48 protein-coding genes and 1 tRNA gene (1 of these 49 cut by a window edge) are annotated in these 55,500 nt (G+C 57.7%); 23 read left to right on the top strand and 26 right to left on the bottom strand.

The annotated features are described in order from the left end of the window. Nucleotides 1-401: 401 nt before the first annotated feature. From DWY95_RS13770 to DWY95_RS13750, 5 genes are all read left to right on the top strand, one after another. A complete protein-coding gene (locus DWY95_RS13770) occupies nucleotides 402-1,004 on the top strand; it encodes a CHC2 zinc finger domain-containing protein (RefSeq protein WP_243082792.1) in 603 nt (200 codons plus the stop codon). 73 nt (nucleotides 1,005-1,077) lie between these two features. After that, nucleotides 1,078-2,394: a phage/plasmid primase, P4 family gene (locus tag DWY95_RS13765; RefSeq protein WP_118553939.1), complete on the top strand. Its 1,317-nt coding sequence runs from the start codon at nucleotides 1,078-1,080 to the stop codon at nucleotides 2,392-2,394. 191 nt (nucleotides 2,395-2,585) lie between these two features. Beyond that, a complete protein-coding gene (gene mobV, locus DWY95_RS13760) occupies nucleotides 2,586-3,560 on the top strand; it encodes a MobV family relaxase (protein ID WP_118553938.1) in 975 nt (324 codons plus the stop codon). Nucleotides 3,561-3,584: 24 nt separating this feature from the next. Continuing rightward, a complete protein-coding gene (locus tag DWY95_RS13755) occupies nucleotides 3,585-3,878 on the top strand; it encodes a helix-turn-helix domain-containing protein (RefSeq protein WP_118553943.1) in 294 nt (97 codons plus the stop codon). A 15-nt stretch (nucleotides 3,879-3,893) separates the two neighbouring features. Then, nucleotides 3,894-5,282: a site-specific integrase gene (locus DWY95_RS13750; protein ID WP_015537113.1), complete on the top strand. Its 1,389-nt coding sequence runs from the start codon at nucleotides 3,894-3,896 to the stop codon at nucleotides 5,280-5,282. Here the strand turns inward: DWY95_RS13750 and DWY95_RS13745 are convergent. The 3 genes from DWY95_RS13745 to DWY95_RS13735 form a co-directional block, all read right to left on the bottom strand. Then, on the bottom strand, nucleotides 5,265-6,908 hold the full coding sequence (locus tag DWY95_RS13745; RefSeq protein ID WP_118553937.1) for a recombinase family protein: 1,644 nt from the start codon (nucleotides 6,906-6,908) through the stop codon (nucleotides 5,265-5,267). The genes DWY95_RS13750 and DWY95_RS13745 overlap by 18 nt on opposite strands. Nucleotides 6,909-7,066: 158 nt before the next feature. Beyond that, nucleotides 7,067-8,185 carry a 5-methyltetrahydropteroyltriglutamate--homocysteine S-methyltransferase gene (locus DWY95_RS13740; protein ID WP_112092016.1) on the bottom strand — a complete coding sequence of 373 codons (1,119 nt, stop codon included), beginning with the start codon at nucleotides 8,183-8,185 and terminating at the stop codon, nucleotides 7,067-7,069. Nucleotides 8,186-8,302: 117 nt separating this feature from the next. Then, nucleotides 8,303-9,208, bottom strand: a complete 906-nt coding sequence (locus tag DWY95_RS13735; RefSeq protein WP_112092015.1) for a LysR family transcriptional regulator — start codon at nucleotides 9,206-9,208, stop codon at nucleotides 8,303-8,305. A 199-nt stretch (nucleotides 9,209-9,407) separates the two neighbouring features. Here DWY95_RS13735 and DWY95_RS13730 point away from each other — a divergent pair, with 199 nt between their 5' ends. Further along, nucleotides 9,408-10,742 (top strand): threonine/serine exporter family protein, encoded by a 1,335-nt coding sequence (locus DWY95_RS13730; RefSeq protein ID WP_118553936.1) that lies wholly within the window; start codon nucleotides 9,408-9,410, stop codon nucleotides 10,740-10,742. A gap of 119 nt (nucleotides 10,743-10,861) precedes the next feature. On the opposite strand, the gene DWY95_RS13725 is transcribed toward DWY95_RS13730, so the two are convergent. Beyond that, nucleotides 10,862-11,614, bottom strand: a complete 753-nt coding sequence (locus tag DWY95_RS13725) for a DUF4866 domain-containing protein (RefSeq protein ID WP_118553935.1) — start codon at nucleotides 11,612-11,614, stop codon at nucleotides 10,862-10,864. Between the two features lie 203 nt (nucleotides 11,615-11,817). Here DWY95_RS13725 and DWY95_RS13720 point away from each other — a divergent pair, with 203 nt between their 5' ends. The 4 genes from DWY95_RS13720 to DWY95_RS13705 all read left to right on the top strand — a co-directional run bounded on the left by DWY95_RS13720 (nucleotide 11,818) and on the right by DWY95_RS13705 (nucleotide 16,899). Next, nucleotides 11,818-13,041 carry an argininosuccinate synthase gene (locus tag DWY95_RS13720; RefSeq protein WP_118553934.1) on the top strand — a complete coding sequence of 408 codons (1,224 nt, stop codon included), beginning with the start codon at nucleotides 11,818-11,820 and terminating at the stop codon, nucleotides 13,039-13,041. Between the two features lie 968 nt (nucleotides 13,042-14,009). Beyond that, nucleotides 14,010-14,444, top strand: coding sequence for a plasmid mobilization relaxosome protein MobC (gene mobC / locus DWY95_RS13715; RefSeq protein ID WP_118553933.1), 435 nt, complete (start codon nucleotides 14,010-14,012; stop codon nucleotides 14,442-14,444). Then, the gene (locus tag DWY95_RS13710) at nucleotides 14,416-15,951 is read left to right on the top strand and encodes a relaxase/mobilization nuclease domain-containing protein (RefSeq protein ID WP_118553932.1); all 1,536 of its coding nucleotides are present in this window, start codon (nucleotides 14,416-14,418) and stop codon (nucleotides 15,949-15,951) included. The genes mobC and DWY95_RS13710 overlap by 29 nt, the downstream gene beginning before the upstream one ends. A gap of 12 nt (nucleotides 15,952-15,963) precedes the next feature. After that, nucleotides 15,964-16,899 (top strand): hypothetical protein, encoded by a 936-nt coding sequence (locus DWY95_RS13705; RefSeq protein WP_118553931.1) that lies wholly within the window; start codon nucleotides 15,964-15,966, stop codon nucleotides 16,897-16,899. A gap of 809 nt (nucleotides 16,900-17,708) precedes the next feature. Here DWY95_RS13705 and DWY95_RS13690 read toward each other — a convergent pair. The 3 genes from DWY95_RS13690 to DWY95_RS17560 form a co-directional block, all read right to left on the bottom strand. Next, a complete protein-coding gene (locus DWY95_RS13690; RefSeq protein ID WP_118553930.1) occupies nucleotides 17,709-18,611 on the bottom strand; it encodes an alpha/beta hydrolase in 903 nt (300 codons plus the stop codon). A 147-nt stretch (nucleotides 18,612-18,758) separates the two neighbouring features. Next, complete coding sequence (locus DWY95_RS13685) at nucleotides 18,759-19,706, bottom strand: alpha/beta hydrolase (protein WP_199665514.1); 948 nt, start codon at nucleotides 19,704-19,706, stop codon at nucleotides 18,759-18,761. Beyond that, nucleotides 19,703-19,837, bottom strand: a complete 135-nt coding sequence (locus tag DWY95_RS17560) for a hypothetical protein (RefSeq protein ID WP_270192860.1) — start codon at nucleotides 19,835-19,837, stop codon at nucleotides 19,703-19,705. Before DWY95_RS17560 ends, DWY95_RS13685 begins: the two co-directional genes overlap by 4 nt. A gap of 103 nt (nucleotides 19,838-19,940) precedes the next feature. On the opposite strand from DWY95_RS17560, the gene DWY95_RS13680 reads away from it, so the two are divergent. After that, nucleotides 19,941-20,474: a TetR/AcrR family transcriptional regulator gene (locus tag DWY95_RS13680; RefSeq protein ID WP_118553928.1), complete on the top strand. Its 534-nt coding sequence runs from the start codon at nucleotides 19,941-19,943 to the stop codon at nucleotides 20,472-20,474. A 49-nt stretch (nucleotides 20,475-20,523) separates the two neighbouring features. Here the strand turns inward: DWY95_RS13680 and DWY95_RS13675 are convergent, their stop codons facing one another. From DWY95_RS13675 to sdaAB, 4 genes are all read right to left on the bottom strand, one after another. Beyond that, nucleotides 20,524-20,775, bottom strand: a complete 252-nt coding sequence (locus DWY95_RS13675) for a DUF6061 family protein (RefSeq protein ID WP_118553927.1) — start codon at nucleotides 20,773-20,775, stop codon at nucleotides 20,524-20,526. Between the two features lie 174 nt (nucleotides 20,776-20,949). Then, nucleotides 20,950-21,026 (bottom strand) — tRNA-Arg (locus DWY95_RS13670). A 127-nt stretch (nucleotides 21,027-21,153) separates the two neighbouring features. After that, nucleotides 21,154-22,029 carry an L-serine ammonia-lyase, iron-sulfur-dependent, subunit alpha gene (sdaAA, locus tag DWY95_RS13665; protein ID WP_097791243.1) on the bottom strand — a complete coding sequence of 292 codons (876 nt, stop codon included), beginning with the start codon at nucleotides 22,027-22,029 and terminating at the stop codon, nucleotides 21,154-21,156. A 3-nt stretch (nucleotides 22,030-22,032) separates the two neighbouring features. Continuing rightward, complete coding sequence (gene sdaAB, locus DWY95_RS13660) at nucleotides 22,033-22,716, bottom strand: L-serine ammonia-lyase, iron-sulfur-dependent subunit beta (RefSeq protein WP_118553926.1); 684 nt, start codon at nucleotides 22,714-22,716, stop codon at nucleotides 22,033-22,035. Nucleotides 22,717-22,901: 185 nt separating this feature from the next. Between sdaAB and tig the strand changes: the two genes are divergently transcribed. Continuing rightward, the gene (tig, locus tag DWY95_RS13655) at nucleotides 22,902-24,203 is read left to right on the top strand and encodes a trigger factor (protein ID WP_118553925.1); all 1,302 of its coding nucleotides are present in this window, start codon (nucleotides 22,902-22,904) and stop codon (nucleotides 24,201-24,203) included. Nucleotides 24,204-24,278: 75 nt separating this feature from the next. Here tig and DWY95_RS13650 read toward each other — a convergent pair whose 3' ends face one another. From DWY95_RS13650 to DWY95_RS13625, 6 genes are all read right to left on the bottom strand, one after another. Further along, the gene (locus tag DWY95_RS13650; RefSeq protein ID WP_118553924.1) at nucleotides 24,279-25,058 is read right to left on the bottom strand and encodes a sulfite exporter TauE/SafE family protein; all 780 of its coding nucleotides are present in this window, start codon (nucleotides 25,056-25,058) and stop codon (nucleotides 24,279-24,281) included. Between the two features lies 1 nt (nucleotide 25,059). Next, nucleotides 25,060-25,482, bottom strand: coding sequence for a MarR family transcriptional regulator (locus tag DWY95_RS13645; protein ID WP_243082790.1), 423 nt, complete (start codon nucleotides 25,480-25,482; stop codon nucleotides 25,060-25,062). Nucleotides 25,483-25,641: 159 nt separating this feature from the next. Further along, nucleotides 25,642-27,987, bottom strand: a complete 2,346-nt coding sequence (feoB, locus tag DWY95_RS13640) for a ferrous iron transport protein B (RefSeq protein WP_118553922.1) — start codon at nucleotides 27,985-27,987, stop codon at nucleotides 25,642-25,644. 153 nt (nucleotides 27,988-28,140) lie between these two features. Next, complete coding sequence (gene galE, locus DWY95_RS13635; protein WP_118553921.1) at nucleotides 28,141-29,166, bottom strand: UDP-glucose 4-epimerase GalE; 1,026 nt, start codon at nucleotides 29,164-29,166, stop codon at nucleotides 28,141-28,143. A gap of 257 nt (nucleotides 29,167-29,423) precedes the next feature. Continuing rightward, nucleotides 29,424-30,497, bottom strand: a complete 1,074-nt coding sequence (locus tag DWY95_RS13630; RefSeq protein ID WP_118553920.1) for an aldose epimerase family protein — start codon at nucleotides 30,495-30,497, stop codon at nucleotides 29,424-29,426. Nucleotides 30,498-30,751: 254 nt separating this feature from the next. Continuing rightward, nucleotides 30,752-34,687: an efflux RND transporter permease subunit gene (locus DWY95_RS13625; RefSeq protein ID WP_118553919.1), complete on the bottom strand. Its 3,936-nt coding sequence runs from the start codon at nucleotides 34,685-34,687 to the stop codon at nucleotides 30,752-30,754. Between the two features lie 291 nt (nucleotides 34,688-34,978). Here DWY95_RS13625 and DWY95_RS13620 point away from each other — a divergent pair, with 291 nt between their 5' ends. The 6 genes from DWY95_RS13620 to DWY95_RS13595 all read left to right on the top strand — a co-directional run bounded on the left by DWY95_RS13620 (nucleotide 34,979) and on the right by DWY95_RS13595 (nucleotide 39,332). Then, on the top strand, nucleotides 34,979-35,917 hold the full coding sequence (locus DWY95_RS13620) for a stage 0 sporulation family protein (protein WP_118553918.1): 939 nt from the start codon (nucleotides 34,979-34,981) through the stop codon (nucleotides 35,915-35,917). A gap of 287 nt (nucleotides 35,918-36,204) precedes the next feature. Continuing rightward, nucleotides 36,205-36,375: a 4Fe-4S binding protein gene (locus DWY95_RS13615; RefSeq protein WP_097791253.1), complete on the top strand. Its 171-nt coding sequence runs from the start codon at nucleotides 36,205-36,207 to the stop codon at nucleotides 36,373-36,375. Between the two features lie 134 nt (nucleotides 36,376-36,509). Then, the gene (locus DWY95_RS13610) at nucleotides 36,510-37,187 is read left to right on the top strand and encodes a methyltransferase (protein WP_118553917.1); all 678 of its coding nucleotides are present in this window, start codon (nucleotides 36,510-36,512) and stop codon (nucleotides 37,185-37,187) included. Nucleotides 37,188-37,205: 18 nt separating this feature from the next. After that, the gene (gene rsmI, locus DWY95_RS13605) at nucleotides 37,206-38,057 is read left to right on the top strand and encodes a 16S rRNA (cytidine(1402)-2'-O)-methyltransferase (protein WP_097791255.1); all 852 of its coding nucleotides are present in this window, start codon (nucleotides 37,206-37,208) and stop codon (nucleotides 38,055-38,057) included. A 22-nt stretch (nucleotides 38,058-38,079) separates the two neighbouring features. Then, nucleotides 38,080-38,568, top strand: a complete 489-nt coding sequence (locus DWY95_RS13600) for a metallophosphoesterase (RefSeq protein WP_118553916.1) — start codon at nucleotides 38,080-38,082, stop codon at nucleotides 38,566-38,568. Then, entirely contained in the window at nucleotides 38,565-39,332 is a 768-nt protein-coding gene (locus DWY95_RS13595) for a biotin--[acetyl-CoA-carboxylase] ligase (protein ID WP_118553915.1), read from the top strand. Before DWY95_RS13600 ends, DWY95_RS13595 begins: the two co-directional genes overlap by 4 nt. Before the next feature lie 303 nt (nucleotides 39,333-39,635). Here the strand turns inward: DWY95_RS13595 and DWY95_RS13590 are convergent, their stop codons facing one another. Continuing rightward, nucleotides 39,636-40,184 carry a gamma carbonic anhydrase family protein gene (locus DWY95_RS13590; RefSeq protein WP_118553914.1) on the bottom strand — a complete coding sequence of 183 codons (549 nt, stop codon included), beginning with the start codon at nucleotides 40,182-40,184 and terminating at the stop codon, nucleotides 39,636-39,638. A gap of 108 nt (nucleotides 40,185-40,292) precedes the next feature. Here DWY95_RS13590 and DWY95_RS13585 point away from each other — a divergent pair, with 108 nt between their 5' ends. Beyond that, nucleotides 40,293-41,267 (top strand): serine hydrolase, encoded by a 975-nt coding sequence (locus DWY95_RS13585; protein WP_118553913.1) that lies wholly within the window; start codon nucleotides 40,293-40,295, stop codon nucleotides 41,265-41,267. 25 nt (nucleotides 41,268-41,292) lie between these two features. Then, nucleotides 41,293-42,579 (top strand): D-alanyl-D-alanine carboxypeptidase family protein, encoded by a 1,287-nt coding sequence (locus DWY95_RS13580; protein WP_118553912.1) that lies wholly within the window; start codon nucleotides 41,293-41,295, stop codon nucleotides 42,577-42,579. Between the two features lie 42 nt (nucleotides 42,580-42,621). Here the strand turns inward: DWY95_RS13580 and DWY95_RS13575 are convergent, their stop codons facing one another. The 5 genes from DWY95_RS13575 to nifJ all read right to left on the bottom strand — a co-directional run bounded on the left by DWY95_RS13575 (nucleotide 42,622) and on the right by nifJ (nucleotide 50,920). Next, nucleotides 42,622-43,584: a hypothetical protein gene (locus tag DWY95_RS13575; RefSeq protein ID WP_118553911.1), complete on the bottom strand. Its 963-nt coding sequence runs from the start codon at nucleotides 43,582-43,584 to the stop codon at nucleotides 42,622-42,624. Nucleotides 43,585-43,617: 33 nt separating this feature from the next. After that, nucleotides 43,618-44,256, bottom strand: coding sequence for a rhomboid family intramembrane serine protease (locus tag DWY95_RS13570; RefSeq protein WP_118553910.1), 639 nt, complete (start codon nucleotides 44,254-44,256; stop codon nucleotides 43,618-43,620). 68 nt (nucleotides 44,257-44,324) lie between these two features. Further along, entirely contained in the window at nucleotides 44,325-44,627 is a 303-nt protein-coding gene (locus tag DWY95_RS16915) for a hypothetical protein (protein WP_147365975.1), read from the bottom strand. A 214-nt stretch (nucleotides 44,628-44,841) separates the two neighbouring features. After that, entirely contained in the window at nucleotides 44,842-46,413 is a 1,572-nt protein-coding gene (mgtE, locus tag DWY95_RS13560; protein ID WP_118553908.1) for a magnesium transporter, read from the bottom strand. Nucleotides 46,414-47,374: 961 nt separating this feature from the next. Beyond that, entirely contained in the window at nucleotides 47,375-50,920 is a 3,546-nt protein-coding gene (gene nifJ, locus DWY95_RS13555; protein WP_118553907.1) for a pyruvate:ferredoxin (flavodoxin) oxidoreductase, read from the bottom strand. 368 nt (nucleotides 50,921-51,288) lie between these two features. On the opposite strand from nifJ, the gene DWY95_RS13550 reads away from it, so the two are divergent. From DWY95_RS13550 to DWY95_RS13540, 3 genes are all read left to right on the top strand, one after another. Then, nucleotides 51,289-51,840, top strand: coding sequence for an NUDIX hydrolase (locus tag DWY95_RS13550; protein ID WP_118553906.1), 552 nt, complete (start codon nucleotides 51,289-51,291; stop codon nucleotides 51,838-51,840). Further along, complete coding sequence (locus DWY95_RS13545; RefSeq protein ID WP_118553905.1) at nucleotides 51,837-52,523, top strand: RluA family pseudouridine synthase; 687 nt, start codon at nucleotides 51,837-51,839, stop codon at nucleotides 52,521-52,523. Before DWY95_RS13550 ends, DWY95_RS13545 begins: the two co-directional genes overlap by 4 nt. 85 nt (nucleotides 52,524-52,608) lie before the next feature. Next, nucleotides 52,609-53,292 carry a GntR family transcriptional regulator gene (locus DWY95_RS13540; RefSeq protein WP_118553904.1) on the top strand — a complete coding sequence of 228 codons (684 nt, stop codon included), beginning with the start codon at nucleotides 52,609-52,611 and terminating at the stop codon, nucleotides 53,290-53,292. Nucleotides 53,293-53,410: 118 nt separating this feature from the next. On the opposite strand, the gene DWY95_RS13535 is transcribed toward DWY95_RS13540, so the two are convergent. The 3 genes from DWY95_RS13535 to gyrA all read right to left on the bottom strand — a co-directional run. Further along, complete coding sequence (locus DWY95_RS13535; RefSeq protein WP_118553903.1) at nucleotides 53,411-54,010, bottom strand: hypothetical protein; 600 nt, start codon at nucleotides 54,008-54,010, stop codon at nucleotides 53,411-53,413. Nucleotides 54,011-54,351: 341 nt separating this feature from the next. Beyond that, entirely contained in the window at nucleotides 54,352-54,933 is a 582-nt protein-coding gene (locus DWY95_RS13530; RefSeq protein WP_118553902.1) for a manganese efflux pump, read from the bottom strand. A gap of 327 nt (nucleotides 54,934-55,260) precedes the next feature. Then, on the bottom strand, nucleotides 55,261-55,500 hold the 3' end of the coding sequence (gene gyrA, locus DWY95_RS13525; RefSeq protein ID WP_118553901.1) for a DNA gyrase subunit A. Its footprint extends 2,334 nt past the window's final position; the window shows 240 of its 2,574 coding nt (coding positions 2,335-2,574); its start codon lies off the right edge, out of view; it ends in the stop codon at nucleotides 55,261-55,263.

Raw genomic sequence — 55,500 nt, 5'->3', positions numbered from 1 at the left:
TGTCCATAAGCGTGGAATTTTGCAGTTTCTGCACCTGTTTTCCGACATTATGGATATACAGCACAGCGGCCATTGCAGTGCTATCCTATAGACAGAAAGAAAACATAGTACTCCCCAGCAGCGAACATATTAAGGGCTTCCCGCGAAAGCCCTCTGAAATATCTTTCATACCAGGACCTTGAGAACAGAATGACCGTCCGAACTGCCCAGACCGCCAAGACCTCCCATCGGGGGAGCGAGCGCCCTGCATAGGGCCGACACAGAGTCTAAAAAGATTTCCTGTCGGGAGGCAGCAAGGGAGACCGGCTTCACCGAAGTTCCCATTTGGGGAACACCGGTGATCTTGAACGTGGCAGGGATCAAATTGATCCGTGCCAAAACCTTTGACCAAAGGAGAAATTTTGAGTTTATATCAAAAGATCAAGTCCGCCATCACCGTTCGGCAGGTGGGAGAGATGTACGGCATGGAGCCCGACCGCCGTGGCATGGTGTGCTGTCCGTTCCACTCCGACAACCACCCCAGTATGATGCTGAATGACACCTACTATTACTGCTTCGCTTGCTGGGCCAACGGCGATGCCATCGACCTCACCGCCAAGCTGTTCGACCTGAACCCACGGCAAGCCGCCGAGAAGCTCGCAAGTGACTTCGGGCTTGACTCGGACAAGCCGCCCGCCAATGCCATCGCCCTGCCGCCGCCCAAGCGTGGCCTGACGGACGAGCAGTGGGCAGACATCGCCTACTGCCTGCGGGTGCTGACCGATTATCTCGACCTGCTGCACGACTGGCGAGAGCATTACAAGCCCGCAAGCCCGGAAGAACCGCTGGACGAGCGGTTTGTGGAAGCCCTCCACATGACCGAGACCATCGAGCACCTGACGGACTGCGTTGCATTTGGGACGCCCCAGCAGAAGGCCGATGCCGCTGCACGGCTGCTGTCCGGGTCGTACCTGCTGATGCTGGAGGAGCGCACCGACCGCCTTGCTCTGGCGAAGTGCGCCTGATAATTTATTCACCTGAAGTGGTGGGTCTCACGGTGAGACCAACCACTTCACTTTTCTAAAGGAGAGCGATTATATGAAGAAAAACATTTCCCGCAACCCCTTATGGCCGGACTGGTACAACGGCAAGAAGATCGATGAAGTCCAGTTTGGCCGCGCCTTTCTGGAACAGTGGCCGCTGAAATGCGTCAACAGTACGCTGTACACGCTGGACGGCCCGGTGGAGGACGAGAGCGAGATCAAGCAGCGCATCTTGGAGAATATCGAGGAATATGTCACCTCCGGCCTGTCCAAAAAAGTCACCAACATTCTGGAGACCATCAAGCTGCTGGCTTTTTCCGACCCGTTCCCCATCGAACAGGACTGCATCCACCTCCAGAACGGCGTGTACCATCTGCCGGACGGCTCTTTTCAGGAGAGCCGCCTGTTCTGTCAGAACCGCTTACCTGTGAGATATGACCCCAAAGCCGCCAGCCCTGACCGCTGGCTGACCTTTCTGCACGAGCTGCTGGACGATGCCGACATCCCCACCTTGCAGGAATATCTGGGCTACTGCCTGATCCCCAGCACCAAAGGCCAGAAGATGATGCTCATCGTCGGCAAGGGCGGCGAGGGCAAGTCCCGCATCGGGCTGGTGCTCAAACGGCTCATGGGAGATGCTGCCAGCAACGGCAGCGTCCAAAAGGTTGAGAACAACCGCTTTGCCCGCGCCGATCTGGAACGCCGCCTGCTGATGATCGATGACGACATGGACATGAACGCCCTGCCTAAAACAAATTATATCAAGACCATCGTGACCGCCGAAGCCAAGCTGGACTTGGAGCGCAAGGGTGTCCAGAGCTACCAGCGGGACATCTACGCCCGGTTCCTCTGCTTCGGCAACGGTGCGCTGACTTCGCTGTACGACCATTCGGACGGTTTCTTTCGCCGCCAGCTTATCCTGACCACCAAGGACAAGCCTGCCGACCGCACGGACGACCCTTTCCTTGTGGAGAAGATGTGCGCCGAGATGGAGGGCATCCTGCTGTGGTGTCTGGAAGGGCTGCACCGGTTGGTGCAGAATAACTTCCGCTTCACGGTCAGCCCCAAAGCTGCTGCCAACGTGGACACCATCAAGCGCAGCAGCAACAATGTCATCGACTTTATGGAGTCCGAGGGCTATTTCCGCTTCAAGGCGGACTATTCCATCAGCTCCAAGGACTTCTATGAAATATACAAACTGTGGTGCGAGGACAACGCCTGTCACAGCGTATCGGCCATCCGTTTCAGCGCAGAGCTGCGTCAGAATGACCGCCGCTATAACCTTGAAGCCACCAACAACATCTACCTGCCCGGTGGCCGCAGGGTGCGTGGTTTCGTGGGCATTGAGCCGCTTGTCCACCCATGTCCGTAAAAAGTGCATTTTTTCACGGAAGAAGTTCGTACAACCTGTACGGTCTGTACTTGTACGCACCCGTACGGCAAGCAGAAACAAATTAAAACGCATCATCGTGTATATTTTATGTTGCCGTACGCCGTACAGACCGTACGGGTTATTTGAAGTCCGTACAGATTTTTTGTACACCTCAAGAAGGAGCGTGATCTATGAAAGCCCAATACGGCATTTTAAGGTTCAAAAAGTACAAAGGGCCTGCCATCAGCCCCATCGAAGCCCACAACGAGCGCACCAAAGAGCAGTACGCCAGCAACCCGGATATTGATGTGAGCCGGAGCCGCTACAACCTCTATCTGGTGCAGCCGCAGGGCAGATACCGGGAAGAAGCTGACCGTATGATAGCCGCCGCCCACTGCCGTGTCCGCAAGGACAGCGTGCGAGTGGTGGAGGCGCTTGTCACCGCCAGCCCGGAGTTCTTCAAAGGCAAGTCGCGCAGCGAGATCAAGGCGTACTTTGAGTATGCCTTGAAATTCTTGGAGAGCAAGCAAAGCCCGGATACCTTTCTCTCCGCAGTCGTCCACATGGACGAGAAAACGCCCCACCTGCACCTCTGCTTCGTGCCCCTGACCGCCGATGGACGGCTGAGCGCCAAGGAGATCATCGGCAACCGCAAGAACCTTGTGAAGTGGCAGGACGATTTCTGGCAGCACATGGTCAAGCGTTACCCGGACTTGGAGCGTGGCGAAAGTGCCAGCCAGACCGGACGAGAGCATATCCCGCCCCGCATCTTCAAGGAGATGACCCAACTGACCAAGCAAAAGGAGCAGTTGGATGCCCTATTGACAGGTATTAACCCGTTCAACGGCAAGAGCCGTGCGGCGGAGATCAGCAAGGTGCTGGACAGCTATATCCCCAACGTGGCACGGATGAAGGATCAACTGCGGAAGTACAACGTAGCCTTCACCAAGACCGCTGCCGAAAACGAAAAGCTGAAAGCGAAGAACAAGACGCTCTCTGCATCGCTGGACAAAGCGAAGGAAGGGAGCGTCTTGAAGCGTCTGGAGGATGCCAAGCTGCGGCAGGACTATGAAGCCGCCCTGAAAACGCTGGACAGCATCCCGCCGGAGGTCATTCGATTTTATGAGGACCGCACGCAGGAGCCTGCGATGCGCCATGATAAGTAAGGAGAAATGCCTATGTGTGATAAAATGTACGAGAATGTGAAATCTTCAGATTATACGAAAAAGTTCTTGCAGTCGGACTCTGATCCGGCTACAATGGAGGTGGTCACTCGAACCAATGCCGTCAAGTCTCCGACTGACAGCCCGAAAGCCCCGAAGCTGGTGTACACGGTAAAGGAAATCGCACAGATGCTGGCCATCAGCCAGCGTGCCGCCTACAACCTGTGCAACAGCACCACCGAGTTCCGTGTCCTGCGGGCAGGCGGAAGCATCCGCGTCCCGAAAGACAGCTTCGATGCGTGGCTCTACCGGGCAGCTTGATAAGGAGGCAAATCTATGGCATATATCACGAAACGTGGCAGCTCTTACAGCGTCCGCTACACCTATCAGGACGAGCACGGCAAGAGCTGCGACAAATGGGAAAGCTTTCCCACCAAAGAGGAGGCGGTCAAACGCCAGAAGCAGATCGAGCATGAACTGGCGACCGGCAATTTCCTGATCCCGTCCACCGTGACGGTGGCAGAGTTCCTGATGGACTGGCTGCCCAAGCAGTGCAGCAAGCACAAGTGGGCACCCAAGACCTACCAATCCAATCTGGCGCTCATCCAAAACCTCATCATCCCTTATATCGGGGAGATGCAGATGCAGAAGCTGCGGCCCTACCACATCGAAGCCCTATACGACACCCTGAGCAAGACCCCCTGTGGGCAGTATGTGGGCGGCAAGCGGCGAGACCTCTCGCCCAAGCAGCAGAAGCGCACCCTCTCCGGCACTACCCTCCATGAGGTCCACCAGCTTCTGCACAATTCCTTTCTGCTGGCGGTGGAGTGGGGCATCCTCATCAAAAGCCCCGTCCCGGTGGAAGCACCCAAAAAGACCACCCAAGAGCGCAGCATCTGGGAGGTGGAGGAGATGCGGGCAGCACTGGACAGCATGGAGGACCCCATCCTGCATCTGGCGGTGCACCTGACGCTGGTGGGCGCGCTGCGGGAAGGGGAGGTGGCAGGTCTGACCCCGGAGGACATCGACTTCGATGCTGCCAACGGCATGGGCACCTTCACCGTCAACCGTTCCATGCAGCGGGTGCAGAAGGACACGCTGGCACAGGTGGACAAGGGCTGCATCCTCCGCATCTTCCCGGACAAGCTGGAGGGCAGCAAGACCTCCCTCATCCTGAAGGACACCAAGACCGAAGCCTCCTGCCGCACCATCTTTATGACCGCCGCCCTGCGGGAGGAGCTGAAACAGTGGCTGGAACGCCTGAAACGGGAAGAAGCCCTTGACCCGGAGCGATACCGCAACAGTGGTATGCTGCTGCGGCTGCCCAACGGTCTGGCGGTGGAGCCGGTGCTCATCCGCAAGAAGTTCCTGAAATGGCAGGACGCACACCCAGAGTTCCCGCGTATCGTCTTTCATGGGCTGCGTCACTCCAGTGCCACCTATCAGTTGATGATCTCCGGCGGCGACATCAAGGCGGTGCAGGGGACCACAGGACACGCCAGTGCAGATATGCTGGTGAACACCTACGCCCATATCCAGCAGTCCTCCCGTGTAGAGCTGGGCAAGAAGTTTGAAAGCGGCTTCTATGCCAAGCCCGACACCCCCAGCCCGCAGGCTGTACCCGCCGCAGGCGAACCCACCATCTCCATGACGGCTCTATTGGAATTGCTAAAGGATGCCGACCCAGAAATGAAGGCAAAGCTCCGCTTAGCACTGCTCACCTGATGCAAAAAAGGGCACTGATTGCAATGCAATACAGTGCCCTACATAATCGGACATGGATAACACCGACCGTGCAAAAACCGTGCAGAAACCGTGCACCCATGGCTTACAAAACAAAAAAGCCATGAAATCTTTCGATTTCACGGCATTTTCTGGTGCAGTAAAGCAATCCAAATCCGAACCATTTCCCTCGGATGCAACTTCTGTCGCTTCTCCAAAGGTGACGGTCTGTGTTCCTTCTTTATAATTAAAAGTTATCAAAACCTTATCATCATACAGATAAATCGCATTGATAAACGTATCCACCAGCGCCTGCCGCTGGTCTTTCAGGCTCATGTCCAGCTTGCGAAACCGCAGCAGCCAGAACCGAATGAATTCTTCGGTCACTTTCGGCTTCGCCAGCTTTTCTTCCGCAATGCGGGCTTCAAGCTCACGCTTGGTTTCTTCCAGCTGCTCCAGCCGCTCCTTGGTGGAACTGGTCAGGATTCCAGCTTGAATCGCGTTCAGCATATTCTGGATACCAGATTCCGCATCCCGAAGCTGCTTCTCATAGAGTGGAATGTTGGTGTTCTCCTTATTTTGCAGTTCCATCACCTTGGCGATGATGGATTCCATAGCGGCATCGTCTTTCACAAGCTGCATGGTCTGGTTGACTACCAAATCTTCCAGCCACTGTTTGCGGACGGTCTTTTTCTTGCAGCCCTTGTGCTTTTTGGCAGTGGCACATTTATAGTAGCGGTGGACTTCACCCGTCCGGCTTGTGCCGCTTTCGCCAAACATCAACGCCCCACAGTAGCCGCAGAACAGCTTGATGGTGAGCAGATAGTCATCCTCTGCCTTTCTACGGGCAGGGGCTTTTTTGTTTTTGGCGATTTTCTTCTGCACATCCTCAAACAGTTCCAGTGGAATGATGGGCGGGATAGCATCCGGCACGACCACATCCCGGAATTTCAGTTCTCCGATGTACCGCCGGTTCTTGAGCATATGTTCAACGCTGTTATAAGTAAATGCACCGCCCACCGGGTTCTTGATGCCGTTTTCGTTCAGCCAGTCCCGAATCTCCTTCATAGTGGAGCCTTCATTGTACTTCTTGAACGATTCAAGCACAAAAGGCGAGGTGAGAGGGTCGATGTGGAACTTCCGCTCGGAATCCAGCGTGTACCCAAAGGTTCCACGGCCACCGTTGCAGCGGCCTTTCAGGATGTTCTCGGTCTGTCCACGCACGACCTTCTCGGCAAGGTCAGCGGAATAATACTCGGCATAACCTTCCAGCACAGATTCCAGAATAATGCCCTCCGGCCCCTCGGAGATGATCTCGGTGGCAGACATGAGCTTGACGCCGTTCTTCTTCAGTTGGGTCTTATACCGGGCACTGTCGTAGCGGTTCCGAGCAAAACGGTCCAGCTTCCAGACCAGCACAATGTCAAACAGCTTCTTGTCGCTGTCCTTTATCATCTGTTGGAATTGAGGGCGATTATCCGTCTTGGCAGAGATGGCACGGTCAATGTAGTGCTTGACGATAGTGATATCGTTTTTCTCGGCATACGCCGTACATTCACGGATCTGACCCTCGATGGATTCTTCGCGCTGATTGTCACTAGAATAGCGGGCGTAGATCACAGCGGTCATGGCGGACACCTCCTATTTATACATCATTGAACGGTGGAGCGTTCTTTCAAAACAATGTTTCGTATAATCTATATATCATATTTTGCGGAAGATTGCAAGATGAATTTATATTAAAAACCGGCAGTTCTCTGTTTTCTAAGAACTGCCGGTCATACTTCTTATTTACCCCAGACGGTCTCGGCGATTTCCTTGACCAGTTTGAGCTTGTTCCACTGTTCCAGCTCGGTCAGCTTATTGCCGATCTCACAGGATGCAAAGCCGCACTGCGGGCTGAGGCAGAGACGGTCGAGAGGAATGTACTTCTCTGCCTCATGAATGCGGGCGATGACGGTATCCTTATTTTCCAGTCGGGGAGATTTGGTGGTGACAAGACCCAGCACCACTTTTTTGCCATCGGCCACATACTTCAGCGGCTCAAAGCTGCCGGAACGCGCATCGTCAAATTCCAGATAGAACGCATCCACATTTTCCTGTGCCAGCAGGAAGGGAGCAACGGTGAAGTAATCGCCCTCGCTGGCCCAAGTGGAATGATAGTTGCCACGGCAGACATGAGTGGTGATCGTCAGACCCTCCGGGCGGTTTTCCAGTGCCAAATTGTTCAGACGCAGGTACTCTGCGGCTACATCCTCCACTTTGGTATTGCTCTCCTTGAGGAAGTTCTGGTAATTCGGGTCTCCGATCATGCCCCATGTGCAGTCGTCAAACTGGATATTGCGGCAGCCAGCGGCATACAACTCCTGAATGACGGTGCGGTAGGCGACAGCAATATCCTGAATCAGCTGTTCGTGGTCAGGGTAAACAGTATCCGTGTTTTTACCGTTGTCCTCGCGGTACAGTTCGGCCAGCAGCTGCGCCGGGGCAGGCATAGTTTGGCGGGCGATGCAATTCTCATCCTCAAACTGCTTAACAAATTTGTAGTGCTCTACAAAAGGGTGGTTCTCACCGCTGATCTTACCACTCACTTTAATGGAACCGTGGGTAGTCTCCTCACCGTGGAAGAAGTAGCCGTGATCCAGTTCCACTTCCTCAATGCCGTGGAAGCCCCACATGAAGTCCAGATGCCAGTAGCTGCGGCGGAACTCGCCATCGGTGATGGCGTGATAACCAGCACGCTTCTGCTTCTCGATGAGGCGGGTGATTTCCTCATTTTCCACCGCGGTCAGCGCAGCATGGTCGATCTCGCCAGCCTTGAACTGGGCACGTGCCTCTTTCAAGTGCTGGGGGCGCAGGAAGCTGCCCACAAAGTCATAACGGAACGGTGATTTCAACTCTGCCATATCGTAAAACCCTCTCTATACGTCAATTTTCAGTACTCGTTGCTTGATGGCAACAGTATACCGCAGGAGTTGATTTGTGTAAAATACGAAATGCAGACGGTTTGACATAGCTTGAAGCTATACTTGCTCCGTATACTTTTTCAGAATCTCAATATACTGTTTTCCGAATCGTCCGGGCTGCACCTGTTTGTGGGTCAGATAGCCGATTTGCATGGAATCATCTACCAACAGCGGCACGGCACGGATGTTCGGACCGTTGAGTGTTTCGCTGATGACGCCGCTGCAAATGGTATAACCATCCAGACCGATCAGCAGATTGAACAGTGTTGCGCGGTCACGCACCAGAATGTCCTTTTTGCTGTCCAGAGTGCTCAAAATCTCCTCCGAAAAATAGAACGCATTGTGCTCCCCCTGCTCATAGGAAAGGCGTGGGTAGGGCTTCAAATCGTCCAGTGTCAAAGCCTTTTTCTGCGCCAACGGGCTAGATGCACTGACGAACACATGGGGCTTTGCGGTGAAGAGCGGCGTGAAAGTCAAATCGTGTTCCCGGATGACCTTGCGCAGAACGGTTTCATTGTCGTTGTTCAAATAGAGTACGCCCACCTCACTGCGCAGCTTTGCAACATCCTCAATGATCTCATAGGTCTGCGTCTCCCGAATGCGGAAATCATATTCCTCTCCGCCGTATTCTTTCAGCAACTCCACAAAGGCTTCCACGGCAAAGGAATAGTGTTGGGCCGACACGCAGAACTGATGCTTGACCGGAGCTGAGCCGAGATATTTTTCCTCGATGAGTTCCATCTGGGCCAGCACCTGCCGGGCATATCCCAGAAACTCCTCTCCCTCCGGGGTCAGAGCCACACCCCGATTGGTGCGGTGAAAAATAGTCAGTCCAACTTCCTGTTCCAACTCCCGGATGGCATTGGTCAGGCTGGGCTGTGCGATGAAAAACTGCTGTGCCGCCCGGCTGATGGTGCCGGTGTCGGCTACAGCGGTAGCGTAACGAAGCTGCTGTAAGGTCATAGCGGATTCCTCCCGATGGCTTTTTTATCATCCTATCGCAGAACGGACAAAAACGCAATGTCTTTTCTTGTTTGCAATACCAACCGAATATTGTCGGCATATTCAAGATACGTTTTACCCATCCTGCAATTTCCCTTATAATAGCACCGCAGTCTTAAAGGACTGCAACATTCCCATATCAAAAAGGAGGCTTTCCGGTATGGGACAGCGGCAAAGCGAGATCATCAAAAATCACATGGAAGTCTACTGGCACGATTATGCGTCCGCCAGTAAGGGCAACCCCATTACCGAGGCGGGACTTGTGGAAAAAGCCTCCGTCATTGGCCGCACCGGGCTGATGCTGCTGGAATGCGGCACCGGCGCATGGCGCGTCCGAAGCTCCATGAACACCCTTTCGCGGGAGCTGGGTGTCACAACGACAGCAGATATCGGCCTGTTGTCCATTGAGTTCACCTGCTTTGATGGCGACCAGTGTTATACCCAGTCGCTCTGTCTGACAAACACGGGCGTGAACACCTCCCGCTTGAACCGGCTGGAGCATTTCGTCAGCGACTTCGACCGGGAGGGCAAATTTATGACCGGCGAAGAACTGCACAGCCACCTCGACGAGATCGAGCGTATCCACGGCTTGTATTCGCCGGTTGCGCTGGGCTTTGCAGCCGCACTGGCCTGCGGCTGCTTCACCTTTCTGCTGGGCGGCGGCATCGTTGAGATGCTATGTGCCTTCTGTGGCGCGGGCATCGGCAACTTTGTACGGTGCAAGTTGACAAAGCACCACTTCACTCTGTTTCTGGGCATCACAGCTTCGGTCTGTTCGGCGAGCCTCGTGTATGCCGTCCTGCTGAAGCTGGCCGAGGTGCTGTTTGCCGTATCGGCGCAGCACGAGGCGGGATATATCTGCTCCATGCTCTTCATCATTCCGGGCTTTCCGTTCATCACCAGCGGCATCGACCTTGCCAAGCTGGATATGCGCTCCGGGCTGGAGCGTCTGGCTTACGCCGTCCTTATCATTCTGGTGGCGACCATGACGGCATGGATCATGGCACTGCTGCTGCATTTGCAGCCGGTGCAGTTCCCGGCTTTGAGCCTGACGCTCCCGGAAGAGATCCTGTTCCGGCTGCTGACGAGCTTTGGCGGTGTGTTCGGCTTTTCGCTGATGTTCAACAGCCCCCGGAATCTGGCAGTCTGCGCCGCGCTCATCGGTGCGGTGACGAACACGTTCCGGCTGGAGCTGGTAAGCCTTGCAGGGTTCCCGCCTGCCGTAGCGGCGTTTCTGGGCGCATTGCTGGCCGGCCTGCTGGCATCCTGCCTGAAGAGCGCCGCAGGTTATCCCCGCATCTCTGTCACGGTTCCGTCCATTGTTATCATGGTGCCGGGGCTGTATTTCTACCGCGCCATCTATAATCTGGGCATCCTGTCCCTGACGGATTCTGCCACATGGTTTGCAAACGCCATCCTCATCATCGTGGCGCTGCCGCTGGGTCTGATCTTTGCCCGCATCATCACCGATAAGACATTCCGTTATTGCACCTGAGGTGCAATGCCTTCCATTCTCCCCTCTATAATGCAAAACGCAGCGAGCCGTCAGAAGGTTCGCTGCGTTTTGTTTTGCTGTGTGATGCACTTATAAAGGGAGTTCGTTTGTAGGAGAGCTTACTCCCCGTAAACGATCTTGGTAGCCGTTTCTACATGGCGTTCCAGCCGGTCAGCAAAGTGCTCCAGCGGCAGAAAAACGCCCAGTTCATCGTAGCGGGTGCCGCCGTCCTTCAGCGTGTCCTGTCCATAGTAGACCACGGAACGGGGCAGTGCGTGCTGCAGCTTCATCTGGATGTCCCAGACGGTGGAATAGGCTTCGGCTTCGGTCACCTTCTGCTTTACGGTGTCCGGCAGTTCGTAAATCAGCAGCAGCCCCAGATGCTGGTTATAGTGGTACTCCACCACATCCATAGAGCCTTCGTCGTAGCCGTGATACTTGCAGTAGCCGCTGGCAAGGTACATTTTCACCTTTTCCTGCTTCTGGAACACCCGGACAAACCGATCATATAGCTTTTTATTGACTGCAAACTTATTGTCCGGCAAAAGAACGCCGGCATCATCCGTCAGAATCACCGGGTTCGGCTGGCCGTCCGCATTGAACTTAAAGGGGATCAATGCCGCATTCCGCAGCAGATCAAACATACTGTGCTGACAGAGCGCCATCAGAAATGCAGACAGATCCTTGTTCTCGTAGGCATCGAATAATGCCGCAGCAAACTGTTGTGCACTCAGCGTCGGCGCATCCAGTACGTCTGCCATGTCCAGCGAATCGTTGAAGGTATCCATCAGACGGCGGCAGGCTTCCGGATTTTTCAGGATCTCCCCGAACAGTGCCTCTGCTTTTTCTTCTCTTGGAAATATCGTAGCCATCAAAAAGACCCTCTTTCTGTTTATTTCCAACTGTTATTATAGGTTCAGAAAGTCCTGCTGTGAAATACTGCTTTTATATCGCCGCTATATGCAGAATACTTTTTACACATTTTCTAAGTGCCTGTATAATGACACTGCAATCTTGAAATTGCACGAGGGAAATAGAAAAGTATATAAAGTTGGTTTGAACGGAGGCAGTTCCTATGTCTGAGGTCAAAAAGGTCGTGCTGGCATATTCCGGCGGTCTGGATACGTCCATCATCATCCCGTGGCTGAAAGAGCACTATAACAACTGCGAAGTCATTGCCGTGTGCGGCAATGTGGGACAGAAGGGTGAACTGGACGGTTTGGAGGAGCGTGCGAAGGCAAGTGGCGCATCCAAGCTGTACATCGAAGACCTGACCGACGAGTTCGTGGAGGACTACGTCATCCCTACCATGCAGGCCGGAGCCGATTATGAGGGCTATCTGCTGGGCACCAGCTTTGCCCGCCCGATTTTGGCAAAGCGCGTCGTGGAGATTGCCCGTGCCGAGGGTGCGGATGCGGTCTGCCACGGCAGCACCGGTAAGGGCAACGATCAGGTGCGCTTTGAGCTGGCCATCATGCACTTTGCACCCGACCTGAAGATCATCACCCCGTGGCGTGAGTGGGATATCCAGAGCCGCGATGAAGAGATCGACTACGCCGAGGCTCATCACATCCCGCTGAAGATCAGCCGCGAGACGAACTACTCCAAGGACAAGAACCTGTGGCATCTGAGCCATGAGGGCCTTGACCTCGAAGATCCGGGCAACGAGCCGCAGTACGACAAACCCGGCTTCCTTGAGCTGGGCGTCAGCCCCAAGACTGCCCCGGACAAGTCCGAGTTTGTGGAGCTGGAATTTGAACAGGGCGTGCCGGTGGCTCTGAACGGCGAGAAGCTGAAGCCCGCCGCCATCATTGCAAAGCTCAACGAGATTGGCGGACGCAACGGCATCGGCCTGTACGACGTGGTGGAGAACCGTCTGGTGGGCATGAAGAGCCGCGGCGTCTACGAGACCCCCGGCGGCACCATTCTGTACAAGGCGCATGAAGTGCTGGAGACCCTGACATTGGACAAGCTGACTGCCCACAAGAAGCGCGAGCTGGCCATCACCTTTGGCGAGCTGGTTTACGACGGCCAGTGGTTCAGCCCTCTGCGCAAGGCTCTGAGTGCTTTCGTCACCTCCACGCAGGAGTACGTCACCGGCAAAGTCCGTCTGGAACTGTATAAGGGCAACCTCATCAATGCAGGAGTCTGGTCGCCCTACTCCCTCTACCGGGAAGACATCGCCACCTTTGCCGCAGGCGGTGACTACAAGCAGAGCGATGCCACCGGTTTCATCAGCATCTACGGTCTGCCCACCAAGGTGCAGGCCATTGTAAACAGCGAAAAAGAAGGTAAATGAAGTAGTTTAGGCTGATTGCCGTATCCATAGAGCCTCCCCAAAAGAAGAAAACCGCCCCGCAACACACCCGATTCATTTTGCCGCCGATTCACCCGACAAAATCATCGCTGCGCTGCGTGGGCGGTTTTCTGTTTTGAAAAAGGCACAGTCATATAGTGCTCAATGATGTTTTTGCACAAAAATCGTTGTCGCCTTGCTATCATCAGATTTGCCTGTGCCCATCCCTTGAACAGGAATACAGACCAATACCCAGTCAATTTTTCCTATACTCGCAAGATGCGTCATACTTTTCCCGCTTTACCGCAATAAATTTTCAAAATCCTCTTGACGTATTCAACATACCGTGGTATTTTCCTTGTAAATTCCACTGATTTTGTGGATTGGTCCAAACCCATCCACAAGATGTGGTTGTGTTCATTTTGAACACTGCCTCACCGTGGATTATCCCTGAAAGATCTACCGCCCCGCAACACATCCGATTCATTTTGCCGCCGATTCACCCGACAAAATCCATCGCTATGCTGCATGGGCGGTATTTTTCTTTTATGGGAAACGCACCTTGAAAATTTCATGAGCCGACCGGACGTGATACAGACTTTCCGTCAACGCCGCTGCACAAACAGGGGCAGGAACTTCGTTCGGAGCGAACGGTGATTCCCATCCATGAGCAGCACAACCTCTACTTATTTTTTTGCGTCTTAACAATTCGGAAACAATTACCCGGAAACGATTTTGAGCGCAGCGGTAGAGGGCAAGAACCGTCCCGTGGCCACAAATTTTCAATTCTTGAAAATGTTGTGCTCCATCGGGACTTCACTTCTTCAATGCACCTGCATTTCCGAAGTGATCTTGTTGGGGCGTGCCTGCCCCAAACCCTGCTCATGGTTCGCACCTGACGGTGTGAACAGCAACGGCGTGTCGTGCTTACATAACTTCACCGAGGAGTTATCGAACAGACAGGAGGTACAATGACCAAAACGAATGTTCAACCGATTCCTAGCAATTCCCAGCACCACGACACGCCGAACAACAAAACGCACGTCATCAAGTTCCGTGTGACAGCGGAGGAAAAAATGTCACTGGAACTCACTTGCAAACTCCTGAATCTCTCCCTCTCCACTTTTATCCGCCGTGCCATCCACAACGTCAAGATCGAGAAAACAGTCATCGTTGCAGGCGGCGGAGAAGAAACCCTGACCGCTGTTTCTACCCTGCTTGCCCAGTGCAGCAAGGTAGGCATCAACCTCAACCAACTTGCACGTCACTTCAACTCCGGCGGTGCAGACACCGAGCAGATCCGGGCGAAAATCCTTGACGAACTTGCAGACCTGACCGCATTCCGGCTACACGCCGAGAAAGTTCTGGGTGAACTGTATGGCAACGCTCAAGCATATCAGCTCTAAGAATTCGGACTACACCGCCATCGAAGCGTACCTCGTTTACCAGCACGATGAATTTTCCGGCAAGGTAATTCTGGACAAGCAAGGCCGACCCATGCTGCGAGAATCGTACATCCTCGATACCCTTGAGTGTGGCGATTTCTCATTCGCAACGGCCTGTCTGCTGGCAAACCGCAAGTATTGCAAGAACACCCAGCATGGTGATATCAAGAGCCACCAGTATATCATCAGCTTTGACCCACGCGATGCAGCCGACAATGGCTTGACCATGGAAACCGCACAGGCTCTCGGCCTGAAATTCTGCGAAGAGAACTTCCCCGGTCATCCCGCCATCGTCTGCACTCACCCGGATGGGCATAACCGTTCGGGAAACATCCACGTCCACATCGTGATCGGCAGCATCCGAACACGAGAGGTGGAGCGCAAGCCCTATATGCAGAAGCCCCGCGACTGGCTAGAGGGCATGAAACACTCCAGCACAGCCCAGACCATGCGGCATTTGCGTGTCGAGGTCATGGAGCTGTGCGAGGGTGCCGGACTGTACCAGATTGACCTTCTCAACGGCTCGAAAGAGCGCGTAAGCGAAGCGGAGTATTGGGCGCGCAGGCGTGGGCAGCAGAAGCTCGACCTTGCAAACGCCGCCCTTACCGTAGCCGGACAGCAGCCCCGGCAGAAGAAGTTTGAAACCGTAAAAGATACCCTGCGGAAACAGATTTCTTCAGTGCTGTACCGTGCCACGAGCTTTGAAGATTTTTCCGACAGGCTCTTGCAGCAGTATGGTATTGCCGTCAAGGAAAGCCGTGGGTGCCTAAGTTATCTACCTGCTGGAAGAACAAAGTTTATCCGAGCGAAACATCTCGGTGACAAGTTCGATAAGGCGGCAGTGTTTGTCACGTTGCAGGCAAACGCCGAACGCAAACCCAAGGCGCAGTTCAAGCAGGATACCATCGGGAAACTGATCGACATCCAGTCGAGGATGACCGAGGGCAAGGGCATCGGCTATAAGCGTTGGCTCACGAAACACAATCTCAAAGTTATGGCACAGACCGTGAAGCTTCTGCAGGAAAAGGACTTGACCGACGAGGACGCCCTGAACCAGCGCATCACCGAACTGGAAACCAAGTATCACGACTCGCTGGCGGTGGTGAAAGATCTCGAAGGCCGCATGAAGGTCAACAAAGAGCTGCGCTACCACATCGCAACCTACGCCAGCACCAAGAACATCGCACAGCAGTTAAAATCTGCAAAACGACCCGCAGCCTTTGAGGAGCAGCATCGTGCAGAGCTGACAGCGTACCGGGCGGCAGCAGCCTATTTCAAGGCAAACAACATCACAAAGCTGCCCAGCCCGAAAAAGCTGGAAGCCGAGTATGCGCAGCTGGCATCCGAAAAGGCGAAGTTCTACGAGCAGTACAAAGAAGCGAAAGAAGAACTTCTCAAACTGCAAACGGCAAAACAGAATGTTGCGTCCTTTTTCCGGGAGGAAGAACAGACGCGGCAGGAGAGATAAAGGAGTGTGCGTATGATCAATCTGAAAATTGACCCGGAGTTCCAGTCCCAGATTCCTCCTCTGACCGATGATGAATTTAAGCAGCTTGAAGAAAATATCCTCAAAGAGGGCAAGCTGATCTCTCCTTTGATTGTTTGGAACAACACCCTTGTTGATGGACACAATCGTTATGCAATCCTCCAAAAGCACCCAGAGATTTATTTCTCCACCATGCCGCTCCCGTTTGAAAGCCGGGAAGAAGTCCTCGCTTGGATTTGTAAGAACCAGTTGGGGCGGCGCAATCTCACGCCGGAGCAGAAGAAGTTTCTGATGGGCAAGCAGTATTCCTCTGAAAAGCGCACCGAGGCGTTTCGCGGTAATCAGCATACTGCAAAGAAATCTGGCAGTGTTCAATCTGAACACAACCAGAAGCCCATGAAAACCTGTGAGCGCATTGCACAGGAAAATCACAGCAGCGCAAGCTCAGTCCGCCGTGCAGAATACTATGCCCACGGCGTTGACGTTGCGGATGAACTGTCTCCCGGTTTCCGTGATCGGTTCTTCCGCGAGGAACTGCACATTCCCGATTATCTTCTCGAAAATCTCGGCAAGGCCAAGCCCGAAGAACAGGCTGAAATTTTTGAGGAAGTCAAGAATTATGTGCCGAAGCCGAAGAAAGTCAAGCCTAACAAAGTAACGGTGAAGCAGGCAGAGAAAGCCGCCAGCAACACCATTGATGAAAGCTATGATGTTCCCCAAAAGTTTCTCGAACTGTACTACCGGCTCCACAATGCTGAATCTCTCATGCGAAAGAGTTGGGAGATTACGTTCGACTTGAACCCGAAACTTCTTACGCATCCGGAACAGGTCAAAGTTCTCCGCTTTGCCTTGAAACCTCATCTTGAATTTTTGAAAACGCTGGACGAAGTTCTTGCAGAATCCAGCGGTGAATCCTCTAAAACGGCATAACGACAGGCACTTGTAAGCCATCAACGAGCCACCAGCCGCAAGTGCAGGGTGGAAAGCATCCGCGCCCTTGCGCCTGATAAAAATTGGAACTTTGATTTTCTCGCCCAGCTTTGCCACGGTGGGACGATCAAAGGAGCGTGCGTTTGAACAAAAAGAAAAAGTCCACAAACACTTCCCCCTACCCCGATGAAGCCATCGACCGTCTGGCACGGGCATTCTACCCGGCCATCCTTGCCTGCTGGAACAGCGAGGAAGGGCAAAGAGAATTTGCTGCATGGCAGGCAGAGCAGGCTCATCACACCACCAGCAAAGAAAAACAGAGCGTTCCCGACGGGGAACGCCCTGTTATACATATCGCTATCGTATGTGGATTTTTGCAGGGTGCGTCCGGCAGGGCGCACCCTGTTTTTTCTTTGTTATATATCCGATGTACCAAACTGCGTATTCTTATGGGAGAAACAATTCCTCTCTACCGTGCCATGACCTCACACTTTCTGTGGGCGAGCCGGACAATGCCGCTGCACAAACAGGGGCAGGAACTTCGTTCGGAGCAACCGGCGCCCCCCTTACATGAGCAGAATCCCTCTACTTATTTTTGCGCCTTAACAATTCGGAAACATTTGTCGAACTTGTCGGGGCAACGCCCCTCCATCTGCTGTCGCAGACCGCGCTGCCGCTTAAAAGCCCCACTGGGGCTTTCATTGCTCCGCTGCGCTGCGCAAACGCGGTTCCACCCCAAACCCTGCTTAGAACGGACGAGGAGGAATTGTGTCAAATTGACACAATTCCTCCGCAGCAGTTCATGCGGGTCAAGCTGCAAAATAACGCTCGGCATATTCCAAGGATTTTTCCAGAAATTCCTGCAGCTTATCCGGATCATTATACATCCCATGGTTGGACTTCGGAAATTCGATATAGTCGTATGGAACGTCGTGAAAAAGGTACGCTTCCATGAGATAATTTTTTTGGTTCACGGGGACGCAATGGTCGATCCGGCCATAGGCGATCAGTGAAGGCACAGAATCATCGCTCACGATGCCTGCCGGAGAGATCTTCTGGATCTCCTGTGTATAATCCTCCAATTCCTTTCCGGTCATCATCTTGCAAAAGTCGTGTTCCGATGCGAGCTTGTCTACCTTCATGAGCAGGGTCCACTCGGATGGTTCAAAGTATGTGGGGGCAGCTACTTGGAAAACAAATCTGACCGGAATCGCAGAATTCCCGTTATAAGCCAGATTCATCGCCAAGGTCCCGCCTGCGGACACACCAAACGGAGCCATTCCTGCAATATGATATCCCAGTTCCTCCGTCCTTTGCCGGATCGCCCGGACTGCATTTTCAATTTCTTTGTTCATCTGATAAACGGACGCATCTTTTCCGTGCATCTGCAGAGTGTAATCCACGGATGCTGTAATGTACCCCTGTGCGGCATAGTATCTGCACCATGTTTCGCCATCAGCTTTTGAACCGGAGTTGAAGCTACCCCCGTGGATATAGAGGATCAAATTCTGATCCTGCGTCCTGTCCAGTCCGGCAGGAATATACAGGTCGTACTGGTTTCCGTTCTCGTTTTCATAGTTCTGGTCGCTGAAAACCGCGCAGGTCAGATCTTGTCCCAGCGACTTTACCAGTCGCTCCGGTGCACTTCCCAGCAGAAAGATCCTTGTCAATGCGCTGGCAAGAAACACCAGAACAAATATTCCGTTCTTCATGATATTTTTTCTTTCTCATATAATGTTATCCAACAGCAGCTTTCCGCATATTGCGCCCGAAATGCCAGCGGCAATTATCATAATTGCCACTACAAGAAGATCATTCTTTTGCATGATAGCCTCCTAAACGGTTCCTTTCATACAGAGTTAGTCCTTCATGTACTTGTCCAGATATTCCACCACAGCATCCAGATACTCCAGATAGGCCTTGTTGTCATTTTGCAGTCCGTGACCGGAATGCTCCGCTACGAAATGCCGGTGATCTACGCCGTTCTTTTCCAGTGCGGCGACCAGCGGCTTGGATGCGGCAAAGGGCTGCATCTTGTCGTGTGCGCCGTAGCAGAGGACAGAGGGCACCGTATCCTTTGTGACCCAGCGGTCAGCAGAGATCGGTTTGACTGCATCCAGATAGGCACCGGATGTGATATCCTCCGGGGTCAGCGCCTGACCGGACATTACACTGAACAGTCCTGCGGCGGCCTCCGGGCTTTGGTCGAGACCGAAGATGCCCCAATCCTCCACATGAAAGCTGCCGGGGCCGACTGCTTCAAATACCATTCTGACCGGAAGCGGCGAGGTGTCGGCATCCCGGTAGGCATAGATCAGCGCAAGACATCCGCCTGCGCTGCCGCCCGCAATCGCCATCCGGTCAAGCTTATACCCCAGTTTTTCGGCTGCTGCAACCACATAGGGCATGGCGGCTTTGATCTCCTCCGACTGGCTGTATACGCTGGCATCCGGGTTTTCTTCCGTAAACAATGTGTAGTTGATTCCTGCCGCCACATAGCCTTTGCTGCACAGCCATTTCAGCATCTCGGCATCACCGGCTTTGTCTCCGCTGGTAAACCCACCGGCGTGGAGATAGACCACAAGACCGTATGCATCCTGACTTTTGTCTGCCGGTACATAAAGATCAAATTTGTTGGCGGCACCCTCTCCATAAGGCAAATCGGTGTATGCCTTGCCGATCGTTTCATCCCAACGGGTGTTGTATTTGCCGTGGGTCGGGTCGCTGTTCAGTTTAAGCAAAGCAGAGCCGACAAACGCTGCAAGAAATGCAGCTGTATAAAGCAATCCCCATTTCAGTGTTTTCACAGAATATTCCCTCCAAACAGCGTGCCGCCCAGCAGCAGATTCAACACTTCTCGAACTGCCAAACGTCCCAATACAAAACCCACTGCAATAATGACGGCAAGTAAGATGATTCGTTTTGAAGTCATTGTCATAAAAACCTCCTTGACTTTTTGGTGGGACGAGTGTATCATCAAAACAGTGCTGAGTCAATCGTCTCAGCCGAAATGAGACAAAGAAGGGCGTTTGTATCATCCCATGAAGAACATGAACAATCAGGAAAAGAACACCTATGTCCGGCAGCACATCCTGTCCGCGCTGCTGGAATTGATGGAAACGCAGGAGTTTGCCTCCATCAGCATTCAGGCGTTGGTGGATGCTGCCGGGGTCGGGCGGGCATCCTTTTACCGCAATTTCGCAAGCAAAGAGGACGTATTACAGCAGGAATCTGTGCGCCTGACCAATGAATGGAAAACAAAATTTGATCAAGAGCATCCTGATGGCACACCGGGTCCAGAGAACTTATGGCTCATCAGTCTGCTGGATTTTTACAAAGAGCACTCCGAATTTTACTTGGCTTTGTATCATGCAGGGCTTTCCAATATCATGCTGGAAACGATCCTCGGCTATTTTGACCGTTCGCCGGAGATCCCCAACGGGTTGGCTTATCTGAATTCTGCCATCGGCTATATGCTATATGGCTGGGTACATGAGTGGATGAATCGCGGAATGCAGGAATCCGGCACGGAGATTGCCCGGATGTTTGCAGAAGCACAGAAAAAACAGGCATAAAAGAACAGGGCGCATCCCATAAAAAGAGATACGCCCTGTTTTGCTATTCTTAATCTTCTAAGCCATGGCTCCCGGTTACGTTTTTCAAGTATTCTTCTAGATTGCCGTTCAGAATCAAATCCGCATAGCCAAGCGGGTCATTATAGACGAGATAGTCTAACTCTGACCTCTGCGCCATGGTCACGTCCAGCGCGTCCTCGACCCCGGTGCAGTCAATGGAGATCATTCTCCCATCCCGGAGCAGCAGCTCCACGCAGCCGGTATCCATGTTGAAATGGCAGGCTCTTGCATCGTACTTCATGTTTGTGTCCTTTCTGCCTTACGGCACCTTTACAGTTGTGACTTTTGTTATACGGTTCTTCTGATAAGGTTTTGGACACACAGCCGTCGGGAAGGAGCCTTCATTTTGCTTTCCGAAGAAAACAAAAAATCCGAACCCTTCTCCTATCGAGAAAAGGTTCGGATTTTCATGGTTTGGTGCGATGGAAGGGACTCGAACCCCCGGCCTACTGATTCGTAGTCAGTCACTCTATCCAGCTGAGCTACCAACGCATACGTTCCGGTCGGAACATGATGTATTTTATCACTGAGGAGGGGTTTTGTCAACGGTTTTTTGAAATTTTCTTTGGATTTTTCAGAATTTTATTTTCGCCTTTGAAAAAAGTACGTCTTTTCGTTTTTACGTTTCTTCCGCCAGCTGCTCGGCAATGCGGATGCCGGTGGGCGTTGCGGCAAGGCCGCCCTGGCCGGTCTCGCGGAGGTCGGGGGAGAGCAGGCTTCCGACGCGGCCCATGGCGTCAATAACCTCGTCACAGGGGATGGCGTAGTCCACCCCGGCCAGCGCCATATTGGCGCAGGAGACGGCATTCACGGCACCAACGACATTCCGCTTGATGCAGGGGACTTCCACCAGACCCGCCACCGGGTCGCAGACCAGGCCCAGCAGGTTGCCCAGCGCCATGGCGGCCGCTGCGGAACACTGTTCCGGTGTGCCGCCCTTGAGATGGCAAAGCGCCGCCGCAGCCATGGCGCTGGCGGCTCCGACCTCGGCCTGGCAGCCGCCCTCGGCACCGGCCAGCGTTGCGCGAGCAGCAATGACCTGACCGAAGCCTGCGGCCACGTAGAGCGCTTCGCAGATGGCGGTCTCATCGGCTTCGCCCGCGCGGGCCAGCGGGAGCAGCACCGCCGGGAGAACGCCGCAGCTGCCTGCGGTGGGCGCGGCCACGATCCGCTTCATGCAGGCATTGCACTCGGCGGTCTTGAGCGCTTCGGCTGTCACCTCGGCCAGGTAATCGCCGCCGTAGCTCCGGCCTGCCCGATGCGCCTGTTCCACTTTGGCGGCGTCGCCGCCGGAAAGGCCGCTGCGGCTGCGCTGGGCAGGGTCGTAATCCCGGCTGGTGGCCTCCATGACGTGCCACAGATGCCGCATCCCATGGCGGCTCTGCTCCTCGGTCAGGCGGCTCTCCGCCAGGTCGCTGCGCAAAACCGCCTCGGCCAGCGAGATGTTCTGGGTGCGGGCTGCTGCCAGCATTTCTTCACAGGATAAAAAAGCCATCGCTCAGTCCTCCGCATTTTCTTCGGGTTCGTCTACGTTCAGGCAGGTCACTTTCAGGATGCCGGGCATCAGCGCAAGCTGCTGCACCAGCGGGTGGGGGATGTGAGAATCGCATTCCAGCACCATGACGGCGTAACTGCCCGTCCCGGCGCGGAACACCTGCATCGACGCGATGTTGATCCGCCGCAGCGCCAGCGAGGTCGTGACCTCTGCGATGCAGCCGGGGGTGTCTTCGTTGTGGATGATGAGGGTGTTGCTGTCGCCGCCGAAATCGGCGGGCACACCGTCAATCTCGGTGACGCGGATGCGTCCGCCGCCCACCGAGGCCGCTTTCATCGAAAGGACCCGGCCGGTCCGGCTCGTCAGCCGCAGCACGGCGGTGTTCGGGTGGGCCGAGCGCAGCTCGACCGGGTGGATGCTGAACTTCATACCCTGCTCTCTGGCCAGCCCGAAGCTGTCCGGCAGGCGGGGATCATCCGGGCGGAGGCCCAGCAGACCTGCCACCAGTGCGCGGTCGGTGCCGTGGCCTCGGCCTGTCGTGGCAAAGCTGCCATACAGACCGATGTCGGCATCCACCGGGATATCGCCCAGCAGCTTTTGTGCCGTGTATCCAATTTTGGCTGCACCCGCCGTGTGGCTGGAAGAGGGCCCGATCATGACCGGCCCCAGAACGTCAAACAAGCGCATACGATGCACATCCTTTCGTATTCCCTGCAAAAAAGCCCCTCATTCCGGCCCGTTCCGGCCGGCAAAAGTGTCCTCTTTGCACTTTTTCTCTGTTTTATTATACCGCTTTTGCCCCACTTGTGCTATAATAACTTTACTAATGTTTGAATTCGCTCCTTTTGGGGCAACACGGAGGTTCGATTTCTATGAAACTGGTAAGCGTGGAAACTCCCGAAAAGAGTGTCTGCAAAATGACCTTCAGCGCGACTGCTGAGGAGCTGGAGACCGCATCCAATGCGGTGTATGAGCGCACCCGCGCTTCCTACACCATCAAGGGCTTTGCCAAGGGCGAGGCTGACCGTGCGCAGATCGAAGCCGACCGCGGCGAGCACACCTTCTGGTATGACGCCATCAACGATCTGATGGACCGGGACGTTCCCTCACTGTACGATGCTGCGATGCAGGAGCACGGCTTCCACGCCGTGGATGAGCCCAGCTACGATCTGGTCAGCGTCAAGAAGGACGAGGGCTTTGTGGCCACCGCCACCACCGCCCTGCAGCCGGAACTGAAGCTGGCCCAGACCACCGGCTTCCAGTCCGAGTGCGTCACCCCGGCTGTCACCGACAAGGAGATCGACGCCGTGCTGGAGCGCCGCCGTGCCGCGGCGGCGGAGCTGGTGCCCCACAAAGGCCCGGCCGTCAAGGGCAACATCGTGCACATCGACTACGAGGGCCTGCTGGACGGCAAGGCCTTTGCAGGCGGCACCGCCCAGAACCAGACCTTGCAGCTGGGCAGCGGCCGGATGATCCCCGGCTTTGAGGACGGCATCCTGGGCCACAAGGGCGGCGAGGAGTTTGAGATCAACGTCACCTTCCCGGCACGCTATCACGCCAAGGATCTAGCAGGCAAGCCGGTCGTCTTCAAGATCAAGCTGCTCGACGTCTGCGTCCGCCAGCTGCCCGCCCTGAACAGCGATTTCGCCAAGAAGATCGGCAAGGTGGACACCATGGAAGCCTTCCGGGAACAGGTCCGCAAGCAGCTGTACGACGGCAAACACGCCAGTGCTCTGAACCGTGCCAAGGACCAGATCCTGACCCAGCTGGCTGCCGCCGCTGAGGGCGAGCTGCCCAGTGTTCTGGTAGAGAGCACCTATCAGCACGAGATGGAGAACATCCAGCAGCAGCTCCAGATGCAGCGGATGAGCCTGGACCGCTACCTGAGCCAGATCCACCAGACCCGCGAGACCTTCACGGCCAACGTGCACGCTGCCGCCGAGAAGAACACCCGCGCCCGGATGGCCCTGCTGCAGGTCGCCCAGAACGAGAACCTCGTCCCCACCGAGGAGGAGATCAACAAGAACCTGCAGGAGCGTGCAGACCGCACCAAGAAGACCCTCGAAGAGGTCAAGGCCGGTGTGAACATCCCGATGATTCAGCGCAATGAGGCCATCCGCCGCGCCGCCGACTGGGTCATTGAGCACTCCACCATTGAGGAAAAAGACGCCTGATCTTTTCAAGATCGCATTCCATTCATACAAACAAGACCTCCTTCAGAGTTGCCGCTCCGAAGGGGGTCTTATGCGTTACTTGGTCAGGAAGTTGAAGCCCATGACCACGATGCCCAGCACGACCAGAACGATGCCGGTGGCACGGTTCAGGGTCTTGGAGTCTGCCTTGTTGGCAAACACGGCTGCAATGCGGGCCCACAGGAGGGTGAACACCACGCAGAGCGCCAAAACGAAGAGATCGGGCATTCCGCCGATGGCGAAGTGGGAAACGGCACCGGTCAGGGCGGTGAAGGCCATGATGAAAACGCTGGTGCCGACGGCAGTCTTCAGCTCATAGCCCAGCACACTGGTCAGGATGAGGAGCATCATCATACCGCCGCCAGCGCCCACGAAGCCGCAGATCAGGCCGATGCAGACACCGCACACGACGGACTGGATGGCGCGCTTCTTTGCGGAGACGCCCTGCATGGCCTCCTTGGTGGTCATGACGGGTCGAACGATGAACTTGATGCCCAGCAGGAAGGTCATGAAGACCGAGAAGCTGCCCATGGTGGCCGACGGAAGCAGGCTGGCAAGGTAGCTGCCCACGACCGTGAACACCAGAACACTGGCCATCATGATGAGGCCGTTCTTGATATCCAGATTCTTATTCTTATGGTAGGTATAGGCCGACACCGCACTGGCCAGCACGTCCGACGAGAGGGCGATGCCGACGGCCATGTAAGGGTCCATGCCGAGGAAGGTGATGAGCATCGGGCTGATGACCGCAGCGGCGCTCATACCGGCAAAGCCGGTGCCCAGGCCTGCGCCCATCCCGGCAAAAAAGGTCACAACGATCGTAAACAACACATTCATCTTACAGTTCTCCTTCCAGAATTTCATCCAGGTTCCGGCCCATCTGTTCCAGGGTCCCATAAAACACATTCAGCCGGGCTTCGTCGATGCCGTTCAGCAGTCGGGCAAAGAAGGCCTCCTGCAGCGCCCGGCCCCGCTGGATGATGGGCTGAGCCTTTTCGGTGCAAAGCAGCTCGGTCTTGCGGCGGTCGTTCGGCACCGGGCAGCGGGTCAGCAGGCCCTCGTGCACGAGCTTGTCCACATTCACCGAGACGAGGTTCGCTTTGATGTGGCGCACCTCCACGATGTCGCTGGCCGTTTTGTAGGCGGGGTTGTTGGCCAGGAACAGCAGGATATCAAACGCCGTCTGGGGCAGGCCGAGTTCCTGGCACAGCGGCTTGCAGACCGCGCTGTAGGCCAGCGCCGTCTTGTTTGCAAATTCCATGCTGGGGTTTCTCTCTCTCATTTTATCGCTCCATTTTTGAATCATTCATTTTTGAAGTATTTTAGCACGATTTTTGTGCCTTGTCAAGAGCCTCACACAAACAAAGAGCCTGTGCCCAAATCGCTTCGGGTACAGGCTCTTGGTCTGATCAAAAAAATTTTACACGAGCGCCAGCGCGAGCATCCGGACGATGAAGGCTGCTGCCCATGCCACCACGCACTGGTTCAGGACCATGACGGCCGCCCAGCGGCCGCCCAGCTCCCGCTTGACGGAGGCCACTGCCGCAATGCAGGGGGTGTAGAGCAGGCAGAACACCAGCAGCGGGGCCGCTGCCGCCGGGGACAGCGCCGCGCCCAGCGCAGCGGACGAGCCGAACAGGATGGTCAGGGTCGAAACGACGCTCTCCTTTGCCATGAAGCCGGTGATGAGGGCCGTGGAGACCCGCCAGTCCGCAAAGCCCAGCGGGGCAAACAGGGGCGCGATGCCGCTGGCCACAAAGGCCAGGATGCTTTCCTGCGGGTCTGCGGTCAGGCTGAGCTGCAGATCAAAGTTCTGCAAGAACCAGATGACGATGGTCGCCATGAAGATGACGGTGAAGGCGCGCTCCAGAAAATCCCGCGCCTTTTCCCAGAGCAGCTGCATCACATTTTTCAGGCCGGGCAGGCGATAGTTGGGCAGCTCCATGACGAACGGCACCGCCTCGCCGCGGAACAAGGTCCCCTTGAGGGCAAATGCCGCCAGGATGCCCACCGCAATGCCCAGGAAATACAGCCCCACCATGACCAGTGCCGCATGATCCGGGAAGAAGGTCACGGCAAACAGGCTGTAAATGGGGAGCTTAGCCGAGCAGCTCATGAAGGGGGTCAGCAGGATGGTCATCTTGCGGTCCCGCTCGGAGGGCAGGGTGCGGCTGGCCATGACGCCCGGCACCGTGCACCCGAAGCCAATGAGCATCGGCACGATGCTGCGGCCCGAAAGGCCGATGCGGCGCAGCAGCTTATCCATCACAAAGGCCACGCGGGCCATGTAGCCGGTATCTTCCAGCAGCGAGAGGAAGAAGAACAGGGTCACGATGATGGGTAGGAAGCTCAGCACACTGCCCACGCCCGTGAAGATGCCGTCGATGACCAGCGAGTGGACCGCCTCGTTGACGTTCCAGTAGGTCAGGGCATTGTCCGCAAAAACGGTCAGGTTCTCGATCCCGATTTCCAGCAGGTTCTGCAGGCCCGCGCCGATGACGCCGAAGGTGAGGTAGAACACCAGCGCCATGATGCCCACAAAGGCCGGGATGGCCGTGTATTTGCCGGTCAGGAACTGGTCGATCCGGCTGCTGCGCACCTGCTCCTTGCTCTGATGCGGCTTCACCACGGTCTGATCCACCAGCTGGTGGATGAAGTGGAACCGCATATCCGCAATGGCGGCGGCACGGTCCAGCCCGCGCTCCTGCTCCATCTGCACGATGATGTGCTCGATCATCTCTTTTTCGTTCTGGTCCAGCTTGAGGGCTTCCTCAATGCGGGCGTCGCCCTCCACCAGCTTGGTGGCCGCGAACCGCACCGGGATGCCGGCCGCTCTGGCGTGATCCTCGATGAGGTGGATGATACCGTGGATGCAGCGGTGCACCGCGCCGCCGTGGTCCTCCTCGCCGCAGAAGTCGAGCCGGCCCGGACGCTCCTGGTACTTGGCCACATGGATCGCATGGTCCACCAGTTCGTCCACGCCCTCGTTCTTAGCCGCCGAGATGGGCACCACCGGGATGCCCAGCATGGCTTCCATCTGGTTGATGCGGATGGTGCCGCCGTTGCCGCGCACCTCGTCCATCATGTTCAGGGCCAGCACCATGGGGGTATCCAGCTCCATGAGCTGCATCGTCAGGTACAGGTTGCGCTCGATGTTGGTCGCGTCCACGATGTTGATGATGCCGGTCGGCTTTTCGCCGATGATGAACTGGCGGGTGACGATCTCCTCGCTGGAATAGGGCGACATCGAGTAGATGCCGGGCAGGTCGGTGACTTCCGTTTCCGGGTGCTCCTTGATGGCACCGCTCTTCCGGTCCACCGTGACGCCGGGGAAGTTGCCCACATGCTGGTTGGAGCCAGTGAGCTGGTTGAACAGGGTCGTCTTGCCGCAGTTCTGGTTGCCCGCCAGCGCAAAGGTCAGGGTCTTGCCCTCCGGCAGGGGATGCTCGCCCTGTTTGGTGTGGTAGCGTCCGCCTTCGCCCAGACCCGGATGCTCCACCATCTTGTTCTCCCGCCGGGCGGGTGCAGCGGCGGGCGCGGCCGCTGCCGGGGTGATCTCGATCTGTGCTGCGTCGTCCAGGCGCAGGGTCAGTTCATAGCCGTGGATCTGCAGCTCCATGGGGTCGCCCATGGGTGCAAACTTCACCAGCGTGACCTTTTCGCCGGGGATCAGCCCCATGTCCAGAAAATGCTGCCGCAGGGCTCCCGCCCCGCCCACTGCGTCAATAACGGCACTTTCGCCGATCTTCAGTTCTTTTAATGTCATGGCCAATGCCTTTCTGTTTCGACAGATTGTTAGCTTATAGAAACAGTTTTAATATATGCTAACTGCCCGGCATTGTCAAGGCAGACAGCGAAAAAAAGCCCGCCTCATCCGGTGTGGAGCGGACGAAGCGAGCCTTGCATTTTCGTTGGTTTTTTACTTCACGGTGTGGTAGCCGTCGGGGTTCTTCTGCTGCCAGTTCCAGCTGTCGGCGCACATCTCCTCGATGCCGTACTCAGCCTCCCAGCCCAGCTCACGCTTGGCCTTGGAGGGGTCGGCGTAGCACTCGGCGATGTCGCCGGGGCGGCGCGGGTCGATGACATAGGGGATCTTTTTGCCGCAGGCCTTCTCGAAGGCATGGATGACATCCAGCACACTGTAGCCGTGGCCGGTGCCCAGGTTGCAGATGAAGAGGCCGCACTTGGTCTCCAGCTTCCGGATAGCGCAGACATGGCCGCGGGCCAGGTCCACGACGTGGATGTAGTCGCGCACGCCGGTGCCGTCGGGGGTGGGGTAGTCGTTGCCGAAGACGTGGACTTTTTCCAGCTTGCCGATGGCGACCTTGGCGATGTAAGGCATCAGGTTATTGGGGATGCCGTTGGGGTCCTCGCCGATGAGGCCGGACTTGTGGGCACCGATGGGGTTGAAGTACCGCAGCAGGGCCACGTTCAGCTCCGGGTCAGCCTTGCAGACATCGGTCAGGATGCGCTCGGTGAATGCCTTGGTGGTGCCGTAGGGGTTGGTGGTGGCACCAACGGGGAAATCCTCAGTGATGGGCACAGAGGCGGGGTCGCCGTAGACGGTGGCCGAAGAGCTGAACACAAAGTTGTGGCAATTGTGGCGGCGCATCACGTCCAGGATGACCAGTGTGCAGTTCAGGTTGTTGTAGTAGTATTCGATGGGCTTGGAGACGCTCTCGCCGACGGCTTTGTAGGCGGCGAACTGGATGACGGCGTCGATGTCCGGGCACTCGGTGAAGATCTTCTCCACGTCCTCGTGTCTGGTCATATCCGCATTGTAGAAGCGGAAGTCCTTCCCGGTGATCTGCTTGACGCGGTCGAGCACCACAGGGGAAGCATTGTAGTAGTTGTCTGCCACCACCACATCGTAGCCTGCGTTCAGCAGCTCGATGCAGGTATGGCTGCCAATATAACCGGCACCGCCGGAAACCAGAATTGCCATAGCAAAATACCTCACTTCTCACCGTATTGTGAGCGGGGTGTTTCCCCGTCTCCATCTGCCTAAAGCATACCGCGTTTTGCGGGCAGAATCAAGTATCCATCTTTCTATTCCTCTGGATTTTTGTTGCCTGACCGTTGTCGACTTTTTGATGACGCATGATTTTTCGCATGTTGCCCATGGAGAGAAGCCGCACTTTGTGCAAATAGGAGAAAAAAACAGAGCGTCGGGCCTTCTATGCGGGCCGGACGCTCTGCTGGTTACAGTTTCCCGCACTGTTTGCCGGTGAAGAACCGCAGGGTCGTGTTGGCGCGGAACACTTTTCCGGCCCGCAGGACCGTGGAGGGGAACTCCGGGTGGGAGGGGCTGCAAGGGAAGTGCTGGGTCTCCAGCGCAAAGCCGCCGTATTTCTGCATCGGGATGCCGCCCTTGCCGGGGGCAGGGCAGTCCTGCAGGAAGTTGGCTGTGTAGAGCTGGACGCCGGGCTGGGTGGTGTAGACCTTCATGCTGATGCCGGTCTGATCGCTGGAAGCCCAGGCGCAGAGGCTCTGGCTGGCCCCGCGGCCCCGGTCGATGACGAAGCAGTGGTCGTAGCCGCCGCCCGCCATGGTGGTCTGAGAAAAGCCGGTGTCGATGTCCCGGCCGATGATCTTGCCCGCCCGGAAATCCATGGGCGTATTGTCCACCGGCAGGATGTTGCCGGTGGGGCAGGTCTCGTTGTTGCCCTCCAGATAGCGGGACGCATAGAGGCGCAGCTTCTGGTTCAGCACGTCCCCGCCTCCATCGAGGTTGAAATAGGTATGGTTGGTCAGGTTCAGGATGGTGTCGGCATCGGACGAGACGCGGTAGTCCATCCGCAGGGCGTTGTCCTCGGTGAGGATGTACCGCACCGAAACTTTCAGGTTGCCGGGGAAGCCGTCCTCGCCCGCCGGGCTCTCGGTCTCCAGCAGCAGGGTATCGCCGAAGGCCTTGACGTCGTAGATCTTTTTGGGGAAGGTGCCGTGCAGATGATTCCTGCCGTTGTTGGGCTCCAGCTGGTATTTCCTGCCGCCCACGCTGAACTCCGCGTTCTCGATGCGGTTGGCGTACCGCCCCACAAAGGCGCCGCAGCAGGTGCTGCTGGAAGAATTGAAATCCTGTTCGTAGTCGGCAAAGGTATCGTGGCCCACCACGACATCCACCGGACCCTGTTTTGTGGGGACAAAGATGTTTTTGATCACGCAGCCGTAATTCAGCACACTGACCGCCAGCCCGCCGGGATTCGACATGATGTATTCATTGACTTTCTCGCCGTCTCTGGTCACACCAAAGGGCCTGGAGCGAAACTGTGCCATAGGGCTTCGCCTCCTTTTTCGAAATGTTTGGATACCACACTCTCGGTTATATCCTTTATTATTATGATTATATCACAATTTGCATCTTCTGTGTGGACATCTTTTTAGGTTTATCAGCCAATATTTCGAGATATTTTTTGGTGAAAATGACCCGCTCCGGCCGATCCGAAGGGGGAATGCCCCGGTCGGCCGGGCCGCAGGCAGCAAAAGAGCCGCCCGCCTGGAACGGCGGACGGCTCTGGGGAACTTCAGGTTCAGCCCTCCGGCTGTGCGGAGGAGGCCTGGGCGATATACTCGGCGGCATCGTCGGGGATGTCGTCAAGCTCATCGTCGCTGCCGACATCGACGTTCAGCGGCGGCTTCCTGAAGAGGATATCGTACAGGATGGGCACGATATACAGGGTCATCAGGGTGGCATAGCTCAGGCCGCAGATGATGACGATGGCCATGCCGCTCATGAGCTGGCTCGCCATATCGTTGCTGAACACCAGCTGGAGCATGGCCAGCACGGTGGTCAGGGTGGTCATCAGGATGGGGCGCATACGGGTCTTGCCGGTGGCGATCAGGGCCGCACGGCGCTCCATACCGCCCAGACGCAGCTGGTTGGCGTAGTCCACGAAGACGATGCCGTTGTTGACGACGGTGCCCATCAGGACGATGAAGCCCATCAGGGAGATCATGGTCAGCTGCTGGCCGGTGAAGAGCATGCCCAGCAGGCCGCCGGTGAAGGCCAGCGGGATGGTGAACAGGACGATGAAGGGGGAGAGCAGGCTCTGGAACTGGGCCACCATGACCAGATAGACAAAGGGCAAAGCCAGGCCCAGCCACTGCACCATCTCGTTGACCATGAAGTTGACGGAGTCGGACTCGCCGCCCATCGAGAAGGAGCAGCCCTCCGGCATCTCATCGGAGAGGGCGAACTCGTTCAGTTTCTTTTCCAGAACACGGGCCTGCACGGTGGTGTTGTAGCCGTCCAGCGTGTCGGCCGTGACGCTGACGTACTGGGTCTGATCCTCGCTGGTGATGGAGTCCGGCGCACTGCCGGTGTCCCAGGTGGCCATATCGGCCAGGGTGCAGGTGCCGGTGCTGGTGGTGCCGTCGGCAGACATGACGGTGGTCTCAAAGGTGATATCCATCATGTTTTCCTTGGTGACGGGGTCCAGATTGTTGCTGATCTGGACGCTCATGGTGCTGCCGTCCACGGTCACGGGGGTCTGGGCCGTGGTGGTGGTGGTCAGCTTGGCAGCGATCTGCTGGTAGACCTGGGCCACGGTCAGGCCGTAGGAGCGGACCTTGTCGCGGTCGATGTGCAGGTTGATGGTGGCGTCGCCGCTGCCCAGACCGTTGGTCGCATTGGCAAAGCCCTCGGTATCGTTGACGATGTCCACGACCTTCTCCGACAGCTGGGAAAGGGTCTCGGAATCGGCACCGTAGATCTTCACGCTCAGACCGCTGGCCAGCTGGCTGGTCAGCTCCTGCATTCCGCTGATCTCGACCTTGGCGGTGCAGTCCTCGATGCCGGAAAGGGCATCTTCAAGCGCCTGCCGGGCCGTCTCGATCTCGGAAGAGGAGAGGGATTCATCCAGCATGACGTTGACCTGATAGGTGCCGTAGCTGTTGGCCGCGTTCAGCAGGTCGGTGATGGTGGTGGGCAGGCCCAGCTGGCCGATGTCCATCCCGGCCACGCGGGTGTCGGTGGTGATGCCCACTTCCTCCACATGGTCCACCTCCAGCATGGCCTCCACGGCCTTGCCAGCGATGGCGTAGGAATCCTCCTTGCTGAGGTCCTTGGTGGTGCTCAGGGTCACGATGGCCTCGTTGCTGGTGATGGTGGGCAGCAGCTCCACACCCATGGAGAAGACCCGCCAGCCGCAGAAGGCCAGCAGCACCACCGCCGCCAGCAGGGGCAGGGCGCGGTGCCGGAAGCACCACTCCAGACTCTTGGCGTACTTGTCCTGGATCTTGTCGAACCACTTCAGCTGCTTGGGCTCAGCCTTTTTCAGCACGGTGGAAGCAGCCGCCGGGACAACGGTGAGGGCCACGATAAGCGAGGCCATAAGGCAGTAGCCGATGCAGAGGGACATGGGCTGCATCAGGCTCTTGACGATGCTCGACGAGAAGACGACGGGCAGGAAGACGCAGACGGACGTCAGGGTAGACGCCACGACCGACATGCCCACCTGCTTTGCGCCCTGCACGGCGGCGCGGGCCGCCGGGACGCCCCGGCCGCGCAGACGGTAGATGTTCTCGATGACGACGATGGAGTTATCCACCAGCATACCGATGCCCAGCGACAGGCCGGCCAGCGTCATGACGTTCAGGTCCATGCCGGTGAAGTACATCAGCACCACAGCGAACAGGACCGACAGCGGGATGCTGAAGCCGACGACGAGGGTGGGCTTGACATCCCGCAGGAAGATGGCCAGCACGATGATGGCCAGTGCCGCACCGATGACCATGCTGCTCAGGATGCTCTTGACGATGATGGTGATATAGTTGCCCTGGTTGGACAGAACGACCACATGCAGGCCGTCGTACTGGGCTTCCAGCTCCTGGAAGGCGGACAGGCAGTTGTCCGACACCTCGCTGGCGCTGGAGGTGGCGCCCTTGTAGATCTTCAGCACGGCTGCGCGCTCGCCGTTCAGGCGGGTGTAGCTGGCCTCGGCGTTGTCGATGACCTCAACGTCAGCCACGTCCGACAGGCGGACATCCCCGAAGCCGTCCACATGGAGCAGCAGAGCGCCGGAGATATCCTCGATGCTGTCGTATTCCTCGCCGACCTTCAGCAGCCAGCTCTTGCCGCTGGAATCCTTGACGTAACCGGCGGGCATTGAGAAGTTCTGGGCATAGATGAGCTGTGCCAGCGTGTCAATGTCCAGCAGCTTGGAGACGTCGGAGCTGGCCATCGCCTTTTCTTCAGCGTCCGCGTAGGTCTGCTTTGCCTCGGCGAGCTGCTTTTCGTACTCGTTCAGCATCTCGCGGGCTTCGGTGAACTTCATATAAGCCTGCATCTGCTGCTGCGAGTAGGTGCCCAGTGCATCCGAGAAGGTGCTCATCAGGCCGGGGACATCGTCCATGGCCTTGATGACGTCGTTCAGGGTATTGTAGATCGTGTTCAGGCTCTGCTGCACCTGCAGATCATCGGCGAGGTCTGCCGCCGTGCTGCCCTCCGTGCCGGACTCGGTGTTCAGGCGCTGCTGCAGCTGCTGCAGTGCGCCGGTCAGTTTATCGGTGATATCGCGCAGCTCGGCCACGATCTCAATGAGGGAGTCGATGTCCTTCATGCCCGTCTCGTTGAACTTGTCCATGACCCGCTGCAGGCCGTCGCGGACGTCGATCAGGGCCTGCTGGATCTCCGGCTCCTGCACCACGGCGATGAGCTGGTTCACGCTGTCCAGCAGGGCCTGTGCCTGCTTGCGGACGGTCTCGACCGCCTCGCCGACCTGGCCGCTGAACTGCTGCATCACCGTATCCGAAACGGTCTTATTGTAATTTTTGAACTGGCGGTCGTATTCCTTGCGGCCCGCTTCGATCTGAGCCTCGGCGCTCTCCAGCTGCTTGCGCGCATCGGCCAGCTGGACGTCGATCACTTCCAGCAGCTTTTCGTTGATGGCGTCGATCTTCTCCTGGCTGAGCTGGACCTGCACCATCTTTTCGATCAGGCCGTTGGCGGACACGCTGGAAACGCCGCCCTTGCGCTCCACGTAGGGCACGAGGGTGTCGCTGACGAACTCCGACAGGTCATACACATCGCTGCCCTCGCGGCTGACGGCCGCAGTCATAAAGGCATTCATGTTCAGGCTGTACTCGATGATCGAAGGGGTCAGACAGCTGCTCGGCAGGCTGGCCGTGGTCTGATCCACCTTGTTCGACACCTTGACCATGGCACTGTTCATATCCGTATCATCGGAGAACTGCATCAGCAGAAGGCTGTAGTTCTCCGCCGAGGTGGCGGTGACTTTTTCCACACCCGCCACGGTGCCCAATGCGTTCTGCATCACGTCGGAGACTTCGCTCTCCACACGCTCCGGGCTTGCACCGGGGTAGACCGTGACCACCATCAGGTACGGTGTATTCACGTCGGGCAGAAGGTTGGTCTGCATGTTGCTGATGGACACAAAGCCCAGCATCAGCACCATGATGACCGCCACCAGCACCGTGAACGGTTTTTTGACACTGAATTTTTCCATTTTATCCTACCGTTTCTTTGCTTGCGCCGTGCGCTCCACGGCCAGCGCCCTCAAAAGGGCAATCTTACATGATTCCTATTATACACAAGGTCTGAGGGGTTGCAAGGGTGCAGGGTGAATCTTTTGCAAAATTTAGTCAATTTTCGCTAGAGATACGGCTCAGCCGCCGGGATTGTTGCAGAGGAATTTGATTTTTCATAGAAAATCGCACTCAAGTATGTTATACTGTTTCAAGAATGGCTCTTCAGGCTCAGATCTCTGAGCGTTTCAGAAAATAGAACGAGGACAACTATGAAACAAGTGATCTCTGTCCGTTTCAAGGAAAACGGAAAAAGCTACTATTTCGACCCTGCCGGGGCCGAGATCAGGACCGGCGACTACGTCATCGTGGAAACCGCCCGCGGCATCGAGTGCGGCGAGGTGGTGCAGGGCGTCCGGGAACTGACCGACGCCGCCGTGCCCAAGGCGCTCAAGCCCATCACCCGGATGGCCGACAGCGTGGATGTGCGCCGGATGCGCCAGAACCGCGAGGACGAGAAGCGCGCCTACCACACCTGCCAGGAGTGCATCGCGCGCCACGGCCTGGAAATGAAGCTGGTGGAGGCCGAATACACCCTCGACCGCTCCAAGATCATGTTCTACTTCACCGCCGACGGCCGCGTGGACTTCCGCGAGCTGGTCAAGGACCTGGCCGGCATCTTCCACACCCGCATCGAGCTGCGCCAGATCGGCGTGCGCGACGAGAGCAAGATGATCGGCGGCCTGGGCATCTGCGGCCAGCCGTTCTGCTGCTCCCGCTTCCTCAAGGACTTCCAGCCCGTCTCCATCAAGATGGCCAAGGAGCAGGGCCTCTCGCTGAACCCCACCAAGATCAGCGGTGCCTGCGGCCGCCTGATGTGCTGCCTGGCTTATGAGGAGAGCGCCTACGAGTATCTGAACAGCATCATGCCCATGGTGGGCAGCACCGTACGCACCCCGGACGGCCTGGGCACCGTTCTGGAAGTGAACCCGGTGTCCGGCTACCTGCGGGTGCGCTGCGGCACCGAGGCCCTGACTCCGCGGTACTACAAAGTGGGCGTCTGCGAGTACGTCAGCGGCGGCAAGCGCGCCCCCCGCCGCCCCGACCCGGACGACGATTATTCCGGTGTGCGCAACCCGGCCCCCGTGGTGGCCGCAGCCGACGCCAATGGCCGCACCGGCTGTGGAAACTGCCCCAAAAAAGAGAAATAATTCCCAGAAAAACAGTGGGAAATCACAGTGGTTAGTATCGTAAAACTAACCGTATTTCGTGATTTTCGCTAAAAATCTCTCTCAATTTTCCCCCAAAGTTAGCCTTTGCTTTTGTGCAACCCCACAAAAAACAAAAAAACGTCTTTTCGTTGGCACGGTTAGTCTTGCCTTTTTATTTTTGGTTTGCTAGAATGCAGACAAGGAAGAATTCCGGAGAGGCATGCTGGTACCGTGCGAGGGCAGGCGTCTCCTAAACATTGGCACGGGAAATAAAGGAGAGTTTTATTATGGCACACAAGGTTTCTGACGCATGTGTTGGCTGCGGCGCTTGCGAGGGCGCTTGCCCCGTTGGTGCAGTCACCGTTGAGGGTGGCGTTGCAGTTGTGAACGCAGACGCTTGCATCGATTGCGGCGCTTGCGAGGGCGCTTGCCCCACCGGTGCGATCACCGCTGAATAAGTTTCGCGGCGAGATCCGTAAAAACGCATCAAAAGCAGCAGACCTGTCAAAAGCGGGTCTGCTGCTTTTCTTTCATGCACAATTTTCCCGGCTTTTCGGCCCCGATATTTTGGTAAAGGATGCAGCTTGCAGATATGGAACATTCCACCGAGATTTTGTATAATAAAACAGAAGTCTTCTGTTCTGCGGTCCACCGGTTCGGCTCAGACGCGTTGCTGCTGGCCCGCTTTGCCGAGCCAAAGCGGCTCCAGCGCGCGGCAGATCTGTGTTCCGGCTGCGGCATCGTCAGCCTGGAATGGCACGACCGGGGCCACCGCGGCCCCTGTGCAGCCATCGAGCTGCAGCCGGAAGCCAGCGCCCTGCTCTCCGAGGCGCTGACGGCCCAGAACATCGACCACATCAACCCCTGCTGCACCGACCTGCGCACCTTCCGCGAAGGGGAGGACAGCTTTGACCTGTGCGCCTGCAACCCGCCCTATTTCACGGCGGGCTTCCAGAGCAGCGACCCCGCCCGCGCCACGGCCCGCCACGAGACGGACTGCACCCTGGAAGACGTCTGCCGCTGCGCGTTCCGCCTGCTCAAAGACGGCGGGCGGCTCGCGCTGTGCCACCGGCCGGAACGGCTGGCCGAGGTGCTGGCTGTGCTGCGGGCCCACCGCCTGGAGCCAAAGCGGCTGGCCTTTGTGAAAAATCAGCCGGATGCCGCGCCCTGGCTCTTTCTGGTGGAGGCGCAAAAGAACCGGAAGACCGGCCTACGCATCGAGCCGGACGTGCTCCTTTCGACCGGAGCGGCCCTGTACGGGAAACAATAAATTTTGGAGGTACTCCCTATGGCAGGAACCTTATACATCGTCGCGACCCCCATCGGTAACCTGGATGACATGCCGCCCCGCGTGGCGGCGACCTTCGGCGCGGCGGACTTCATCGCCGCCGAGGACACCCGCGTGACCATGAAGCTGCTCAACTTCCTCGGCCTGAAAAAACCGATGGTCAGCTACTACGAGCATGCCCTGCAAAAGGGCGAGGGCATCCTCCGCCGCATCGAGGCGGGCGAGAACTGCGCCCTCTGCTCAGACGCCGGGATGCCCTGCGTCTCCGACCCCGGCGAGGTCATCGTGCGGGATGCGCTGGCACGTGGCATCCGGGTGGTGCCGGTGCCGGCCGCATCGGCCTGCGTCACGGCGCTGGCGGTCTCCGGCCAGGATACCTCCCGCTGGGTGTTCGAGGGGTTCCTGCCCGTGAACAAAAAGCAGAAGCGGGAGCGGCTGGCCGAGCTGCAGGGCGAGAAGCGGACGGTCATCTTCTACGAAGCGCCCCACAAGCTGCGCACCACGCTGGACGACCTCACGACGGCTTTTGGCACCGAGCGGAGCATCACCCTCTGCCGGGAACTGACCAAGCTGCATGAGGAGATCTGGAAGACCACCCTCGGCGAGGCACAGGCCCACTACGCCGGGAACGAGCCGCGCGGCGAATACGTTCTGGTCATGGCCGGAGCGCCCGCTGCCGAGGCCGAAGAGAGCCTGACGCTGGAACAGGCCGCACAGCGGGCACTGGAGCTGACCGGGGAGGGCTACGGCCCCACGGCTGCCGCCAAGGCCGCCGCGCAGGGCACCCCCTACTCCAAGAGCGAAGTCTACAAACAGATGCTGGCGTTGCAGGCTGGCGAAACGGAAGAATAAATTTTGAGGAGGACTTGGTCCCGTGACGAAACTTTTGATCCTGAGTGACAGCCACAACAGCACCGGCGCAGTCGAGCGCATCCTTCACGCGGAGAGCGATGCGACCGCCGTCATCTTTCTGGGCGACGGCCTGCGCGACCTGGAAGAAGCGCTGACGTTCTACCCGAAGATGAAGGTCTACGCCGTGGCCGGAAACTGCGATTTTGGTGCGCTGGAGCCGCTGGACGGCCTGGCCGCCTTCGATCAGGTCGTCATTTTCTATACGCACGGCCATATGTACGGTGTAAAATACGATCTGGACACGCTGACCGATGCCGCCGAGGCCCGCGGCGCGGAGGTGGCCCTGTTCGGCCACACCCACGTCCCGGTGGCCAAACAGCACGGATCGGTGTTCCTGTTCAACCCCGGCTCCTGCGGCCGGTGCTACACCGGGCCCAACACCTACGGCATCCTGACGCTGGACAAGGGCAGGATCGTCTGCCATGAACACAAAGAGGTACCACATCCATGAGCATCAATGAAGTGCGCTATCTGACCGAATGCGGCAGCACAAACGCCTATGTGAAAGAGCATTTTGAAGAATTCGGCCCGGTGGGCGCGGTCTACACCACCAACCAGACCGCCGGGCGGGGCCGTCTGGGCCGCACCTGGGTCAATGCAGAGGGCCGGGCGCTCTATTACACCGTCGCCATCCGGGAGCCGCTGGCGCAGCCCGCCACTCTGCCGCTGCTGGCCAGTCTGGCCGTGCGCGACCAGCTGAAGCTGCGCTACGGCGTGGACTGCCAGATCAAGTGGCCCAACGACCTGCTGCTGAACGGCAAAAAGATCGTGGGCATCCTCTGCGAGAGCGTGTCCTACGGCTACGAGCAGCAGGGCCGGGGCATCCTGTGCGGCATCGGCATCAACCTGGCCCAGCCGCAGAGCTATTTTGACGCAGCCGACCTGCCCCACGGCACCTCGCTGGAGCTGCAGGGGGCCAAGGTGGACCTTTCCACCGACCCCGAATGGCTGGCCGAGGGGCTGACCGATTTCGGCTTCGACCGCCCGATGTACGTCTTTGCGCGGGACGGCTTTGCACCCTTCCGGGACGAATACAGGGCCGCCTGCATCAACATCGGCCGCCGCGTGACCTTTGACCTGCCGGGCGGCGGGCAGGGTGCCGGTGAAGCCATCGATGTGGACGCGGACGGCCGGTTGGTCGTCCGCACCGACAGCGGCGAAGAGCATGTCTTCACCGGCGAAGTCTCGGTGCACGGCATCTACGGCGCTGTATGACCCTCTCCCAAAGGGCGGGAGTTTCTTAAGAATATCTTTTTGAAAACAAACAGGAACCCCCTCCGGCGCTTGCGGTACACCGGAGGGGGTTCCTGTTTTGGGGTATTGCTTTGGTGTGAGGAGGAATCATGTGCAAGGGAGACGGTTGCGGCCCCGCTCCCTTGTAATTCATAGTATACCCGATTTCCGAACAAAAGTCATTACATTCTTGTGAAATCTTGTGAAAATTTTGTTAAGCGTCCGGCTCTGAAATTTCGTCGCTTTCCCGAAAAATCATCCGGTATGAGCCGGTTCGATGAAAGTTCATTTCGTTTTCGCTTCCGTTTCGATGATTTCGCATTGTTTCACCGCCTCGGCATGGGCCTCGGCATCGCCGACATAGTGGACGGCATTTTCGATGTTGTGCGCGGCCTGGTCGGGGCGGATGGTCTTGATGATCTTCGCCGGGACGCCTACCGCCACCGAGCCGTCCGGGATGACCATTCCTTCCGGCACCAGCGCCCCCGCGCCGATGATGCAGTTCCGGCCGATGACACAGTGGTTGAGCAGGGTCGCGTGCATCCCGATGAGGCTTCCGTCGCCCACGGTGCAGCCGTGAACGAGCGCGCTGTGGCCCACCGTCACGTTTTTGCCCAGCGTCACTGCGCCGCCGGGGTCGCAGTGCAGGACTGCGTTGTCCTGCACGTTGGTGTTCTCACCAAGGGTCAGGGTGCCGTCGTCGCCCCGCAGCACGGCTCCGTACCAGACGCTGGAGCCTTTCTCCAGCACCACGTCGCCCAGCACCGTTGCATTGGGGGCCACAAAGGCTGCACCGCAGTCCTGTGGCGTTTTTCCACCAAATTGGATCATCATTGTTGAAAAACCACCTTTCTCTTTTCGCTCATTTATGGTATTCTTTTAATAGTTCGTTTTGATTTTGGGGATCAGGGAAGCCCGAAACTTCCAAAGGAGCATTCTTTCATGAACCATCCTGCTTTTGTACGCCGGGTGCTCGCGCTGGTTCTGACCGCCGCCGTGGCGGTGGCCGCAGCGCTTCCCGGCTTTGCCGTTTACGCCATGCCCATCCAGACCGCCTACCCGCAGGAGTCGATCTATCTCTTCGATGCCGACACCGGTGAGGCCCTCGTGGAACAGAACCCGGATATGGTCCGGCATGTGGCCAGCCTGACCAAGATGATGACGGCCCTGCTCGTGATCGAGAACGGGTCAGACCTCAACGCCAGCATCACCATCCCGGACCGTCTGACACCGGAGTTCCAGTCCATCAAGGCCAACCGGGGCCACACCATCGGCCTGCAGGCAGGGGAGAGCGTGCGCCGCATCGACATGCTGTATGCCATGCTCCTGCCCAGTGCCAACGACGCGGCCAGTGTGCTGGCCAGCGATGCCGCCGGGGGAGACCTGGCCGCCTTTGCGGCCCGGATGAATGCCCGCGCCCGCCAGCTGGGCTGTACGACCACCCATTTCTCCTGCCCGCACGGCCTGTACGATGCCAACAACTATTCCACCGCGCGGGACCTGGCGAAGATCGCGCTGGCCTGTTACGCGAACCCGACCTACCGGCAGGTGGCCGACACGGTGCTCTACCAGCTGCCCGCCACCAATGTACATGAAGCCCGGACCATCACCACCACGAACAAGCTGCTGCAGCCGGGCAGCACGGCCTACCGCAGCTACGCCCACGGCATGAAGACCGGTTTCACGACCAAGGCCGGGCGCTGCTTCGTCACCTTTGCCCAGCAGGACGGCCACACCTACGGTCTGGTCATCCTCGGCTCGAACAGCCAGAATATTTTCCGGGAAGCCTCCGAGCTGCTGGACTGGGCCTTCACCAGCCCGGAGCTGCACCCCGTGCAGACCACCACGCAGCCGGAAGCCGCCGCCCCGGCCCAGCCCGAAAAGCCGCTGACCTTCTGGCAGCTCCTGTTCAGCTGATTTGAAATTTTGGGAGGATACGCTCATGCAAAACACTACGCTCTTCCGCCGGATGGCGGCTCTGCTGCTGACGGTCGTGCTGGCCGTCTCGGCCGCGCTGCCCGGTCTGGCCGTGTACGAGATGCCCATCCAGACCGCCAACGAGGGCGAGTCGGTCTATCTGTTCAACGCAGACATCGACAAGCCCATCCTGGACCAGAACGCCGGGCAGCAGCGGTATATCGCCAGCCTGACCAAGATGATGACGGCCCTGCTCTTTCTCGAAAGCGGCAAAGACCTGAACGAAGAGATCACCATTCCCACCAGCCTGACACAGGAGTTCAAGGACATCCAGAACGCCAACGGCAGCACCATGAATCTGCGCATCGGCGAGACCGTGCGCCGCATCGACCTGCTGTACGGCCTGCTGGTGGCCAGCGCCAACGATGCCGCCAGCGTCATCGCCAACGATGTGGCGGGCAGCCTGCCCAGTTTTGTCGCGATGATGAACCAGAAGGCCCAGGAGCTGGGCTGCACCAGCACCAGCTTCACCTGTGTGCACGGCCTGTACGATTACGGCAACGTCTCCTCGGCCCGCGACCTCGCGCTCATCGCCTCGGCCTGCGCCGCCAACGAGACCTATATGAAGGTCGCCAACACCCTGAGCTACACCCTCCCGGCCACCAACCTGCACCAGAAGGAGCGCAGCATCACCTCCACCAACCTGATGCTGAACCCCGAATATCCCTACTACCGCGACTACATCCGGGGCATGAAGACCGGATTCACCACGCTGGCAGGCCGCTGCTATGTCACCTTTGCCCAGAAGAACGGCCACACCTATGGTCTGGTCATCCTCGGCTCCGACCTGGACAACATTTATAAGGAAGCCTCCGAACTGCTGGACTGGGCCTTCGCCAGCTTTGCAGACCGGAGACTGGTGGACACCACCACCCCGCTGACCACCGTGCCCCTGACCAAGTGCCGCAGTGCGGAAGCCGTCGAGCTCTACGCCGCCGAACCGGTCAGCGGCTACGGCCACGCCGATGACAAAGTCACCTACAGCTTTGCGCTGCCGGAGCGCGTCTCCGCCACCGTCAAGGCCGATGCAGTCCTCGGACAGGCCACTGTCTATCTGGACGGTTACGAGGTCGGCACCGTAGACCTTGTGACCCATCAGGAATACGTGTCGGACTTCCGCACCGACCTCAAGAGTACCCTGCTCCTGATGGCCGCACTCGTGCTCCTCCTCGCGGTTCTGAGCTGTGTCACCCTCGTCTCCGGCGGCAGCTCCCTGAACCGGAACCGCAAGCGGAGAGTCAATCGAAAATGAGAACGATGCAAAAGCAGCCGCAATGCGGCTGCTTTTGTTTTTTCAGAACGTCCGGAACTTCGCCGCCAGCACCGACAACACGATCTTGGGGTTGACCTGTGCGCCGATCTGCTGCATCGCCGCATCGGCGGCTCCGAGGGCCTTCCGGGCGGTCTCACCCTCCACCGGGGAATGCGAACTGCCCCGCAGCCCGGCGGCGGCTACGGCCCGGAAATCGGCCAGCAGAGCCGATGCACCGGCCTTGTCTTTTTCATAAGCGGCCAGCAGCACCGCCGCCGCATAGCTGTCTCTGGCCGCCGCAGCTTTGGCCAGCGCCAGCGCCCGGTCCACCTGCTCGCGGCGGGCTTCGTCCCGCGCAGCGGCCAGCACGGTGCCGATGTTCCCATCGAACAGCGCACTGTACAGGGCCGCATCCTTTGCGCCCACGCCCTGCGCGGTGCAGTAGCGGGCGCAGTCCTCCGGGGAGACCGGGGCCACGGCAAAGCTGATGCAGCGGCTCCGGATGGTGGGCAGGACGCCCGCCAGCGAATCCGCCGTCAGCAGAAAGAGCACCCCCTCCGGCGGCTCTTCCATGACTTTCAGCAGTGCATTGGCCGATTCCTCGTTCATCCGCTCCACATGGTAGAGCAGGACGGCACGGCCCTCTGCCGAAAGGCTTGTATTGAAGATCTCCGACCGCATGGCCGTGACCTGACCGACCAGATACCGCCCGCCGGACCCCATGCCGGTGACGGAAATGGCCTCCCGCACGATGCCGGTCTCGATCTGGCCGCTGTCGCGTTTGCCCGCCTTGGCCACCGCGCGGCAGCATTCGCCCCGCAGGAGCGCTTCTGCAGGCGCACCGCCCTGGGGGTAGAGGTAATCCGCCGCCACACAGCGGGCCGCAAAACCGGCTCCCAGGCCCGCCTCGCCCACCAGCAGGACGCTGTGAGTCAGACGCCGGCCCTCCAGCATCCGGCGGATGCTGGACTTCAGTTCTTCATTTCCCGCAATGCGTTCTAACATGCTGTCCTCTGTCTTTCCTGTTTTCTCCCGCACTCAGCGGCGGTTCTTCCGTTTCCACTGCTCCCGGCGGACCCAGGCACGGACACTGCGCCAGGCCTGCGGGCCGAAGAAGACGACGAAGTTCAGCATACAGAGCAGATAGTTCAGTTTTCCCATCATGCCGGACCCCAGAAAGCTGAGCGCCCACAGCGCCGCCGCAAACCAGCCGAAGTACTTGACCCGGATGGGGATGACGAAGAAGAGGAGCACCTGCACCTCCGGATACAGCATCGCAAAGGCCAGCAGGAGCGAGAGCGACAGGCAGTAGGTATCGGCATAGCCCGTCAGCAGGCAGGCCGCCACTGCGCCCACCATGCCCAACAGGAGATACAGATTGAAGCGGAAGTCGCCCCACTCTTTTTCCAATGCGCTCCCGATGAACCAGGTGAAGTAGATGCCCAGGATGACGCTGAGCGGCCCGCCCCCCGAAAACGGCACGAACACAAAGGTGATGACCCGCCAGACCTGCCCCATCAGCAGGGCCGTGCGGCTCAGGCTCAGATAAAGCGAGACATACTGATTGACGAACAGTTCCACGGCATAGACCAGGACCTGCGCACCCACCAGGATCGAGATGAGGTTCGGGATGCAGATGCGGCCATACTTCCGCTCCAGTTTGGTTAGCCAGTTCATAGGGGAACGCCTCCATGCTCGTAAGATTCCGGCCCCCGGCTTGGGGGGCCGCTGTTTTTCTCATTGTATCATGTTTGGCAGGGCCATTCAAGAAAATCCCTGTGAACAAAAGGCGGCTGGCTGTCGCTGCCGCCTTCTGCTAAAACAGCCGGTTGTATCCATTTTTGTGCCTTCCAAATGGACTTATCCACTTTTTCCACCGGGTTTTCCACTGAATTTGTGAAAAAGAGGGCCAGTTTCCCACGATGTTTTCCACTTTTTCCACCGAGTTTTCCACTACTCCACCGTTTGGTTTTTATACGTGAAGTATTTCCCGGCATTTTCCATGGTGGTTTCTGGGGAGAAATGTGGGAGCTTTTTCTTTTTTCCAAAAGAAAGTCGCGCCGTTTTCTTTTCTTTTTTCACCGGCTCTTCCCAGCTGTAAAGTGCTTTCTCCCCGCTGGAATGCAGGGCGGCCAAGTTTTCCACATCGGATGGGACGGAATTTCTTCGTGTTGAAAACCGTTGGAAAACCCGACTTTTCCACAGAAAAAGAGCGGCTGCATCTGCGGAGTCCCGGCAGATGCAGCCGCTCTTCAAGTTTTCTCACATCATATTCCGGAACACGATCTGCGCGATCTGGAAGTACAGGATCAGGCTGCACGCATCGACGATGGTGGTGATGAACGGCGTTGCCATGATGGCCGGGTCGGCACCCAGCTTCTTGGCGGCCAGCGGCAGCATACCGCCCACCAGCTTGGCCAGGATGACGCTGAAGAAGAGCGATACACTGACCACGATGGCGTAACCGATGACATTTTCGTACTGGCCGGGGAAGAGGAAGGTGTACATCAGATAGATGCGCAGGCCGTTCACGATGCCCAGCACCGCGCCCACGATGGCAGAGACGCGGATCTCCTTGCCCAGAACGCGGAGGAAGTCGGCCGGTTCCACCTCGCCCAGCGCCAGACCGCGGACCATCAGGGTGCTGATCTGGTTGCCGCAGTTGCCGGCGGTGTCCATCAGCATGGGCATGAAGGAGACCAGCAGAGGCAGGCTGACGAAGGCTTCCTCGTAGTGGGTGGTGACCATGCCGGTGAAGGTGGCCGACAGCATCAGGATGAGCAGCCAGGGGATGCGCTGCTTGGCGTGGGTCCAGACACTTGTGCCGAAATAAGTCGTTGCATCGTCATCCGGCAGAATGGCCGCCATCTTCTGCATATCCTCGGTGGACTCGTCGGTCAGAACGTCGATTGCATCGTCGATGGTGATGATGCCGACGAACATGCCCTCGTTGTCCAGGACCGGCATGGCCGTGAAGTCGTAGCGCTGCATCTCACGGGCCACATACTCCTGATCGTCCGTGACCTTCACAGCAACGACGTTGTCGTCCATGATGTCGGCAATGGGGGTCTGGGGGTCGGCCAGCAGCAGGCTGCGGGCAGACACAACGCCCAGCAGACGGTTGCGCTCGACGACGTAGTTGGTGTAGACCGTCTCGGCGTTCTCGCCCTGACGGCGGATGGCGGCCAGCGCATCGCTGACGTTCATCTCCTTGCGCAGACGGACGTATTCGGGCGTCATCAGACTGCCGGCCGAGCTTTCGGGGTAGTTCAGCAGCTTATTCAGGCTCTCACGGGTCTGCTTGGAAGATTTCTCCAACACCCGCTTCACAACACCGGCGGGCATATCTTCCAGCAGGTCGGCGGCGTCGTCCAGGCTCATCTCCTCGATGGCGCTAACCAGCTCCACATCCGAGAACGCATTGACGAGGTCATCGCGGGCCTCATCGGACATATAGGCAAAGGCCTCGGTCGCCACTTCCTTTTTCAGCAGGCGGAAGACCACCAGACGGTTGTTTTCGTCCAGTTCTTCCAGCAGCTCGGCCAGGTCGGCGGGCTGCTCTTCTTCGGTGACTTCGCGCAGCTTGACATACTGCTTTTTCACCAGCATTTTCAGCAGGCGGCTCTTGGTCAGCATTTCGGGGTTTGCCTTGACCTCTTCGTCGCGGGCCTCTTCTTCTTCGGCGTCCCGCACATCCTGCTTGAGGTCTTCGGTGGCCTCCTCGCTCAGGTCTTCGGCCAGCTTCCGGCGGACTTCCGCAGGGATATCTGCGGGCAGTTCGGGCACCGGGAGCGATGCTTCCGGGGCCGCGCTCTTTTTTTCTTCCAGTTCCATTTGTGTTCCTCCTTACCGTTTCCGGCGGATCGGACAGCACACAAAACAAAAAGCGCCGCCTGCTTCCCGCAGCGAGCCGTTCTGCCCGCTGCGCGCACCAAGCTGCGCCCTTTCTCCCCGCTGAGAAGTGCCCACACAGCACCTCTTACCGGGCAAAAAAGGCGAACGCAGCTGCTTTCTGGTTCTGCTGTGCCGCAGTTGATCCGTGTCTTCGACTATGATCCGGGTCCATTGTCCTGCGTTCACCTCCTAAAGATCTTATCCACTTTTTATTATAGCGTCCGCAAAAAGGCCGGTCAACCCTAAAACCGCCGAAAGCAGAGGGAAATTTCCGTCAAAAAAGCAGAAAGCCCTTTCCAGCGCTTGCGGAACACTGGAAAGGACTTTCTGTTCGGATATTGCCTTGGTGTGAGGAGGAATCATGTACAAGGAATCGGTTGCGGCCCCGGTTCCTTATGTTCGTAGTATAGCACCGAATGCGCGTTTTTTCATGAAAAACCTATGAAGAAAGTGTAAAATAGCCCGCCGCACACAAAAAATACGCCCCGGTCACCGTTGCCGGTGAGCGGGGCGCTAAAAACGAGATCCGTTTTTGACTGAGGCAAGATCCCTGCAAGGCAGGTCTTATGCTTCAGGCGGAACAAGGTATCTGCGAACAGACCTTATGTTCCTGACACACGCGGGGTGTGCTTTCAAGGACCCTCGCGGGCGCTTTGGTATTTCAAACACCCGGCCCCGCTGCGGATCACTGCCGCAGCAAGGGCGTGGGAAAATGAAATCAGAGACTTGTTGTGCGGAAAGCGTTGTCGCTTTTGTGCACGTTCTTCTTTTGCCGCTGCCGGGGCCAGATCAGCCACAGTTTCGCACTGCTGCGTTGCGCAGTAACCGCCAGTGCGGAGCAGCCGCCTTTCGGACTAGGGTGCCGCTGCGGCGCGTTCCGGCCCAAAACAGGGGAGAAAGATTACTTGTACAGCTCGACCAGACGAGTCAGATGCTCGTAACGATCGTTTGCGACCTGCTCGTTGCGTGCGAACAGCTGCTTTGCGCGCTCCGGGAAGGCACGGGTCAGGCGGCTGTAACGGGTCTCGTTTGCCAGCAGAGCCTGGTACTTCTCGGCGTCGACTGCCTTGGAGGTCAGAGTGAACGGGTTCTTGCCCTGAGCCTTGTTGGCCGGGTTGAAGGTGAACAGGTTCCAGTAACCAGCCTCGACAGCCTTCTTCATCTCGTTCTGGCAGTTGGTCATACCGCCCTTGACACCGTGCAGCTCGCAGGGAGCGTAGCCGATGATCAGAGACGGGCCAGGATAAGCCTCAGCCTCGGCGATCGCCTTGACAGCCTGGTTCATGTTGGCGCCCAGAGCGATCTGAGCGACGTAGATGTAACCATAGGTCATTGCGATCTCGGACAGGCTCTTCTTGCTGATCTCCTTACCAGCAGCAGCGAACTGGCAGACTTCACCAATGTTGGAAGCCTTGGATGCCTGTCCACCGGTGTTGGAGTACATCTCAGTATCGAAGACCATGACGTTGACATCCTCGCCGGAAGCCAGGACGTGATCCAGGCCGCCGAAGCCGATGTCGTATGCCCAACCGTCGCCACCGAAGATCCAGACGGACTTCTTCGCGATGAACTCCTTGCTCTTCAGGATCTCAGCGGACTCGGTGCAGCCAGCGGCAGCAGCCTTCTCCAGCTCAGCGATCAGAGCCTTAGCGGGTTCGTCGTTGGCCTTGGTGTTGTTCTTGGTCTCCATGAACTTGTCGAATGCAGCCTTCAGCTCAGCGGAAGCCTTGTCAGAACCAGCGACCTCAGCGATGCGCTTGATCAGGTTCTCACGGACGGTCTTCTGGCCGAGGTACAGGCCCAGACCATGCTCAGCGTTATCCTCGAACAGGGAGTTGCACCATGCAGGACCATGGCCGCTGTCCTTGTTGACGGTGTACGGAGAGATGGAAGCGGTGCCGCCCCAGATGGAGGAGCAGCCGGTAGCGTTGGAGATGTACATCTTCTCGCCGAACAGCTGGGTGATCAGGCGAGCATAAGAGGTCTCGGCACAGCCTGCGCAGGAGCCAGAGAACTCCAGCAGCGGCTGGTTGAACTGAGAACCGATGACGGTGTCGTCAGCAAACTTGCCGGGCTTCTTGGAGATGTTGGCGACGCAGTAGTCGAAGACTGCCTGCTGGTCGGCCTGGCTCTCCTGAGGAACCATGCTGATGGCCTTGGTGGGGCAGACGGTGACGCACTCGCCGCAGCCCATGCAGTCCAGAGGAGACACAGCCATGACAAACTTGTACTCGTTTGCGGGCTTGTTGTCGCGGCTCTTGGTCTGTGCGGGAGCAGCAGCCAGCTCGTCAGCAGTCAGCTGGAAGGGACGGATGGTTGCGTGAGAGCACACGAATGCGCACTGGTTGCAGCCAACACACTTGGAAGCATCCCACTCCGGAACGTTGACAGCGGTGCCGCGCTTCTCATATGCAGAAGCACCCTGCTCCCACTCGCCGTTTGCATTTGCAACGAAAGCGGAAACGGGCAGGCTGTCGCCGTCCATACGAGCGATGGGCTCCATGACGTCGCGGATCTGCTTGACCAGCTCCGGACGGCCGGTGAGAGCCTTGGGTGCGGGATCAGCTTCGGGGTTGGACCAGGAAGCGGGGACGTCCACCTTGTGGATGGCGTCAACACCAGCATCGATGGCCTTCCAGTTCATCTCGACGACGTCCTGGCCCTTCTTGCCGTAGCTCTTCTGAGCTGCCTGCTTCATGAAGTTGACAGCGTCCTCGATGGGCATGACGTCTGCCAGCTTGAAGAAAGCAGACTGCAGGATGGTATTGGTGCGCTTGCCCATACCGATCTCGATGGCCTTATCGATGGCGTTGATGGTGTACAGCTGAATGTTGTTGTCAGCGATGTACTTCTTGGCCTCAGCGTTCAGGTGCTGGCCCAGCTCCTCATCGGACCACTGGCAGTTGATCATGAACACGCCGCCGGGCTTGACATCCTGGACCATCTTCATGCCCATGTGGATGTAAGCGGGGTTGTGGCAGGCCACGAAGTCAGCCTGGTTGATGTAGTAGGGGCTGCGGATGGGCTTGTCGCCGAAACGCAGGTGGCTGATGGTCACGCCGCCGGTCTTCTTGGAGTCATACTGGAAGTATGCCTGAACATACTTGTCGGTATGGTCGCCGATGATCTTGACGGAGTTCTTGTTTGCGCCGACGGTGCCGTCGCCGCCCAGACCCCAGAACTTGCACTCCTTGGTGCCAGCAGCTGCGGTGATGGGTGCGGGCTTGACTTCGGGCAGGGACAGGCCGGTGACATCATCGGTGATGCCCAGGGTAAAGCGCTCCTTCGGCTGATTCTTCTCCAGCTCCTTGAACAGAGCGAAGATGGAGGACGGGGGAGTGTCCTTGCTGCCCAGGCCGTAGCGGCCGCCGGTCAGGACGACATCGTTCATGCCGGCCTCACGCAGGGTAGCAGCAACATCCAGGTACAGAGGCTCGCCCAGGGAGCCGGGCTCCTTGGTGCGGTCCAGAACTGCGACCTTCTTTGCAGTCTTGGGCAGGACCTTCAGCAGAGCGGAAGAGACCCAGGGACGATACAGGCGGACCTTGACGATACCGACCTTCTCACCCTTGGCGTTCAGGTAATCGACGACCTCATCTGCAACGTCGCAGACAGAGCCCATAGCGATCATGACGCGGTCTGCATCGGGAGCGCCGTAGTAGTTGAACAGATCGTAGTTGGTGCCCAGCTTTGCATTGATCTTGGCCATGTACTTCTCGACGACTGCGGGCAGTGCGTCGTAGACAGAGTTGCAGGCCTCACGATGCTGGAAGAACACGTCGCCGTTCTCGTGGGAACCGCGCATCTTGGGGTGCTCAGGGTTCAGTGCCTTGGCGCGGAACTCCTCAACAGCCTCCATGTTGCACATTTCCTTCAGATCAGCGTAATCCCACTTCTCGATCTTCTGGTACTCGTGAGAAGTACGGAAGCCATCGAAGAAGTTCAGGAAGGGGACCTTGCCCTCGATTGCTGCCAGATGGGCAACCGGGGACAGATCCATGACTTCCTGCACGCTGCTCTCGACCAGCATTGCGAAGCCGGTCTGGCGGCATGCCATGACGTCGCTGTGATCACCGAAGATGTTCAGGGACTGGGTAGCAACGGTACGTGCCGAAACATCGAACACGCAGGGCAGCTGCTCTGCAGCGATCTTGTACATGTTGGGGATCATCAGCAGCAGGCCCTGAGAAGCGGTGAAGGTGGTGGTAACAGCACCTGCACCCAGAGAGCCGTGCACAGCGCCGGCAGCGCCGGCCTCAGACTCCATCTCGACGACCTTGACCTGGTTGCCGAAGATGTTCTTCTGGCCAGCTGCGGACCACTGGTCCACAGAGTCAGCCATCGGAGAAGACGGGGTAATGGGGTAGATGGCAGCCACGTCCGTGTAGGCATATGCTACATGAGCGGCAGCGGTATTGCCATCCATGGTTTGCTTTGCTCTAGGCATTTTTCTTCCTCCATTGTTCAGAATTTGGTACCTTTTGCGCGGGGCAATAAGCGCCCCGGCGGGGCCGGAGAACCCCAAAAGGCACTATTGCTCGTATACTATAATAACAAATTCCGCTTCTAAAGTAAACGCAAACCCACTGGCAAAACGCAACAAAATTTCACGATTTTTTTTGTTGGTTTTTTACGCTTGTGTTTTTGGTGGGATTCATTCTTGCAGAATTTTAAGTTTTTGGCCAATGGAGCGATTTTTTCTTAACTTTTCCTTAATTTTGAATTGACAATCGTACAGGAAATGCCGTAAACTGGAGCCAGTGATTTATCCGGGCCGGAGCAGGCTCCGGCTCGTTCAGAAAGGACGCAGAAACGATGGACGCAGCACATTTTGAGAAGAAACTGACCAGCGAGGTGCTCTTCGAGGGCCGGGTCATCACCCTGACCAAGGACACCGCCCTGCTGGAGAACGGGAAGACCGCCACCCGCGAAGTGGTGCACCACCACGGCGGTGCCTGCATCGTGCCTTACTTTGAGGACGGCACCATCTGCATGGTGCGCCAGTTCCGCTATGCCATGCAGCAGGAGCTGTGGGAGCTGCCCGCCGGCAAGCTGGAAGCGGGCGAAGACCCCTTTGAAGCCGCTAAGCGCGAACTGGAAGAGGAGTGCGGCCTGACCGCCGAGCACTACACCTCGCTGGGCGAATTTTACCCCACCGTGGGCTACGACACCGAGGTCATCTACACCTGGGTGGCCACCGGCCTGAAGGAGACCCACATGCACCTGGACGCCGACGAGTTCCTGACACCCGACCGTGTGCCGCTGCAGAAAGCCTATGAGATGGTCATGAGCGGCGAGATCAAGGACGGCAAAACTGTGGCAGGCGTGCTCAAGCTGAAGGCCCTGCTGGACGAGGGCAAACTGTGATCCTCTATCAGGATGCGGCCCTTGTGGTCGTGAACAAACCGGCAGGCCTGTCCAGTGAGGCCGGCCTGCCCGCCCGGCTGCGGGAGCTGTGGGGGCAGCCGGACGCCTATGTGGGCATCGTGCACCGGCTGGACACCGGCGTGTCCGGCCTGATGGTCTGTGCCAGGACCCCGAAGGCCGCCGCCGCGCTGACACGGCAGATCACCCAGAGCCAGGAAGCCTACGCCGTGCTGGACGGCCGGGCTGCACCCACCCAAAATACGCTGCCCGCACCGGTCTTTACCAAGCAGTACCGGGCCGTCCTTGCCGGGGCACCGGACGAAACGCTGCCGGAACACGGCATCCTGCGGGACTATCTGTTCAAGGACAGCCGGAAGGGCCGGGTCTTCCCGGTCAGCCGCCCGCGCAAAGGGGTGCGGGAAGCCGTGCTCGAATACCGCATCACCGCCTCGAACGGAACCCTGAGCCTTGCGGACATCACTCTCCACACCGGGCGGACCCATCAGATCCGGGTGCAGTTCGCCTCCCGGCGGCATCCGCTCTGGGGCGACGGCAAATACGGCAGCCATTTCAAGGGAACCATTGCACTGCAGAGCGCACGGCTCTGTTTTCTGCACCCGGAGACCGGGGAGCCGATGAAGTTCGCATTGGAAAAGCCGGAGACCGCGCCATGGAACGTTTAGCATCCGTCTTCGGCAGGTCGGTCCACTCTATTTTTTCGCCTTCGGCTTGAACACAGCCGGGCCTTGTTGTCTGGGGAACGAAGCTATGGAACAACAAACATACAAAACAGACGCCGCGATCTATGATGTGCTGGAGCGGGAGATCATCGACCTGACCATCCGCCCCGGAAGCTCGCTGAGCGAGAACCCGCTCTGCACCCGGTTCGGGGCACCGCGGTCGCTCATCCGGGTCGTTTTGCAGAAACTGCAGGAAAACGGGCTGGTGAAGATCGTGCCCTACAAGGGCACCACCGTTACCCGGCTGAACCGCGAGATCGTGGAGGAGCTGATCTACGAGCGCACCGCCGTGGAGGCCCGTGTACTGCGGGATTTTTCGCCCCGGTGCACCCCGGAACAGCGGGCCCTCATCCGGAAGCGGGCCGCTGCTTACGAGGCTCTGGCCCATGCCGAGCACCCGGACTTCAACCGTCTGTACGAGGCCGACCGCCTGCTCCACGAGACCTGGTTTGCCGCCATGGGGAAGATGTACCTCTGGCGGACGTTGCAGAACGCCCACGCCGACTACAGCCGGTTCCGGATGCTGGACACCATCACCAGCGGCGGGCTGGCCGAGGTCATCGCAGACCACACCAACCTCATCGACGCCATCGAGCGCTGCGACATGGCTGCATTTGAGCCGCTGGTGGAGCGGCACCTCTACGGCGGCATCCGGCGGCTTGGCTCCAAGCTCACCGAGGAATATGCCGACTATTTTGAACCGGAATCATAAAACTTGCGCTTCAACCACAAAAGGACCCGCGCCGCAGGGCATTCACTCTGCGGCGCGGGTCCTTTTTCTGTGGGGTCGGAGAAAACGCCTGGCCCTGGGGGAAGGGCCGTAGGCATGATTACAGTGTGTTGGCGCGGTTCAGCACAAAGCTGCGGGTCTCGTTCGGGGCAAAGTACGGCGTATACTGGATGCCGATCTGCTCCCAGTTGCTCGGAACGACCGCATAGATCTTGATGCAGCCCGTCTCCTTCGGGTTCAGGTTATCCCGCACACCGTAGCTCTTCAGGCCGGTCTCGTCCGTCAGATAACCGATCTCCGCATGGCCGATCTTGCCGCTGTCCGACGTCATCTTGAAATCGCTCTTGCCCAGCGTCTCATACTGGTTGTTATAGATCGCCTTCAGCACCTCGGCCAGTTCGGTCTCCGTGGTATTTCCCATCTTGACCGTCTGCTCCGACTGATTTTCCAGCCCGATGCACACGGTGATGAACGTTTTTCCTGCATAGTTCCCGACCATGCCCGAAATCTTATCCTGGCGATAGCCCAGCAGCTTTACGTTCACTCCATTGATCTGTGTGGACTCACCCACGCCGTACACGGTGTCTTTCGATCCTCCGCCCGATGGGGAGCATCCTGCGAAGATGCCGGATGCAGTCACAGCCAGTGCAGCAGCACCTGCACACTTCAGAAAAACGCGGCGGCTCATATTGGTTGCCATATTCGGTACCTCCTTATGAATGGTCTGGTATTGCAACATTTCCGACCATTGTTGGAAATGTTGTTTTCTGCCCTGAGCATATCAAATCTCCGGAGGTTTTGCAAGCGAAATCTGCACCAAAAACCGGCCGGGCTGCGTTTCTTTGTACGAAATTTCAGTAAAGAAACTTTGCCGTTTTCTCAAAGCCGCAGAAATTGCGCACGAACCGGCAAAAAACACAGCAGCTCTTCCAAAGTCCCCCTGCATTTCTTGGCCACTGTGCCGAAAATGCAGGAGGCCGTGCTGCGGCGCATGTGCGAAATATTTTTTTACGAATGCAAGGCTCAGTGAAAACGTTTCCGTCAGAGGACGCCGGTGAGGAAGATCTCCAGACCGATGCCGATGAGGATGACGCCGCCCAGGATGGATGCCTTGCCGGCCAGCTTGGTGCCGAATTGTTTGCCGATGTGCAGACCGGCCATGCAGAGGACGAAGGTGACTGCGGCGATGATGACCGCTGCCGCCAGCGCCATCGTCCAGTCGTACTCCGAGATGGTGAATCCGACGGAAAGGGCGTCGATGCTGGTGGCCACGCCCTGCACGAAGAGGGCACCGGCGCTCAGCTCAATGGCCTCCTCGGTCTCTTCGCCCCGGATGCCCTCCAACAGCATCTTGCCGCCGATGTACGCCAGCAGGATGAGGGCGATCCAGGGGATGAACATCTCAAAGGACGAGAACAGCTCGACAATGGTGTGGACGCAGACCCAGCCCGTCATGGGCATGACCGCCTGAAACACACCGAAAGCGCCCGCGATGATGCACATCCTCCTGACGGACATTTTGGGGTCGTGCAGGCCGTTCGCCATCGAGACCGAGAACGCATCCATGGCAAGGCCCACGCCCAGCAATCCACTGTTGAAGAAAAACAAGAAATTCCATTCCATACAAACATGCCTCCTAAATCGGACCGGAATCTGGTGCGGCAAAAGCAAAACCCGGAATCGGCGCGCGTACACGTCCGATTCCGGGTCATTTTCTACATCCGGACTCCATGTGTTGGGCGTGGTACTCGCACCAAAACACATGGGTCTCGCAAATGAAAGCAAGCCAGACCGCGACCGGCGGCCATTGTGTTGACTTGCTGCGCCGTCTGCAAACAGCGCCTGCTACTCCCCCATGGGATTTGTTATTGTTTGGTTATTTTATCACACGTTCCGGGCGAAGTCCAGACTAACTTTCCCTTTCAGGCCGAAGCCTTCCGGGTTTCGTGCTCAATTTTCAGAGTCTGCTTCGGGGGTCTCCGCAGCCGAGGCCTCGTCGGCTGCTTCCATCGCGGCCAGCTGCTCGGCGGTGGGTTCATCGCCCTCCTCCGCCTCGATGGCTGCGGTCTGGGCCTCGTCGTCATGGTCGGTACGGGCCAGGACCATGACCTTGTCGCTCTCGCCCAGGCGCATGACGCGGACGCCGGAGCCATAGCGGCTCTGCACCGGGATGGAGTCAGCATGGAAGCG

The organism is Faecalibacterium sp. AF28-13AC (genome assembly GCF_003478405.1).
In the GTDB taxonomy this organism is placed as follows: Bacteria; Bacillota; Clostridia; order Oscillospirales; family Ruminococcaceae; genus Faecalibacterium; species Faecalibacterium prausnitzii_E.
The sequence above is the reverse complement of the archived record's forward strand: the minus strand, read 5'-3'. Positions and strand labels throughout refer to the sequence as shown.

What these genes read in the sequence shown, in the direction of transcription:
- DWY95_RS13735 (WP_112092015.1), bottom strand. Translation starts at nt 9,208, where the DNA reads ATGACCTTACAGCAGCTTCGTTACGCTACCGCTGTAGCCGACACCGGC.
- rsmI (WP_097791255.1), top strand. Translation starts at nt 37,206, where the DNA reads ATGGCAGGAACCTTATACATCGTCGCGACCCCCATCGGTAACCTGGAT.
- DWY95_RS13765 (WP_118553939.1), top strand. Translation starts at nt 1,078, where the DNA reads ATGAAGAAAAACATTTCCCGCAACCCCTTATGGCCGGACTGGTACAAC.
- tig (WP_118553925.1), top strand. Translation starts at nt 22,902, where the DNA reads ATGAAACTGGTAAGCGTGGAAACTCCCGAAAAGAGTGTCTGCAAAATG.
- DWY95_RS13615 (WP_097791253.1), top strand. Translation starts at nt 36,205, where the DNA reads ATGGCACACAAGGTTTCTGACGCATGTGTTGGCTGCGGCGCTTGCGAG.
- DWY95_RS13540 (WP_118553904.1), top strand. Translation starts at nt 52,609, where the DNA reads ATGGAACAACAAACATACAAAACAGACGCCGCGATCTATGATGTGCTG.
- DWY95_RS13590 (WP_118553914.1), bottom strand. Translation starts at nt 40,184, where the DNA reads ATGATGATCCAATTTGGTGGAAAAACGCCACAGGACTGCGGTGCAGCC.
- DWY95_RS13595 (WP_118553915.1), top strand. Translation starts at nt 38,565, where the DNA reads ATGAGCATCAATGAAGTGCGCTATCTGACCGAATGCGGCAGCACAAAC.
- DWY95_RS13625 (WP_118553919.1), bottom strand. Translation starts at nt 34,687, where the DNA reads ATGGAAAAATTCAGTGTCAAAAAACCGTTCACGGTGCTGGTGGCGGTC.
- DWY95_RS13610 (WP_118553917.1), top strand. Translation starts at nt 36,510, where the DNA reads ATGGAACATTCCACCGAGATTTTGTATAATAAAACAGAAGTCTTCTGT.
- DWY95_RS13680 (WP_118553928.1), top strand. Translation starts at nt 19,941, where the DNA reads ATGAAGAACATGAACAATCAGGAAAAGAACACCTATGTCCGGCAGCAC.
- DWY95_RS13550 (WP_118553906.1), top strand. Translation starts at nt 51,289, where the DNA reads ATGGACGCAGCACATTTTGAGAAGAAACTGACCAGCGAGGTGCTCTTC.
- DWY95_RS13620 (WP_118553918.1), top strand. Translation starts at nt 34,979, where the DNA reads ATGAAACAAGTGATCTCTGTCCGTTTCAAGGAAAACGGAAAAAGCTAC.
- DWY95_RS13755 (WP_118553943.1), top strand. Translation starts at nt 3,585, where the DNA reads ATGTACGAGAATGTGAAATCTTCAGATTATACGAAAAAGTTCTTGCAG.
- DWY95_RS13530 (WP_118553902.1), bottom strand. Translation starts at nt 54,933, where the DNA reads ATGGAATGGAATTTCTTGTTTTTCTTCAACAGTGGATTGCTGGGCGTG.
- DWY95_RS13630 (WP_118553920.1), bottom strand. Translation starts at nt 30,497, where the DNA reads ATGGCACAGTTTCGCTCCAGGCCCTTTGGTGTGACCAGAGACGGCGAG.
- DWY95_RS13535 (WP_118553903.1), bottom strand. Translation starts at nt 54,010, where the DNA reads ATGGCAACCAATATGAGCCGCCGCGTTTTTCTGAAGTGTGCAGGTGCT.
- DWY95_RS13725 (WP_118553935.1), bottom strand. Translation starts at nt 11,614, where the DNA reads ATGGCTACGATATTTCCAAGAGAAGAAAAAGCAGAGGCACTGTTCGGG.
- DWY95_RS13730 (WP_118553936.1), top strand. Translation starts at nt 9,408, where the DNA reads ATGGGACAGCGGCAAAGCGAGATCATCAAAAATCACATGGAAGTCTAC.
- DWY95_RS17560 (WP_270192860.1), bottom strand. Translation starts at nt 19,837, where the DNA reads ATGACAATGACTTCAAAACGAATCATCTTACTTGCCGTCATTATTGCA.
- DWY95_RS13705 (WP_118553931.1), top strand. Translation starts at nt 15,964, where the DNA reads ATGATCAATCTGAAAATTGACCCGGAGTTCCAGTCCCAGATTCCTCCT.
- DWY95_RS13580 (WP_118553912.1), top strand. Translation starts at nt 41,293, where the DNA reads ATGCAAAACACTACGCTCTTCCGCCGGATGGCGGCTCTGCTGCTGACG.
- DWY95_RS13645 (WP_243082790.1), bottom strand. Translation starts at nt 25,482, where the DNA reads ATGGAATTTGCAAACAAGACGGCGCTGGCCTACAGCGCGGTCTGCAAG.
- DWY95_RS13710 (WP_118553932.1), top strand. Translation starts at nt 14,416, where the DNA reads ATGGCAACGCTCAAGCATATCAGCTCTAAGAATTCGGACTACACCGCC.
- sdaAB (WP_118553926.1), bottom strand. Translation starts at nt 22,716, where the DNA reads ATGCGCTTGTTTGACGTTCTGGGGCCGGTCATGATCGGGCCCTCTTCC.
- DWY95_RS13575 (WP_118553911.1), bottom strand. Translation starts at nt 43,584, where the DNA reads ATGTTAGAACGCATTGCGGGAAATGAAGAACTGAAGTCCAGCATCCGC.
- DWY95_RS13650 (WP_118553924.1), bottom strand. Translation starts at nt 25,058, where the DNA reads ATGAATGTGTTGTTTACGATCGTTGTGACCTTTTTTGCCGGGATGGGC.
- DWY95_RS13750 (WP_015537113.1), top strand. Translation starts at nt 3,894, where the DNA reads ATGGCATATATCACGAAACGTGGCAGCTCTTACAGCGTCCGCTACACC.
- galE (WP_118553921.1), bottom strand. Translation starts at nt 29,166, where the DNA reads ATGGCAATTCTGGTTTCCGGCGGTGCCGGTTATATTGGCAGCCATACC.
- mobC (WP_118553933.1), top strand. Translation starts at nt 14,010, where the DNA reads ATGACCAAAACGAATGTTCAACCGATTCCTAGCAATTCCCAGCACCAC.
- mgtE (WP_118553908.1), bottom strand. Translation starts at nt 46,413, where the DNA reads ATGGAACTGGAAGAAAAAAAGAGCGCGGCCCCGGAAGCATCGCTCCCG.
- nifJ (WP_118553907.1), bottom strand. Translation starts at nt 50,920, where the DNA reads ATGCCTAGAGCAAAGCAAACCATGGATGGCAATACCGCTGCCGCTCAT.
- DWY95_RS13745 (WP_118553937.1), bottom strand. Translation starts at nt 6,908, where the DNA reads ATGACCGCTGTGATCTACGCCCGCTATTCTAGTGACAATCAGCGCGAA.
- DWY95_RS13675 (WP_118553927.1), bottom strand. Translation starts at nt 20,775, where the DNA reads ATGAAGTACGATGCAAGAGCCTGCCATTTCAACATGGATACCGGCTGC.
- DWY95_RS13720 (WP_118553934.1), top strand. Translation starts at nt 11,818, where the DNA reads ATGTCTGAGGTCAAAAAGGTCGTGCTGGCATATTCCGGCGGTCTGGAT.
- feoB (WP_118553922.1), bottom strand. Translation starts at nt 27,987, where the DNA reads ATGACATTAAAAGAACTGAAGATCGGCGAAAGTGCCGTTATTGACGCA.
- DWY95_RS13740 (WP_112092016.1), bottom strand. Translation starts at nt 8,185, where the DNA reads ATGGCAGAGTTGAAATCACCGTTCCGTTATGACTTTGTGGGCAGCTTC.
- DWY95_RS13570 (WP_118553910.1), bottom strand. Translation starts at nt 44,256, where the DNA reads ATGAACTGGCTAACCAAACTGGAGCGGAAGTATGGCCGCATCTGCATC.
- DWY95_RS13585 (WP_118553913.1), top strand. Translation starts at nt 40,293, where the DNA reads ATGAACCATCCTGCTTTTGTACGCCGGGTGCTCGCGCTGGTTCTGACC.
- sdaAA (WP_097791243.1), bottom strand. Translation starts at nt 22,029, where the DNA reads ATGGCTTTTTTATCCTGTGAAGAAATGCTGGCAGCAGCCCGCACCCAG.
- DWY95_RS13690 (WP_118553930.1), bottom strand. Translation starts at nt 18,611, where the DNA reads ATGAAGAACGGAATATTTGTTCTGGTGTTTCTTGCCAGCGCATTGACA.
- mobV (WP_118553938.1), top strand. Translation starts at nt 2,586, where the DNA reads ATGAAAGCCCAATACGGCATTTTAAGGTTCAAAAAGTACAAAGGGCCT.